The organism is Streptomyces sp. AJS327, from assembly GCF_013450295.1.
In the GTDB taxonomy this organism is placed as follows: domain Bacteria; phylum Actinomycetota; class Actinomycetes; order Streptomycetales; family Streptomycetaceae; genus Streptomyces.
Window position 1 is genome coordinate 1 of record NZ_SKBR01000007.1, and the last position, 42630, is coordinate 42630.

At 68.3% G+C, this 42630-nt stretch carries 54 protein-coding genes, 1 tRNA gene and 2 pseudogenes; 54 read left to right on the plus strand and 3 right to left on the minus strand.

Translation table 11 applies throughout. The annotated features are described in order from the left end of the window. Positions 1–52: 52 nt before the first annotated feature. The 4 genes and pseudogenes from E0L36_RS26430 (at position 53) to E0L36_RS26445 (ending at position 2543) form a co-directional block, all read left to right on the plus strand. The gene (locus tag E0L36_RS26430; protein ID WP_180931860.1) at positions 53–1798 is read left to right on the plus strand and encodes a recombinase family protein; all 1746 of its coding nucleotides are present in this window, start codon (positions 53–55) and stop codon (positions 1796–1798) included. 434 nt (positions 1799–2232) lie between these two features. Beyond that, a pseudogene (locus E0L36_RS26435) lies at positions 2233–2312 on the plus strand. Positions 2313–2368: 56 nt separating this feature from the next. After that, a tRNA-Leu gene (locus E0L36_RS26440) sits at positions 2369–2439 on the plus strand. 30 nt (positions 2440–2469) lie between these two features. After that, a pseudogene (locus E0L36_RS26445) lies at positions 2470–2543 on the plus strand. A gap of 14 nt (positions 2544–2557) precedes the next feature. Here the strand turns inward: E0L36_RS26445 and E0L36_RS26450 are convergent. Continuing rightward, positions 2558–2830: a recombinase family protein gene (locus E0L36_RS26450; RefSeq protein WP_180931861.1), complete on the minus strand. Its 273-nt coding sequence runs from the start codon at positions 2828–2830 to the stop codon at positions 2558–2560. Between the two features lie 234 nt (positions 2831–3064). On the opposite strand from E0L36_RS26450, the gene E0L36_RS26455 reads away from it, so the two are divergent. The 45 genes from E0L36_RS26455 (at position 3065) to E0L36_RS26670 (ending at position 38072) form a co-directional block, all read left to right on the plus strand. Further along, on the plus strand, positions 3065–3310 hold the full coding sequence (locus E0L36_RS26455; protein WP_180931862.1) for a hypothetical protein: 246 nt from the start codon (positions 3065–3067) through the stop codon (positions 3308–3310). Between the two features lie 38 nt (positions 3311–3348). Continuing rightward, positions 3349–3666, plus strand: coding sequence for a hypothetical protein (locus tag E0L36_RS26460; RefSeq protein ID WP_180931863.1), 318 nt, complete (start codon positions 3349–3351; stop codon positions 3664–3666). Positions 3667–4284: 618 nt separating this feature from the next. Next, complete coding sequence (locus E0L36_RS26465) at positions 4285–4869, plus strand: HNH endonuclease (protein WP_180931864.1); 585 nt, start codon at positions 4285–4287, stop codon at positions 4867–4869. Further along, positions 4841–5272: a hypothetical protein gene (locus E0L36_RS26470; RefSeq protein WP_308416956.1), complete on the plus strand. Its 432-nt coding sequence runs from the start codon at positions 4841–4843 to the stop codon at positions 5270–5272. The genes E0L36_RS26465 and E0L36_RS26470 overlap by 29 nt, the downstream gene beginning before the upstream one ends. Further along, the gene (locus E0L36_RS26475; protein ID WP_180931865.1) at positions 5259–6881 is read left to right on the plus strand and encodes a terminase; all 1623 of its coding nucleotides are present in this window, start codon (positions 5259–5261) and stop codon (positions 6879–6881) included. Before E0L36_RS26470 ends, E0L36_RS26475 begins: the two co-directional genes overlap by 14 nt. A gap of 20 nt (positions 6882–6901) precedes the next feature. Beyond that, a complete protein-coding gene (locus E0L36_RS26480) occupies positions 6902–8320 on the plus strand; it encodes a phage portal protein (protein ID WP_180931866.1) in 1419 nt (472 codons plus the stop codon). Next, complete coding sequence (locus E0L36_RS26485; RefSeq protein ID WP_180931867.1) at positions 8313–9275, plus strand: hypothetical protein; 963 nt, start codon at positions 8313–8315, stop codon at positions 9273–9275. The genes E0L36_RS26480 and E0L36_RS26485 overlap by 8 nt, the downstream gene beginning before the upstream one ends. A 59-nt stretch (positions 9276–9334) precedes the next feature. After that, positions 9335–9871, plus strand: coding sequence for a hypothetical protein (locus E0L36_RS26490; protein ID WP_180931868.1), 537 nt, complete (start codon positions 9335–9337; stop codon positions 9869–9871). 73 nt (positions 9872–9944) lie between these two features. Further along, positions 9945–10874, plus strand: a complete 930-nt coding sequence (locus tag E0L36_RS26495) for a P22 phage major capsid protein family protein (protein WP_180931869.1) — start codon at positions 9945–9947, stop codon at positions 10872–10874. Positions 10875–10880: 6 nt separating this feature from the next. Further along, complete coding sequence (locus tag E0L36_RS26500) at positions 10881–11255, plus strand: hypothetical protein (protein ID WP_180931870.1); 375 nt, start codon at positions 10881–10883, stop codon at positions 11253–11255. Between the two features lie 32 nt (positions 11256–11287). Next, a complete protein-coding gene (locus E0L36_RS26505) occupies positions 11288–11575 on the plus strand; it encodes a hypothetical protein (protein WP_308416957.1) in 288 nt (95 codons plus the stop codon). Positions 11576–11578: 3 nt separating this feature from the next. Beyond that, positions 11579–11860 carry a DUF5403 family protein gene (locus E0L36_RS26510; RefSeq protein WP_180931872.1) on the plus strand — a complete coding sequence of 94 codons (282 nt, stop codon included), beginning with the start codon at positions 11579–11581 and terminating at the stop codon, positions 11858–11860. Then, on the plus strand, positions 11860–12276 hold the full coding sequence (locus tag E0L36_RS26515; protein ID WP_180931873.1) for a hypothetical protein: 417 nt from the start codon (positions 11860–11862) through the stop codon (positions 12274–12276). The genes E0L36_RS26510 and E0L36_RS26515 overlap by 1 nt, the downstream gene beginning before the upstream one ends. 9 nt (positions 12277–12285) lie before the next feature. Beyond that, positions 12286–12840: a hypothetical protein gene (locus E0L36_RS26520; protein ID WP_180931874.1), complete on the plus strand. Its 555-nt coding sequence runs from the start codon at positions 12286–12288 to the stop codon at positions 12838–12840. 95 nt (positions 12841–12935) lie between these two features. Beyond that, complete coding sequence (locus E0L36_RS26525; RefSeq protein ID WP_180931875.1) at positions 12936–13292, plus strand: phage tail assembly protein; 357 nt, start codon at positions 12936–12938, stop codon at positions 13290–13292. 428 nt (positions 13293–13720) lie between these two features. Then, positions 13721–16387, plus strand: a complete 2667-nt coding sequence (locus tag E0L36_RS26530; protein ID WP_180931876.1) for a hypothetical protein — start codon at positions 13721–13723, stop codon at positions 16385–16387. A 3-nt stretch (positions 16388–16390) separates the two neighbouring features. Then, on the plus strand, positions 16391–16591 hold the full coding sequence (locus tag E0L36_RS26535; protein ID WP_180931877.1) for a hypothetical protein: 201 nt from the start codon (positions 16391–16393) through the stop codon (positions 16589–16591). A 118-nt stretch (positions 16592–16709) separates the two neighbouring features. Then, entirely contained in the window at positions 16710–18896 is a 2187-nt protein-coding gene (locus E0L36_RS26540; RefSeq protein WP_180931878.1) for a hypothetical protein, read from the plus strand. 3 nt (positions 18897–18899) lie between these two features. After that, positions 18900–20021, plus strand: coding sequence for a DUF5047 domain-containing protein (locus E0L36_RS26545; RefSeq protein WP_180931879.1), 1122 nt, complete (start codon positions 18900–18902; stop codon positions 20019–20021). Continuing rightward, the gene (locus tag E0L36_RS28390) at positions 20018–20566 is read left to right on the plus strand and encodes an H-type lectin domain-containing protein (RefSeq protein WP_180931880.1); all 549 of its coding nucleotides are present in this window, start codon (positions 20018–20020) and stop codon (positions 20564–20566) included. The genes E0L36_RS26545 and E0L36_RS28390 overlap by 4 nt, the downstream gene beginning before the upstream one ends. Positions 20567–20576: 10 nt before the next feature. Further along, positions 20577–21224 (plus strand): hypothetical protein, encoded by a 648-nt coding sequence (locus tag E0L36_RS26555; protein ID WP_180931881.1) that lies wholly within the window; start codon positions 20577–20579, stop codon positions 21222–21224. Between the two features lie 71 nt (positions 21225–21295). Then, complete coding sequence (locus E0L36_RS26560) at positions 21296–22444, plus strand: peptidoglycan-binding protein (RefSeq protein ID WP_180931882.1); 1149 nt, start codon at positions 21296–21298, stop codon at positions 22442–22444. 7 nt (positions 22445–22451) lie between these two features. Next, on the plus strand, positions 22452–22700 hold the full coding sequence (locus tag E0L36_RS26565; RefSeq protein ID WP_180931883.1) for a hypothetical protein: 249 nt from the start codon (positions 22452–22454) through the stop codon (positions 22698–22700). Positions 22701–22717: 17 nt separating this feature from the next. Then, entirely contained in the window at positions 22718–23359 is a 642-nt protein-coding gene (locus E0L36_RS26570) for a hypothetical protein (RefSeq protein WP_180931884.1), read from the plus strand. Further along, positions 23356–23550, plus strand: a complete 195-nt coding sequence (locus tag E0L36_RS26575) for a hypothetical protein (RefSeq protein ID WP_180931885.1) — start codon at positions 23356–23358, stop codon at positions 23548–23550. Before E0L36_RS26570 ends, E0L36_RS26575 begins: the two co-directional genes overlap by 4 nt. A gap of 109 nt (positions 23551–23659) precedes the next feature. After that, a complete protein-coding gene (locus E0L36_RS26580; RefSeq protein WP_180931886.1) occupies positions 23660–24283 on the plus strand; it encodes a hypothetical protein in 624 nt (207 codons plus the stop codon). A 16-nt stretch (positions 24284–24299) separates the two neighbouring features. Further along, positions 24300–25097: a hypothetical protein gene (locus E0L36_RS26585; protein ID WP_180931887.1), complete on the plus strand. Its 798-nt coding sequence runs from the start codon at positions 24300–24302 to the stop codon at positions 25095–25097. Between the two features lie 233 nt (positions 25098–25330). After that, on the plus strand, positions 25331–26131 hold the full coding sequence (locus E0L36_RS26590; protein WP_180931888.1) for a hypothetical protein: 801 nt from the start codon (positions 25331–25333) through the stop codon (positions 26129–26131). Positions 26132–26381: 250 nt separating this feature from the next. Continuing rightward, a complete protein-coding gene (locus tag E0L36_RS26595) occupies positions 26382–27125 on the plus strand; it encodes a hypothetical protein (protein WP_180931889.1) in 744 nt (247 codons plus the stop codon). 83 nt (positions 27126–27208) lie between these two features. Continuing rightward, positions 27209–27733 (plus strand): MT-A70 family methyltransferase, encoded by a 525-nt coding sequence (locus tag E0L36_RS28625; RefSeq protein WP_180931890.1) that lies wholly within the window; start codon positions 27209–27211, stop codon positions 27731–27733. Between the two features lie 97 nt (positions 27734–27830). Beyond that, entirely contained in the window at positions 27831–28106 is a 276-nt protein-coding gene (locus tag E0L36_RS26605; RefSeq protein ID WP_308416958.1) for a hypothetical protein, read from the plus strand. Next, complete coding sequence (locus E0L36_RS26610) at positions 28106–28303, plus strand: hypothetical protein (protein ID WP_180931892.1); 198 nt, start codon at positions 28106–28108, stop codon at positions 28301–28303. The genes E0L36_RS26605 and E0L36_RS26610 overlap by 1 nt, the downstream gene beginning before the upstream one ends. A 175-nt stretch (positions 28304–28478) precedes the next feature. Further along, positions 28479–28673 carry a hypothetical protein gene (locus tag E0L36_RS26615; protein WP_219637143.1) on the plus strand — a complete coding sequence of 65 codons (195 nt, stop codon included), beginning with the start codon at positions 28479–28481 and terminating at the stop codon, positions 28671–28673. After that, on the plus strand, positions 28670–29071 hold the full coding sequence (locus E0L36_RS26620; RefSeq protein WP_180931893.1) for a hypothetical protein: 402 nt from the start codon (positions 28670–28672) through the stop codon (positions 29069–29071). Before E0L36_RS26615 ends, E0L36_RS26620 begins: the two co-directional genes overlap by 4 nt. A 109-nt stretch (positions 29072–29180) precedes the next feature. Further along, positions 29181–31616 carry a phage/plasmid primase, P4 family gene (locus E0L36_RS26625; RefSeq protein ID WP_180931894.1) on the plus strand — a complete coding sequence of 812 codons (2436 nt, stop codon included), beginning with the start codon at positions 29181–29183 and terminating at the stop codon, positions 31614–31616. An 86-nt stretch (positions 31617–31702) separates the two neighbouring features. After that, the gene (locus E0L36_RS26630) at positions 31703–33559 is read left to right on the plus strand and encodes a DNA polymerase (RefSeq protein WP_180931895.1); all 1857 of its coding nucleotides are present in this window, start codon (positions 31703–31705) and stop codon (positions 33557–33559) included. A gap of 736 nt (positions 33560–34295) precedes the next feature. Beyond that, positions 34296–35678 carry a sigma-70 family RNA polymerase sigma factor gene (locus E0L36_RS26635; protein WP_180931896.1) on the plus strand — a complete coding sequence of 461 codons (1383 nt, stop codon included), beginning with the start codon at positions 34296–34298 and terminating at the stop codon, positions 35676–35678. Between the two features lie 112 nt (positions 35679–35790). After that, the gene (locus E0L36_RS28110) at positions 35791–35916 is read left to right on the plus strand and encodes a hypothetical protein (protein WP_258016638.1); all 126 of its coding nucleotides are present in this window, start codon (positions 35791–35793) and stop codon (positions 35914–35916) included. Between the two features lie 68 nt (positions 35917–35984). Beyond that, positions 35985–36215, plus strand: a complete 231-nt coding sequence (locus E0L36_RS26640; protein ID WP_180931897.1) for an HNH endonuclease — start codon at positions 35985–35987, stop codon at positions 36213–36215. A 29-nt stretch (positions 36216–36244) separates the two neighbouring features. Then, positions 36245–36427, plus strand: coding sequence for a hypothetical protein (locus E0L36_RS26645; protein ID WP_180931898.1), 183 nt, complete (start codon positions 36245–36247; stop codon positions 36425–36427). 85 nt (positions 36428–36512) lie between these two features. Further along, on the plus strand, positions 36513–36788 hold the full coding sequence (locus E0L36_RS26650; protein WP_180931899.1) for a hypothetical protein: 276 nt from the start codon (positions 36513–36515) through the stop codon (positions 36786–36788). A 2-nt stretch (positions 36789–36790) separates the two neighbouring features. After that, positions 36791–37177, plus strand: coding sequence for a hypothetical protein (locus E0L36_RS26655; protein WP_180931900.1), 387 nt, complete (start codon positions 36791–36793; stop codon positions 37175–37177). A 17-nt stretch (positions 37178–37194) separates the two neighbouring features. Continuing rightward, the gene (locus E0L36_RS26660; protein ID WP_219637144.1) at positions 37195–37428 is read left to right on the plus strand and encodes a hypothetical protein; all 234 of its coding nucleotides are present in this window, start codon (positions 37195–37197) and stop codon (positions 37426–37428) included. Positions 37429–37614: 186 nt separating this feature from the next. Beyond that, positions 37615–37872 (plus strand): hypothetical protein, encoded by a 258-nt coding sequence (locus E0L36_RS26665; protein WP_180931902.1) that lies wholly within the window; start codon positions 37615–37617, stop codon positions 37870–37872. Between the two features lie 14 nt (positions 37873–37886). Beyond that, positions 37887–38072 carry a hypothetical protein gene (locus E0L36_RS26670; protein ID WP_180931903.1) on the plus strand — a complete coding sequence of 62 codons (186 nt, stop codon included), beginning with the start codon at positions 37887–37889 and terminating at the stop codon, positions 38070–38072. A 58-nt stretch (positions 38073–38130) separates the two neighbouring features. Here the strand turns inward: E0L36_RS26670 and E0L36_RS26675 are convergent, their stop codons facing one another. Then, positions 38131–39054 (minus strand): hypothetical protein, encoded by a 924-nt coding sequence (locus tag E0L36_RS26675; protein WP_180931904.1) that lies wholly within the window; start codon positions 39052–39054, stop codon positions 38131–38133. Positions 39055–39437: 383 nt separating this feature from the next. Between E0L36_RS26675 and E0L36_RS26680 the strand changes: the two genes are divergently transcribed. The 5 genes from E0L36_RS26680 (at position 39438) to E0L36_RS26700 (ending at position 41622) form a co-directional block, all read left to right on the plus strand. Continuing rightward, the gene (locus tag E0L36_RS26680) at positions 39438–39605 is read left to right on the plus strand and encodes a hypothetical protein (protein WP_180931905.1); all 168 of its coding nucleotides are present in this window, start codon (positions 39438–39440) and stop codon (positions 39603–39605) included. 2 nt (positions 39606–39607) lie between these two features. Further along, on the plus strand, positions 39608–39778 hold the full coding sequence (locus tag E0L36_RS26685) for a hypothetical protein (protein WP_180931906.1): 171 nt from the start codon (positions 39608–39610) through the stop codon (positions 39776–39778). 133 nt (positions 39779–39911) lie between these two features. Then, positions 39912–40415 carry a hypothetical protein gene (locus E0L36_RS26690; RefSeq protein ID WP_180931907.1) on the plus strand — a complete coding sequence of 168 codons (504 nt, stop codon included), beginning with the start codon at positions 39912–39914 and terminating at the stop codon, positions 40413–40415. Between the two features lie 95 nt (positions 40416–40510). Next, the gene (locus E0L36_RS26695) at positions 40511–41167 is read left to right on the plus strand and encodes a bifunctional 2-polyprenyl-6-hydroxyphenol methylase/3-demethylubiquinol 3-O-methyltransferase UbiG (protein WP_180931908.1); all 657 of its coding nucleotides are present in this window, start codon (positions 40511–40513) and stop codon (positions 41165–41167) included. Positions 41168–41328: 161 nt separating this feature from the next. Continuing rightward, complete coding sequence (locus E0L36_RS26700; protein ID WP_180931909.1) at positions 41329–41622, plus strand: hypothetical protein; 294 nt, start codon at positions 41329–41331, stop codon at positions 41620–41622. A 68-nt stretch (positions 41623–41690) separates the two neighbouring features. Here E0L36_RS26700 and E0L36_RS28115 read toward each other — a convergent pair whose 3' ends face one another. Beyond that, complete coding sequence (locus E0L36_RS28115) at positions 41691–42539, minus strand: DUF2637 domain-containing protein (protein WP_180931910.1); 849 nt, start codon at positions 42537–42539, stop codon at positions 41691–41693. Positions 42540–42630 lie beyond the last annotated feature (91 nt).

Below are 42630 nucleotides of genomic sequence, written 5' to 3' on the forward strand. Positions count from 1 at the left end.
ACCGGCTGCCCGGTAGAAGCAGAGTACAGTACGAGTCGCGAGGGAGGGAACGATGTCAACAACCACAGTGGTTCCGGCAACGTTCGCGGGCCACCAGCTACGGGCGTTGAGCGGGATTCGCCTGTCCGTGAAGACGGACGAGACCACGTCACCAGCGCGCCAGCGTGTGGCCAACGGCAACGAAGCGGCCCGGCGCGGGGCGGTCATCGTCGGGGAAGCGGAGGACCTTGACGTCTCCGCGTCCAAGACGACGCCGTTCGAGCGGCCGGAGCTGGCGGCCTGGCTGGCGCGGCCCGACGACTACGACATGATCATCTGGTGGCGCATGGACCGGGCTGTCCGGTCGATGGCTGACATGGCGGCCCTGGGCCGGTGGGCCAAGGAACACGGCAAGCTCCTGGTGTTCGCGGAAGGGCCTGGCGGGGCCCCGCTGGAACTGGACATGCGGTCGTCCAGCCCGGTGGCAGAGCTGATCATGATGCTTCTGGCCTTCGCGGCTCAGATGGAGGCCACCGCCATCCGAGAGCGCGTGACCGGGGCCATGGCGGCACTTCGCGCACAGGGGCGGTACGCGGGCGGCCTGGTTCCGTTCGGGTACAAGAAGGTCAAGAACCCCGACGGGCCCGGCTGGAAGCTGGAGCCGGACGCGGACTCCGTGGCCGTTCTGGAGCGCATCATTCGGGACGTGCTGGACGGGAAGAGCCTGACGGCCGTCTCCATGGAGCTGAACGAAGAGGAAGTCCTGGTCCCGCGTGACTACCAGGCCCAACTGGCGGGCCGGTCGACGGGCGGGAAGCGCCACGGGAGGCTCCTGGACCGGTTCCGATGGTCGGCGGGGACCCTGTCCAAGGTCCTCCGTTCCCCGGCGCTGATGGGCCACCGCATCCACAAGGGGAAGACGGTACGCGACCACGACGGGGCCCCGGTGCTGATCGGCCAGCCGGTCCTGGAGCGCCAGGAGTTCGAACTCCTTCAGGCCCGGCTGGCGTCGATGACTCCGCACCGGAACCGGACGCGCAAGGACACGAAGGCCCTTCTCCTGGGCGTGGCGAAGTGTGCCGGGTGTGGGTACAACATGTACCGCGTGCCCCGGAAGGGGTACACCTGGGGCGACTACGTGTGCCGGGCCAACTCCCGGGGTGTGAAGTGCCCTTCCCAGGCTGGCATTCGTTCCGACTGGCTGGAGATGTGGGTGGAGGTGGAGTTCCTGAAGCTGGTGGGACCCGCCATGATGACCCGGTCCACCACGTACAAGGGGTACGACCCGACCCCCGAACTCCGGGAAGTGGAACAGGAGTTGCGGGCCCTGTACGCCGACAAGGAGAGCCGGAAGTCCCGTACGGGCCGCATGATCTGGGAGGAGGAGGTGGCCACCCTGGAGCGTCGGGCGGAGCACCTGGAGAACACGCCGATCCAGGAGGCCCGGACCATCGTGGAGGAGACAGGAGAGACGTACGCCCAGTTCTGGCGTTCCCGGGTTCCTGTGCCTCCCCGGCGGGTGGACGACCCAGAGAAGGAGATGGAGGGGCCGCCGGAGCCCCCGAAGGACTCCACCGACCTGGCGGCCATGGCCCGGTACGAGACGGAGGCCCGGCTCTGGGAGAGGTATGAGGGGGCCCGTGCGGATGCCCGCGCCGAACAGCGCCAGCTCCTCCTGGACGCGGGGGCCGTCGTCACCGTGTCGAAGGGCAAGACCGGCGGCGGGGCCGAACGGCTCCAACTGGATGAGTCCCGGCTGACGTTCACCATCGAGCGGGAGGACCCGGTCTTGGACACCGTCATGTACGACCTGGACTGACCGACGCACCACCGCCAGAGGGTCGACTCCCGCCAAGGGGTCGGCCCTCTCCGCGTGGAGCCACGGTGTGTGAGGGATGACCGGGGAGGAGTGACGGAACGTGAGGGGGAGAAGCTAACTTCCTGCTTCTGCCTCCTTCTTCTCTATGCGCGCTCTAGAGAAGAAGGGATGAGAAGCAGGAAGTTTGCTTCCGCCCTCCGTGCCGGGTGTCGGCCCCCCTGGCGGGGCGTCCGGCGGAGGGATCGGGCTCCAGAATCGAACTGGTGACCGTACGGCCCCCACAGAACAGTAGTAGCAAGGGAAGAACGTCCCCCGCCACTCGATGCCGGAGCCCCTGGGGCGGCCGACGCGGACGACGAGCACCCTTCAACCAGGCTCCGCCTCGTGCTCCCCGGTCCTCTCCTCCCGGGTCGAAGCGCGGGGCGTTGAGCCATGCCTCCGTAGCTCAGTGGTAGAGCGGCCCTGAAAGACGGGTGACGGTAACGCGCTGGTTCGAGTCCAGTCGGAGGCACCATCCGGGTAGCTCCCGGAGTGCCAGGCGCCAAGGCTGATCCCCTGAAGCGCGTGGCGGTGTCCGTAGTGCAGCGGTCCAGCACTCCCCGGGAGACGGGGCGACGCGGGTTCGAATCCCGTCGGGCACACCGGGCACGGGTCGGAGCGATGCGCACGCTTGCGCGGTAGCTCAGTCAGGCAGAGCGCGGAGGGAGACCTCCGGGGGCGCGGGTTCAAATCCCGTCCGCGACGGCCCGTGCTGTTCACCTACTCCAGGACCTCCACGTGGGCGCCCAGGTCCTCCAGGGACGACCGGATGAACCGCGCCGCTTCGGCGGAGCGCGTGAGCCGGGACCAGTCCACAACACGGACCGTGTCCCCGGGGCCCACGGCGTCCACCAGCTCCCGCCAGCCGGGGCCTGGGTCGTCCGCGGAAATCCGGAAGTCCGAGAACACGACTTCGCACCCGGCGGCGTACAGCGTGGCGGCCTGATCATCGACCTGGGCGGAGTCCGTCCGTGCGTATCCGTACGTGGTCATGCGCAGAGCATACCGCGCACACAAGCTCTCAGAGGCGTGTTAGCACACCGGGCCCTAGTACCCGCCGGAGGCGTCCGGCCGGGGAAACACGGCCCCTACGCCGCGTCGCGAACGGCCCTATGAGCCCCCCTGTCCCGGGTCGCGCCGGGAACGGGGGATAGCCGTCTCCCCGGCTCCGGTGCCTCCTCCTGGGGCCGGGGAGTCAGCAACTCCGCGAACACCGAAGGGAGCCGCATGGACGGCTACACCGTCGCCTGGCTCTCGTGGCTGGGCCTCTTCGTAGTGGTGGAGGGGAAGGCCCTCCTGAACAAGCGCGACGGGGACACCTTGAGCGAACACGTCTGGCGATGGTTCGCCACGACCAAGACGAAGACGCGGGAGACGGAACAGCCCTCTGGCTGGGTCCGGCTCCGGCGCTTCGGCCTCCTGGCGTTCATGGGCTGGCTCACGGCCCACTTCCTGACCGGGGGACGGTTCTAAGTCCCCGCCCTGGGGACCACGACCGATAGGACCGCAGCATGGCGTACCAGCGCATCTCACCCACCCTTACAACGGCCCACGGCGTGGAGCCGGTTGACGGCGTCACGGACCCGGAGAACGGCAACGTGGTGACCAACCCGACCAGCCTCGTTCTGGAGCTGGAGAACGACGGGGAGGACGCCGTGAGCGTCACTTTCGTGACCTCCCTGACCGTCCAGGGCTTCGCCGTGGAGGACCTGACCGTGGAGCTGGGCCCCGGGGACCGGCGCGTGTACGGGCACTTCAGCCCGGACGTGTTCGGCCCGGACCTGGCCTTCACGGCAACAGGCCCCCTCACTGTGCGGGCCTACCGCTGAACCTGGGGGGCCTCTTCGAAGACACCCCCTCCTGATCGTTGAAGGGGGAGGGCATGGCCTGGGAGGGCAGTACCCGCCGGGCCAGCCTCCCGGCTGACTGGCCGAAGCGTAGGGCCCTGGTCCTGAAGAGGGACGGGTACCAGTGCACGGCCACCCTGGCGGATGGCCAGCGCTGCACGGCACCGGCCACGGACGTGGACCACGCGGTGGCGCGGGACGTGCACGACGTGGATGCACTGGCGTCCCTGTGTGGCTGGTGTCACCAGCAGAAGACCGCACGCGAGGCAGCTGACGGACGGCGTAGGGCGCAAGGTCGACGGCCTTCTCGTTGGCGCCCCGAGTCCCGGCATCCGGGAGAGCTGTGAACATCGCTTCTTCGTTGCAGATCGTGAAGAAGCTGATCAGTCCGGCTCTGACCTGGGTTTTTGGATCTGGTCAAGGTCAGTTTCATCAAGATCACCTGGGGGAGGTCCCCCATTTTGATCTTGGAAAGACCGAAACGTGATAGCGGCTCTGGATCGGCACGGGTTCCAGGGTCGCCAACCCTTGATCAATTAGCTAGGCGCTCACGCTAAGCAACCGCATATCGGGCCCCTGAGCCCCGCTCCGGGGGGGCCGATGCTGATCACTTGCGCCCACTGCGGTACCGAGTTCCAGCGGCGCCCACGTGGCCCGGCTGCCAAGTATTGCTCGGGGACCTGCAAGGCCAACGCGTGTACGGAGCGCGCCAAGGAGGACGGTCGGTACGACGAGTGGTACGCGAACACCCGCGCCAAGTTCGTACCGAAGCCCGCGACTCCCCGGCCGTGCAGAGTATGCGGGGATGAGTTCCTGGCCAGCCGAAACGCTGCCTACCTCTGCTCCGACGACTGCCGCAAGCGGGACGCGTACCTTCGTATCGCGCCGATCATGCACGAGCGTCGCGCCCGGATAAACGACGCGGATTCGGAGCGCTTCGACCCCCGGGAGGTCTTCGAGCGTGACGGCTACCGCTGCTACCTCTGCGACGCGGATACCGAGCCCGACGCGGACCGGTACGCCCCGCTGAAGACGACGCTTGACCACGTGGTGCCGCTGAAGGCTGGCGGAGCCCACACCCGAGAGAACACACGCTGCGCCTGCCGACGATGCAACATCACCAAAGGCGCCAGACCCCTAGAGGCGGTGAAGACCAGTGCCGGGACCAATCCCGAAGCGGAGTGACCAGCGTCGCCGCAACAACAAGCCCGACGGCCCGGACCTGGTGAAGGCCAGCGCGGGCGCCGCACCCGATGCGCCCCCGGCGGACCCTGACTGGCACCCCATCGCCACGCGCTGGTTCGAAGCGCTGGCGGAGTCGGGCCAGTCCCAGTTCTACGAAGCCAGCGACTGGGCCACGGCCGTGTACGTCGCTGACGCCATGAGCCGGAACCTGAAGCAAGGGCGGTTCTCCGCCCAGCTCTTCCAGAGCGTGATGTCCGCGATGACGGACCTCCTGACCACGGAAGGCGCCCGGCGACGGGCCCGCGTGGAGCTGGAGCGCGAGACCGGCCCCGACCCGGCGGAAGCCGCCCGGGTGACCCTCATGGACTCCTACAGGAAGGCGGCGGGAGGTGGAGACGCTTGACCCCATCCGCACATGGCCGGACACCGTCCCGCCTCCGGAGCGAACCCTGGGCTGGGACGTCCTGGAGTGGACGGCCCGATACCTTCTCCAGCCGGACGGCCCCGACGCGGGGTCGGCCTGGCGCTTCACGGACGAACAGGTCCGGATTGTTCTCCGCTGGTTCGAGATTGACGACCAGGGCGCGTTCACCCGTCGCCAGGGCACCGTCAGGCGCCTGAAGGGCTGGGGCAAGGACCCGTTCCTGGCCGCCCTGTGCGCGGTGGAGTTCATCGGCCCGTGCCGCTTCGGCGGCTGGCGGGAGGATGGGACTCCGTACGCCATCCCGCACGGGGCCCCCTGGGTTCAGGTGTGCGCCGTGAGCAAGGACCAGACGCGGAACACGATGCGGTTGTTCCCCGGGCTCTTCTCCCCGGCGGCCATCGCGGAATTCGGCATCGACCTGGGCAAGGAGATCATCCACTCCCGGGCCGGTGGCGTCATCGAGGCCGTAACGTCGTCCCCGCGCGCCCTGGAGGGCGGCCGGGCCACGTTCGTGGTCATGAACGAGACCCATCACTGGATCTCGTCCAACGGTGGCCATGAGATGGCAATGACCATCGCTGGCAACGTGGGCAAGAGCCGTGGCGGTGGCGCCCGAACCATGGAGATCACGAACGCACCGCTTCCCGGTGAGGACTCCGTGGCGGAACAGAGCTGGCACGCCTGGAGCAAGTACGCAGAGGGCAAGACCCGCGACTCCGGCATGTACTACGACTCCGTGGAGTCCCCGCCCGTCGACCTGGGAGACCCTGACGCGCTCCGCGCGGGCATCCTGGCGGCCCGGGGTGACGCCACCTGGCTGGACGTGGACTGGATCATCTCCACCATCTACTCCGGCACGATGCCCCGTTCCCGCTCCCAGCGCATGTTCCTGAATCAGTTGGTGACGGCGGAGGATCAGCTCATCTCCCCGGAGGACTGGGACGCGTGCGAGACGGACGAACCGCTCCGCGCCGGAGAGACCATCACGCTGGGCTTCGACGGTGGCCGTACGGACGACGCAACGGCCCTTGTGGCGTGTCGCGTGAGTGACCGGACCTTCTACCCGCTGGCCGTCTGGGAACGCCCTGACGGGCCCGCTGGCGAAGGCTGGGAGGTGGACCGGACGGCCGTGGACGGCGTGGTTCGGAACGCCCTGGAGGTCTACGACGTCGTGGCGTTCTTCGCGGACGTCGCGCTCTGGGAGTCCTACGTGGACGCCTGGTCGGAGGACTACCGGGACCGCCTGGTGGTCAAGGCTTCCGCCCAGTCGGCCGTGGGCCGGGACATGCGTGGCGGCCTCCAGGAGCTGACGCTGGCGAACGAACGCCTGGTGTCGGCCGTGGAGGAACGGAAGGTCCAGCACCCGGGCCGACTGACCCAGCTTGGCCAGACGCTCCGGCGGCACGTGCTGAACGCCCGGCGGAGGCCCAACCGCTTCGGCCTGAGCTTCGGCAAGACGAACCGGGAGTCCGCGCACAAGATCGACGCGTACGCGGCTGCCCTCCTTTCTGACCTGGCCCGACACAAGTACGTGGAGGGCGGGAAGACGCGGAAGCCCGAACGATCCGGCTCCGTGTACTTCTTCTGACGAGACCCCGGGAGGGGCGCATGGCTGTTGACGCAACCCCCGGGGACCTGGCGGACCTGGGGTTCCGAAGGCTCCAGGAGGACCTGACTCGCCTGGACCGGATTGACCGGTACGTCCGGGGAGAGCACGACGACCCCTACACACCCCAGTCAGCCTCTGATGAGTACAAGCTTCTGGCGAAGCGGTCCGTGTCCAACTGGCTGCCTCTCCTGGTCAAGACGCCGTCCCAGGCCATGTCCGTGAGCGGATACCGCCGGGAGGGAACGGGAGCCGGTCAGCCCTCTGCGGAGTGGTCGGCCTGGCAGGACAACCGCATGGACGCGCGCCAGAACCCCGTCCATCGGGCGGCCCTGATGTACGGCCAGTCCTTCGTCAGCGTCCTCCGGGACCCAGCGGACCCCTCCCGGCCCATCATCCGGGGCATCTCCCCGCGCAAGCTCTACGCGTCGTACGAGGACCCGGCGGCCGACATGTTCCCGCTCTGGGTCTTCCAGATTGAAGCCCTTCCGGAGAAGGAGGGGGCAGAGGCCCAGGGCTGGGTCTACGACGACACCTACGTGTATGACGTGATGGTGGGCGGGAAGGATGGCCCCCGGGTCGTCGGCTCCCGGGCCCACAACATGGGCCGTTGCCCGGTCGTCCGGTTCGCGCCGGACATCGACCTGGAGGGCCGTGTCCGTGGCGTCGTGGAGCCCATGATCCCGATTCAGGACCGGATCAATCAGACCGTGTTTGACCTCCTGGTGGCCCAGACCTTCGGCTCCTTCAAGGTCCGCACGATCAGCGGCATGGCGCCGGAGTTCAAGCGGGACCCGGAGACGGGAGAGATCCTGTACGACGCCAACGGGCGGCCCCAGCCGATACCGATCCGCTTCGAGGCCTCCCGGGCCCTGGTGGCGCCGGACGCGGACACGAAGTTCGGGCAACTGGATGAGACCCCGCTGGGAGGCTTCATCGAAGCCATCGAAGCCGGAGTGAAGACGCTGGCGGCCGTCTCCCAGACCCCGCCCCACTACCTCCTGGGCTCCGTCGTGAACCTGAGCGCGGAGGCACTGGCGGCGGCAGAGTCCGCCCTCTCCCGGGCCGTGGACGAGTACGAACACGCCCTGGGTGAGAGCTGGGAGGCCACGCTCTTCCTGTGCGCTCACGCGGCCGGTGTGGAACCGGACCCGACGGCGCAAGTCCTGTGGGCCGACAAGGAGTCCCGGTCCCTCTCCCAGACGGTCGACGCTCTGGGGAAGGCCGTCCAGATGCTCCAGGTCCCAGCCAGGGCCCTCTGGTCCCGCATCCCGGGCACCACCTCCACCGACCTGGAGGAGTGGCGTCAGATCGCGGAGGAGGACGACGCTGGGGCCCGTATGGCGGAGCGGATGGCTTCGGCCCTCCTGCCCCAGGCCCAGTCCGATCCCGAAGAGGAACCGGAGGTGACCAGTGCCTGACCGGAGGCTCCTGGACGCCTACTGGCGCCAGATGGCCCGGATGGGTACGGAGGTCTCCGTTCAGTCGCTCAGCAACTGGTCCCGCCTGAACCCGGTCTCCCTGGAGGCGACCGGCGCCGGGTGGCTGGCCATCATGCTCTCCGTGATCCGGGGGGAACGGCGTCGTACCCGCGCGGTGGCGGCGTCGTTCTACCGGCTTCACCGGGCGATTGAGACGGGCTACACCGTGCCTCCCCTGGAGGGCGACTACGCCGGGGACACCCCGACTCTCGGAGACCTCCGGGAGGACTGGGCCCGGCAGACAGGCACCATCCACGACCCCATGTCGGACGACGACCTGGAGGTGATCGTGGAGGGCTTCGACTGGCCGGAGGAGCCGGAGGAGGACCACGACCGGGCCTCCACGGTGTCCATGGTGAGCCAGGGCCTGGCCCCCGTGTACCAGGACCTATCCCAGGAGGACGGGGACCGGGGACGCGGAAGGCTGGATGACCCCGACTTCCTCTCCGACCTGAACGACACGATGGAGACCGCAGGGAACCGGGCCGCTATGGCGGCAGACCGGGAAGTCCAGCGCGGTGGCCGTGACCTGATCCGACGCGCGTCCCAGGCGGACCGGCGCGTCCTGGGCTGGGCCCGCGTCACCGACGGCGACCCGTGCGGCTTCTGCGCCATGCTGGCCAGCCGGGGCGCCGTGTACCGCACCCGGGCCCACGCCGGTATCCGCAACCTGGGCAGTGCAGGGCTTCCCGAAGTGCACCGGGACGACCTGGAGAAGTACCACAACGGGTGTCACTGCCAGACGGTTCCGATCTACAGCCGGAACGACTTCCTGACGGACCAGGCCCGCGACTACTCGCGCCAGTGGCGGGAGGTCACGCGCGGCATGGCCGGTGACGAAGCCCGGCGCGCATGGCGTCGGCACATCGACGCGCAACGGCGCAACTCGCGCTGATCAATCCCACGCACGTGGCGCCCCTGGAGGGCGTCCTTTGGCATGCCCTGGAGGCGACCATGGCGGAGCACGACGACACCACGACCACCGAAGAGCCCACGGAGTCCACGGAGGTCACTACCCCGGAACATGTTCCGGGCCCGGAGACCCCCCAGGAGTCCCGGGAGCCCGCGCCGGAGGCCCCCGAAGAGGGCGGCCAGGCGGAGGACCTGGACGTGGACGCGCTCCGCGCGGAGCTGAAGGCCGCACGGTCGGAGGCTGCCAAGTACCGGGTCAAGACCCGGGAGCTGAACGACTCGCTGGGGAAGGCCAAGACCCCGGAGGAGTTCGAAGCCGTGCAGGCCCGTGCGCTGGAGCTGGAGACCAGCCTCCACCGTGAGCGGCTGGCACGGAAGTACAACCTCCCGGAGGCCCTGGCGGCACGTATCACGGGAGACGACGACGACGCGCGAGACGCGGACGCCAAGGCCCTGGCCGAAGCGTTCCACGCGCGTTCCGGCGGAATCGGAAAGGGCGGCCTGGACCCGTCCACCAAGACCACTCCGACCGACCCCCGGGAGCTGGCCCGGAGCGTCCCGCGCGGACGCCGCCAGTAACCCGCCTCCCTCTCCACAGCCCCGTGCCCACGACGGCCGGGGGCTTCCTCATACCTAGGAAGGTGCCGCACTCATGGCGCACGCATTTCTGAAGCCGGAGGTCGTGACCTCCACCGCTCTGGGCATCCTGGAGCAGGAGCTGGTCATGGCGAACCTGGTCTGGGCGAACCCGGGCTTCGACTTCGCCGGGGCCAAGGACGACACCGTGACTGTCCGCCTCCCTGGCAAGACCACGGCGAACGAGTACGAGTGGCGCAACGACCGTTCGGCGGACATCGTCCTGTCGGACATCGTGGAGGACTCGGTCTCCGTCACGCTGAACAAGGACATCTACAGCGCCGTGGCCCTCACGGATGAGGAGCTGTCTCTGGACATCTCCGACTTCGGCGCTCAGGTCCTCCGTCCCCAGGTCAAGGCCGTGGCTACCGCCATCGACACCGGGGTGAAGAACCTCATCACCGGAGCCTCCTACGCCACCACCGTGACCGTCAACGAAGATCAGTTCTTCAGGGGCGTAGTTGCCATGCGCACCGCCCTGAACAAGGAGAACGTCCCCCAGGAGGGCCGTGTCCTCCTGGTCGGTGCGGAGGTGGAGGCTGCGTTCCTCAACTCTCAGATGATCCGCGACGTCTCGCAGTCCGGTTCGGACAGTGCGCTCCGTTCCGCAACCCTGGGCCGAGTGGCCGGGTTCGACGTCGTCGTGTCCAACCTCCTGGGTCCCACGGAGATGTACGCGTTCGTGCCCTCTGCCTTCATCCTGGCGACCCGTGCCCCGGCCGTCCCGTCGGGTGCCACCTTCGCCTCCAGCCAGTCGTTCGAGGGTCTGAGCATGCGCTGGATTCGCGACTACGACCCGATGAAGCTCCGGGACCGCTCCGTGGTCTCCATCTTCGCCGGGTTCAACGTCATGCGGGACACCCCGGCGGCCGGTGGCTCCAAGAAGCTGGTCCGTGCGGTGAAGGGCACGTTCGTGCCGACCCCGGACGAGACCCCGGAGGGCTGATCCGGCATGTCTGAGCCCCTGTCGACCGTCGAAGCTCTGTCGGCACGGCTGGGCGAAGCGCTCACGGGGGCAGACGAAGCCATGGCGGAGGCGGCACTGAACGACGCCTCTGCTCTGGTTCGTCACTACGGCCTCCCGTGGCCGGACCCGGCCTCCGCTCCGGCGGTGGCGGTCAGCGTGACCCTGGCGGCAGCCGAACGCCGGATGCGGAACCCGGAGGGCTTCCGGATGGAGATGCTGGGCGCCTACCAGTACCAGCGTCCGGCCTCCACTCCCACGGGCGTGGCGCTGACGCCGGATGAGATTCGGATGTTGCAGTCCCTGGCCGGGTTCTCCGGCATCCACTCCGTGCCGCTGGAATCCCTGGGCGGTGTCCTGTGAGCCTGATTCGACGCGGCCCCGACGAAGTCACTGTGTACCCCACGGTCCAGGTGGACGACGGGTACGGCGGCACCCAGCCGGGCCCCGGCGAACCGGTCACGATCCAGGCCCTGGTCCTCCCCTCCTCCGCGGACGAATCCGGGGCGGAGGGGTACCTGGTCGGGACGGAGTACCGGGTTTACGCCCGGACCCTCCCGGCGGGCCCCTGGTCCCGCGTCGACTGGGCCGGAAAGACCTGGGCCGTGGTCGGAGACCCCCAGCGCTTCGGCGCCTCTCGTGCCACCCGGCATGACGTCGCCGTGATCCGAAAGAGGGGGTAGCCCATGGCCACCGTCAGAAACGACCTGGACTCCGTCGTGGCGCACATGCCCGAAGTCAAGGACGCCGTACACGTCGAACTGGAGACCCGGGCCGCCCGGGTCCGCGCCGTGCTCCAGGCTCACCGGCACACCGGAGCCCTGGCGGCCAACACGACGGTACGGACGAACCTGGTGGACTCCACGGTCACGATGGAGGACCCCGCCGTCCTGTCCATCAACTACGGGCACAAGGCCGTGAACGGCCGCTGGGTGCCCGGCATCCACGCGATAGAGGCGGGTCTCTGATGATGCCGACCCTCCCCGACGTCGACGCGCTGGTGACCGATGCCCTCCGGTCCGGTCTCCCCGGAGCGAACGTCCGCGTGCTCTGGCCCCCGGACGGCTGGGAGGACCTTCTCCCCCTGGTAGTCGCCAGCCGGGTCTCCGGTGCGGCAGTTGACCCGCGCGGCATTGACGTTGCGCTGGTCGATGTCCAGTGCGCGGCCCGCACCCGTCGGGAGGCCAACGCACTCGCCCGTACCGCCCGGGTCGTCCTGGCGTCCACGTGCCGTGCCCAGTTCCGGGGCGCTGATGGCTACCTGACCCGCTTCCAGGAGGTGGCCGGACCCGCAGAACTCCGGGTCGGTGAGCCGGAAGCGGGGCCGGACCTCTTCCGCTTCCAAGCCACTTACCGGGTCACGGCCCGGCCGAACAGACCATAGGAGCCATCCATGGCACAGATCGATGACGCGGCCCTTGTCGCGTCGGGCGGCCACATCTTCGTGGCCCCCGTCGGCACCGCCAAGCCGGAGGACATCACCGACCCGACGAACCCGGGTGAGGACTGGGAGACCATCGGTCACACCAGCCTGGACGAGATGCCGGAGGTTGGGCGCGACGGTGACGACCCGACCACCCTGGGGTCCTGGCAGAACTCCAAGCTGAAGGTCATCACGCCGGACGTGACGTACAGCCTGACCTTCAACTCCATCCAGGCGTCCAGCCTCACGTATCAGATGTACTTCGGCGCCGGTCCCGAAAAGCTCCAGGCCGACGGTGGGTTCCGTATCCCGGCCCGTCCCGTGCCCCAGGAGAAGGCCCTTCTCATGGTCATCGTGGACGGCGCCAACTACCTCCCGATGTGGCACCCGCGCGTGAGTCTCCTGGGCTCCGACGCCGTGTCGACCAGCGCGGAGGAGTTTGTGACGTTCCCGATCACCGGGACTCTCCTGGCTCACCCCTCCATCGGCGGAGACCTGGGTGAGTGGCTGGCCCTCGGCGCCTGACCAACTCCCCGCCTGCTCCCTCCCGTCCGGACGGTCCCTCGGGCGGGAGGGCTCTTTCTTCCTGGGGCCGCACTCACAGACTTGGGGACCACACCATGGCACTTTCATGCGCGGACATGATGAAGGAAGCAGAGAGCCAGTACACGGCGCTGGAGCTGGAGACGCGAGCCGGTAAGCCGGTCAAGCTCCGGAATCTCCTCATGCTCCCGGAGGCTGGCCTGGCGTCGGCCCGCGTGATCCTGGCGGAGTTCGCGGACGGCGACCAGGAGTCCGACCTGGACAGTCTGGAGACCATCGTCCCCCGGCTCCGTGACCTCCTCCTCCTGGTGGCCGACGCCCCGGCCGCTCTGAAGAAGGAGATAGAGGACTGGCCCATGGGCATGTACGTGCGCGTGGTCGACGCCTGGCAGGAGGAGACCCAGGTGGGGGAAGCGCCGGGCTCGGACAACTGATCAGCGAAGGACACGGCGGGGCCCTCCGGGCTGACCTCCAACGCCACTACGGCCTGGACCTGGCCGACGTGTGGAGGGGAACCCTCGCGCCCCGCCGTGTCTGGTCGTTGACCGAGCACCTACCCGAAGACTCCGCCCTGACCGCTGAATTGGCCGGGGGCCCGGAGCATCGGGGCTGGACCGTCCAGACGCACCTGACGGCCCAGCTCCTGAACGCCGTCCGCTTCATGGACGCCAACAACGTCCGGGTGAACGGCGGGAAGCTCTCGGAGAAGCCGAAGCCAGTACAGGTCCCCCAGTCCGCTCCCCAGAAGAAGCGCAAGCGAATCGACCTGTCATCGCACCCGCTTGCGAAGCCCATACAACTCCACAGGGGGTGACCCATGGCGGGTCCCGGGGGACGTGAAGCGGGTCGGCTCTCCATCAGGGTGGCCCCAGACACGTCCGGTTTCGCACGTGAGCTACAGAGCTACCTGGACCGCATCGAGCGGCGGGCCAAGGTCCAAGTCAAGGCGGTGCCGGACACAAGCGCGTTCGCCCGGGAACTCCGGGCCAAGCTGGCACGCCTTCGACCAACGGTGAAGGTCAAGGTGGAGCCGGACACCCGCGCCTTCGGCCGGGATCTCCGGGGAAGGCTGAACACTGGCCGGGCGACGGTGCCCGTTGGCCTCCGGGTGGCGTCGGGCGAAATCGCGCGCATCCGCCGGGAGCTGGCCAACATCCGGCCCGTGCCCACCATCCGCGTCCGGGCGGACGTCGACGTGGACCGGGACGGCCTGACCCGCCTGACCGGCAACCTGGGCAACATCGCCGGGTCCGCTGGTGGGGCGGCCCGTGGCCTGGCCTCCGTCGCGGGGTCCGTTGCTCGGCTGGGCTCCATGGCAGGTGCCATCCCGGCCGTGGCCTCTTTGGTCTCGTCCCTGGCGTCGATGGCCCCGGCGGCAGCCGTGGCGGCCCCGGCCCTCCTGTCGGTGGCCACCGCCGGAGCGGCCCTGAAGATCGGCATGTCCGGGATCTCCGACGCCATGTCCGGTGACGCGGAGGCGATGGCGAAGCTGGCCCCGTCTGCCCGGTCCTTCGTCAAGGAGGTCCGCACCCTGGGGCCCGCCTGGAGCGGCATTCAGAAGTCGGTCCAGGGCGCTCTCTTTGAGAAGATGGGGTCCACGCTGGCGACCACGGCGAAGTCCGTTCTCCCGGTGCTGAAGACCCAACTGACCGGGGCCGCTAGCGCGTTGAACCTCATGGGCCGCCAGGTCCTGAACACGGCCACCGGCCTGAGCGAATCGGGGGCCCTGGGCCAGGCACTGGCCGGAGCGAACAAGGGTCTGAAGAACCTGTCCGGCCTCCCAGCCACGGTCCTCCAGGGCCTGATCCAACTGGGGGCGGCAGCCGCTCCCGTCTTCGACCGGATGACGGCCGCCATGGGCCGGGGGCTGGGCTCTTTGTCCAAGCGGATGACCACGGCGTTCAAGTCCGGGTCGATGCAACGGACCATTGAGGCGGCCGTCAGCCAGGTGAAAGTGCTGTGGGCGGTCCTCCGGGACTTTGGCGCCACCCTGGGGAACATCTTCGGACCGGCCGCTCAGGCTGGCGCCGGGTTCCTCCCCGTGCTGTCCCAACTGGCGGCCCAGGCAAGGAAGATCACAGCCTCTCCTGAAGCACAGAAGACGTTCCAGAGCCTGTTCCAGACGCTGGCCGCCATCGGCCGCGCCGTGGGTGGCGTCCTGGGCGCCGCTCTCCAGGCCGTCCTTCCGCTCCTGTCGTCGCTGGTCTCCAGCGTGGCGGGGCCGGTCCAGGGCGCCGTGGCGACCCTGGCCCCGACCATGATCAAACTGGCCGGAACCCTGGGTCGTGCACTGGCCCCCGTGATCAAGGTTGTGGCCCAGACGATGGCCACCCTGATTCCGATCACGGCCCAGCTCATAGCCCAACTCGGCGCCGCGCTGGGTCCCATCCTTCTGACCTGCGGAAAGCTGGTTGGTCAGTTGGCTCAGGCGCTGCTCACCGGGCTCCAGCCGATCCTGTTGCAACTGCCGGGCATTCTGGGTCCGATCCTCTCCGTGTTCTCCCAACTCGCCCCGATTATAGGCCAGTTGGTTGCCCAGTTGATCACGGCTTTGGCTCCCGCGCTGGCTCAACTCGGAGCGTCCCTGGCCGAACTCATGGTCGCGCTGGGCCCGTTGATCTCCGCGTGGGGCGGGCTCTTCGTGGGTGTGCTCCGGGCCGCCATGCCGGTCCTGTCGGGAGCGATCGGGATCGTGGGCCGCCTAGCGGGCGTCTTGACGGGCGTTCTGGCGGGGGCCGTGCGGAACGTGGTCGTTCCCGCGATCCGGTTCGTATCTGCGCTGCTCCGGGGCGACTTCGCCAGTGCCACGAACATGGCAAAGCGGCTGCTCTCCAGCCTGGCCGGGTTCTTCTCCAGCATGTGGCGGAAGATCACGTCCACCGTGTCCTCCGGAGTAGCGGCCGTGGGCCGCTGGTTCGCACGAATGTCGAGTCAGGCCGCACGCTGGGTGTCCTCTATGGCGTCCCGGGTCGTCTCCGGGGCCCGGAGCGGCATGAACCGGATGGCGTCGGCCGTGAGTGCCGGAGTCCGTAAGGCCGTCGGGTTCGTGCGGAGCTTGCCGGGCAAGGCGAAGTCCGCCCTGGGCAACCTGGGCGGCGTCCTGGTCGGCGCCGGTAAGGCCCTTCTCCGGGGCTTCATCAACGGCATCAAGTCGGCCATCGGCGGCGTGAAGAGTGCGCTGGGCGGGATCACGAAGCACCTTCCCGACTGGAAGGGCCCGGCCCCGCTGGACGCCCGAATCCTGACGCCGAACGGTGAGCTTCTGCTCTCCGGCTTCATCAAGGGCATCCAGAACGGGGTCCCCGCGCTCCGATCGATGCTGGGCGGTGTGACGTCGGACCTTCCGGCCCTGATGGGCACGGCGTCCGTGGTCGGCCAGTTCAACGCGGACCCGTCCGGCCTTCAGCCGGGGGACCGCATCGTTCTGAGCCCCGACGGTCGCAAGGCGTTTGACGCCTACGTGGACCGGCTGGCGGACCAGCGAATCCGTACCGGGCTGGCTGGCCCGGCGGCACTCGGAAGGAAGTGACGCATGGCGGACAACGCCGCCGGCGGGTCCTACTCGCCCGGCCGTGTCGAGTACGTGACCAACCCGGACGGCACCGTGACCGTGATCGGTCACCCGGCCACCGGAGCCCCGAAGGAGGAGACCCCGGCCTCCTCCACCCCTCCGTCCGGCGGCTTGGTCATCGGCTGGCCGGATGAGCCGGATGACCTGTCCATCTGGGCCTGAGAGCCCGCTCACCTGGGAGTAGAGAATGGCTTACGAGACACCCAACTTGCTCCCGGTGAGTGGGTCCACCTTCGAAGGCGGCTTGACCACCTGGGCCTCAGGCGACGCGAACACTTCCGTGACCGTGACCAACACGGCCCGGAAGAGCGGCACCTGGGGCCAGATCGTCCAGGCCACCGCCGACGCTGCCACCCACGTGGCCGTGGGACCCCAGATCCCGGTAACGCCGGGGACCACCTACGTGGCGACCGTCCCCCTGACCCTCATGACCGCCAAGGCGGGGGTAACAGCCACGGTCGGCATCGACTGGTTCGACGCCTCCGGCGGCTGGATTCACCGCAACGAAGCCCCGGCGACTCCGACCCGGAACGCCGTGTCCTTCAGCCAGAACTGGCCCGCCCAGTCGGACGTGGCCCCGCCGACGGCGAAGACGGGTTCCATCTGGATCTCCTTCTCCGGCCTGGCGGTCGGGGACCGCATCCTGATCGATGACGCGGAGATGCGGGTGGCCCCGCTCATTCCGGGGAACCTCTTCTCCTTCGCGGACCAGTCGTTTGAAACGGGCCTGGCCGGGTGGACCGTGACCGGGGCCGCCTTCGACGCGACGACCGGGAGTGTGGGCGACGTTGGGACCGGGTACCGGGTCGGCCTGGGTCAGTCGACGGCCGCCACGGTGGTCCTGGAGAACCAGAACCGCCCGGCCGTCACGCCCGGCGTGGAGTACGTGTCATACACCCGCACCCTGGCTCTGGCGCCGGTCAACCTCACGGCCGAACTGGAGTGGTACGACGGGGACGGACAGGTCATCGCCGGAGCCACGAACACGTGCACCCGCGACGTGGGAGCCTCTGAACGGTACTTGCTCCCGGTAGTCGGCACGGCCCCCGCGAACGCGGAGACGGTGAAGCTCCGGATCACCTTCGGCGGCATGCCGACCGGGACGACCTGCGGCTTGGACGAAGCGTCTCTGAAGGTGGCTCCGAACAAGCCGGACAACGTCCTCACGTACGACGAATACAGCTTTGAGTCTCTGGTCCCGCCCATCACGGTGGAGAACGCCACCTGGGTCCACAACTACCTGTCCGGCGGGTACGCCAACGGCACGTACGGCCTGAAGCTCACGCCGTCGGCAACGGGCCTGATCACCTGGACACTGGACCGGCTGGTCCCCGTCACCCCCGGCAAGACGTACGCGGTGGAGGGCGTGATGTGGAGGGACACCGACTCCACGGGCATCGTGGAGTGGTCCCGACGCGTCCGCGTCGACTGGTACGACGCCGCCGGGAACCTGGTGGCCGCCGACCAACCCGACGCCTTCTACCCGTCGCGGGTGTCCGGCACCGGGCTGATCGGCGGACCCATCTCCGCCACACGCGTGTGCCCGGCCGGGGCGACCCGGGCGAAGGTCGGCGTGGAGATCATGCACTCCGACGGTGCCGTGATCGCGTACTTCTTGGACGGCGTCGCTCTCTATGAGTCCACCGTGGAGTACACGCTCACGGCGGAGAACGCCACGGGGTGCGTGAACTTCACGATCTACTACGCGCCGACGGAGTACCCGGACGCCCAGTACCTGTCCGTGTACCGGTACGACACCGACGGAAGCGTGACGCCAGTTCGCTGGTACGGAACGGAGTTCGTGCGCGTCCCGTACACGGGCTCTCCCGTCGTGATCGAAGACTACGAATGCCCGATCGGAGCGCGGGTCTGGTACTGGGCCCAGTGGTCCCGGGCGAACGGGACAACCGTGGTGAACGTCCTGACGTCGCTGGTTCGGGGCCCGGTCATCACCGACCCGGACTACATCTGGTTGAAGTCCCCCGGTATCCCGGCCCTGAGTCGTCTGGTCATGCCGGAGGCACCCTTGGCGTGGAGCCGGGCGGCCCGGTCGGTCTCCTACGACATCGTGGGCCGTCGGAACCCCATCTCCATCTCCTCCCGGAGGGCTGGCCGGGTCGGCTCCTTGACGCTCCTCACGTGGGACACGTCGACGGCCGACGCCCTGGACGCCCTCCTGGACTCCGGCCTCCCATGCCTGATCCAGGCGGCCCCCGGCCTGGGGGTCTCCGGGAACCTCTACGTCCGCGTAGGGGACGCCAGCGTGGAGCCGGTGTCCACCTACGCCCGGGACGAAGCCCGGCGCTGGGTGCTGGAGATCGGGGAGATTGACCGTCCCCGTGGCGGCATCCAGGGATCGGCGGGACGCACCTGGGACGACGTGGAGGACCTGGAGACCTGGTCCGACGTCAACGACGGATACGCGGACTGGGCCGGTGTGCTCACCAACGTGCCCAGGGAGGGCTGACGGATGCACGAAGTCACGCCGGAATTCCTCCCGGCCCTGGCGACGGATCACGGGATGGTCTCCCAGGTCGACGTCATCTACGACGGCGCCACGGTGGCGGAGGACATCCCGTTCATCGACGGGAGCGTGACGGTTGATGGGTCCTCCGACACCCGGAGGGCCCTGACCCTCACCGTCCCGGACCCCAGCGTTTTCCCCGACTCCGAGACGGACCCGTACGCCGTGTACGGGCAACAGCTCTACGCCCAGCGGGGCGTCCAGTTCATCAACGGTGACACGGAGTGGGTGCCGCTGGGCTTCTTCGTCATCACGAGCGTGGAGGGGGACGTCCACACGGGCCCCCTCACCGTCCAAGCGGCCGGGCTGGAGTCCCTGGTGAAGGCGGCCCCGTTCGAGGCGGCCACCTCCACGGGGGCCGCACTCTCCCCGGCAGCCTTCATCCGGGCCCAGTTGGAGGAGGTCATCCCCACCGTCTCCTTCGTGGACCAGTCCACGAACGGGACCATCGGCCTGGCCTTCACGACCTGGGACGCCGACGCCAGCCGGTGGGACGCCCTGATGGACGTGGCCCGGAGCATCGGGTGTGACCTCTTCGTGAACGCCACCGGGACGTTCGTTCTCCGAGACCTCCCCGACATCAACGCCCCCGGGGCCGCCACGGTCTGGGACGTCGACGCGGGAGAAGGGGGCGTCCTGGTGGCGGCGGAGAAGTCGCTCACGTCGGAGGACGTGTTCAACCGGGTGGTTGTGCGCGGGGAGAACACGGCGGAGGACGTGCCGCCCGTGTTCGCCACGGCGACCATCACCGACGCGAAGGACCCCCTCCGCTACAGCGGGCCGTTCGGCCGCCGGGTGAAGAGCTACAGCTCCAACCTGGTGGTGACCACGGACCAGGCTCAGGGCACGGCGAACGCGCTCCTTCGGAGCTACCGGGCCCCGAACAAGACAGTGAAGCTCTCCACGGTCCCGAACCCGGCGCTGGACTCCGGGGACCGCATCCGCGTGACCTACGGGAACGGGATGGACCCAGAGTTGTACCTGGTCAAGTCGTTTGAGATCCCCCTGGACAACGACTCCGGGGAATTCCATATCGAGACCCTGAGCGGGAAGGAGGACGTGGAGTGAGCCGTCCCGTCATCGACGTACTGAACGACTCCGCCGTGGACGCCGTGAGGAAGTCCGGCCTGGCGGTGGAGACGGCTCGGATGGCGACCGTCACCGGCCTGAACGCGGACGGGACGCTGGACGTCCAGGCGGGCCCGGACTCCTTCCCCAGGGTGCGCGTGCTGAGCGCATACCTGAACCCGGACACGGGCGACGTCGTGGAGATCATGAACACGGCCGGGGGGTGGGTCTGCCTGGGCCAGCTCATGGTGTCGACACAGCCCCGTATCCAGCGGGGGACCGCCTCCGTACCGGCCGTCAGCGGCACCACCGCGAACCCGGCCCTGTGGGGTCAGGTGGACGTCACGTTCCCCCGGCCCTTCGCCAGCGTGCCCACGGTCGTCGTCTCGGCTGCCGAGAACATCGGCGCCAACGGCACGGACCTTGCGGTGTCCGCTCAGGCCCCGACCACAACCGGGGTCCGCATCCGCGGACGGCGGGGCGCCCCGGGCGGCTCCGTCTCCTTCTCCGGCTTGACCGTGAGCTGGATAGCCACCGATCTGTAGGAGTCCCCGAATGCCTCTCTTCGACACCCGGGGACAGCAGATCCCCTACCCCGTCCTGACGGACAAGCCCAACGCCCAGACGGCGTTCCAGAACCTGGTGGAGGCGTCCGTCCCGAAGATGGTCATGACCTTCGCCAGCGCCAGCGTGCGCGGGGCGACCATCCCCGACCCGACCGCCGGAATGGTGTGCTGGCTGGCGGACGTGAAGCGGTTGGAGGTCTACGACGGAGGGGCCTGGGTGGCGTTTTCCACCGGGACTTCCGCCTGGACGAACATCCCGCTTGTCTCCGGCTACTCGTCCCCGAACAACGCGGACGACAACCAGCAAGGGCCCGTTCAGTACCGGGTCGTGAACCTCTCCGGAGTCGATGCCCTGATGTTCCGGGGCGGTATGCACGTGCGATACGTGGGAGGCACGGAGGCCAACAACGTGGGTTCGCTCCCGAACGGCGGCGTGTTCACGAACATGACGCTCCCCTCCCACCTGTGGCCCGCGTACCGCCGGACCATCCCCGTGGCGTGCTCCGCCGTCCGGACGACGACGACCACGGCGAAGTTGGACGTGAACACGAACGGCATGCTGGCGCTGGTCGGCATCAACGATCTGAAGGACTCCCCGCCGTGGGTGAGCCTGAACGGCGCCGTCTGCCCCCTCTGATCCCGCACACCGAAGTACCCCAAGGGCCCCCCGCGTGGGGGCCCTTCTCTATGCCTGAACAGGAGCGTTCTATGTCAGTTGCCAAGAAGGCCATCAGCATTGCGTCCGCAGAGGTTGGCTACCGGGAGGGTCGGAACGCGAACGGGAGCTACAACAACCACCAGAAGTACAGCCCGGCCGTCCCCAGCCTGGAGTGGAGCCAGAATCAGGCGTGGTGCCAGACCTTCCAGTCCTGGGTGGCGCTGAAGGCGGGGAGCGCGTCCTATGAGCCCCGTACGGCGTCGTGCCGCGTGGCCACCGACTGGTTCAAGGCCCGGAAGCGGTTCAGCTACTACCCGGCCATCGGCGCTCAGGTGTTCTTCGGCTCCGGCGGTGGGTCGCACGTCGGCCGGGTCTACAAGTACGACGCCACCTACGTCTGGACCATCGAAGGAAACACCAACGACTCCGGGTCGGCGGAGGGCAACGGCGTCTACCTGAAGAAGCGGACCCGCAAGGACTCCTACCTCCACGGCTACGGCCTCCCGGCGTTCCCGGAGGGGATCACCACGGCGGACCCGGCGCTGAAGGGGAAGAGCGGGTACCACTACAAGGCCACCGCCAGTGCCCCGGTCTCCTCCGGCTCCGGCGGGTCGTCGTCCGGCGGCGCCTCCGGCGGTTCCGGCGTGGCCCGCTACACGGTCACCATCGACGGGAAGAAGTACGGCTACGGCGCCAACGGCGCCCACGTGACGACCGTCGGGAAGGCCCTGGTGGCGAGGGGCTTCGGCAAGCACTACAAGGAGGGCCCCGGCCCGAACTGGACTGACGCCGACACGAAGAACTACGCCGACTACCAGAAGTCGCTGGGCTACAAAGGCGCGGATGCTGACGGAGTTCCCGGCTCCTCCTCCCTGGCCAAGCTCCTGGGCAAGGCGTCCGGCGGCTCCGCCACGGTGACCGTCGACCTGTCCGACCTGGTGAAGGCAGCCCGGTCCAACCCGTCCGCCAAGGGCCAGCCGGTCACCTACTCCGGCGTGAAGGTCGTGGAGAAGGCACTCCAGGCGGAGGGCCTTCTGTCGGGCACGTACGTTGACGGCCACTTCGGCACCACCACCGTGGCGGCCTACGCGGCGTACCAGCGGAACCTGGGCTACCAGGGCAAGGACGCCGACGGCATCCCGGGGTCGGCCAGCCTGAAGAAGCTGGGCGCGAAGCACGGTTTTAAGGTTCGCGGGTGACGGTGACATGAGCGACGACCGCGACTCTGTTGGAGGGGTCACCATCGGTGCCCGGGAGATTTACGACGCCGTACAGTCCCTCCGCGAAGAAGTGCGCTCCCTGGCTCAGACCCGGGAGGCCGTGGACTCCACACTGGAGGACCACGAAGAGCGGATACGAGGGATTGAGCGCTGGAAGTACGCGCTCCCCGTGGCGGCCGTGACTTCTGCCGGGACGCTGATCCTGGCGGCCCTGAAGGGCGCCGGAGCCGTCTGACCGTACGGCCCCCACAGATGACCGGTGACATTCCAGCCATCTGTGGGGAGGCCCATGTGAAGCATGTGGCGTTGATGGGAAAGAGCCGGTCCGGGAAGGACACCGTGGCCCAGATCCTGGTCCGCCACGCCGCGTACACCCGCCTGGCGTTCGCGGACCGACTGAAGGAAGCGGCCCTCCGGACGAACCCCATCCTGGAAACCCTGGACTCCGCGTTCTTGGCGCCGGGCGCGTCGCACACGATCCGCTTGGCTGACTATGTCGAAGAAGTTGGCTGGGAGCGCGCCAAGGACACATGTCCGGAGGTCCGCCGGTTCCTCCAGGAGTACGGCCAGACCGTCCGGGAGATGGACCCGAAGTTCTGGGTACGGCCCGTGACCACGGCCGTCATGAACGGGACCGTGTGGAACACGCCCTGTGTCGTCACGGACGTGCGGTACCGGAACGAAGTGGATGCCCTCCGGGAGCTGGGCGCCGTCATCGTTCGAGTGGAGCGGCCGGGTGCCGGGTTGACCGGGGAGGCTGCGCGCCACTCGTCTGAGACAGAGCTGGACGACGTGGAGCCGGACGCCCGGGTCCTGAACACGTCGACGCTCGAACACCTGGAGCGGGCCGTGTGTGCGGGCCTCCTCCCTCAACTGAACGGAGAGTCCGAGTGAAGGACGCCGTGCGCGAGTGGATACGCGCTAACCCCGTCAAGGTCCGTGCGGCTGTCGCTGCGCTCCTCGTGGCGGTGGCCCAGTTCGTCCCTCAGGTCAAGGATCTGGCGGGGTCGGACATGGCTGTGGATCTGCTGTCATCCGTCATCGTGGCGGGGCTGGGAGCGGATGCCATACGTAAGGTGAAATAGGACCTGGAGGGCCCCGCTCCCGGAACATGTTCCGGGGGGTGGGGCCCTTTGTCAGTTGTCGGCTGATTGCCGGTCTAAGCTGGGTTGTTCAACTGCTACAGTGCAGCGCATGGCCGATCTGTCGATGATCATTGCTGCCGTGGCGACTGCATGGGACGCGCTCCGAGAGCGCCACAGAGACCTTCCGGAGGTGTCCGTGGTCATCGATACCACGGGCGCGCCCCATGACCTCCGGTGGCCGGACGCTGACGGAAAGATTCACGGCGTCCCGACTCCGCCGGAGCTGGCCGTCCACGTGGACACAGTACGGGAAGGCGCGAAGGCCGTAGTGGAGCACGTCATTCACGTGGCCACTCACGCCCTGTGCCGTGTCCGGGGCGTCTCCGAGACGTCGAACAGGGGCCGTCGGCATAACAAGCGATTCGCGACCATGGCCACAGAGCTGGGCGGACACTGGCCGGACGGACAGAAGCCGGACAGTGTCCGGGGGTTCTCCCCAGTGCCGGTCACGGACACGGCCATGGCGGACATGGGGCAGCACGTGGCCGCGCTGGAAGCGGCCATTGACCAGGCCAGCGCAGACTTGGTCGACTTGGCCGTGCCGCACGCTCCCGCCAAGAACCGTGTCTACCTCAAGTGCTCATGCGACCGCACGCTACAAATGGGCCCCAGGGTGGCGGCTATGGGACCGGTGATCTGCGGTGTGTGTCACCATGAGTTCACAGACCGTTGACAGGGAGGGCCACGGTATGGCCACGGCGAAGAAGGCCACGGGGGCGGCCACGAAGGCGGCCACGAAGCGGACGACCACGAAGAAGGCATCCAGCCGGACACCGGCCAAGAAAGCGGCCATGCCCGACGGGACTCCGCAGGTCCTGTCCGGCAAGGTGGTCACGGAGCACATCGACCCGGACGCGGAGCGGGCCCTGGCGGACCCCGACGTGGCCGCCGACTACCAGGAAGCGAAGGTCCAGCTTCAGGAGCTTGCCCGGATCGAAGGCCGTCGGACAGAGGTCCTGAAGGCCGTGGCCCAGAAGCTGGTGGACCTCCGCGCACACTTCAACCAGCCGGGCTCCCGGGGCCGCCGGACCGACTGGAACGGGGAGAGCGTGGAGTACGTGGCCCTGGCAGAACTGGTCTACCGGGACGCCGGGGTGGAGGGACCGGACGCAGACACCACGAAGCGCAGCATCCGTCATCACGTGGAGAACGTGAAGCGGGAGGTGGTCCCCGCGAAGGACTGGGAGCACTTCGGCATTCAGGCCCTGACCCGTGGCCAGCGCCAGGCCCTCACTGCGAAGTCCGCCAAGGCCCTGGAGGAGGTGGGGTCGTCGGCGGAAGAGATGGCGTCGGCCGCCACGGCAGGGAAGGCGACCGGCCAGCAACTGGTCCAGCTCATCAAGCGCATTGACGCCGGGCTGTCCGTGTACTCCCTGGCGTCCCTCCGGGCGATGACCCCGGCCCAGCGCAAGACCTTCCGCCGGGAGCTGGAGGACGCGAAGGGCAAGACGGATCAGCTCCTGACCGAACTGGACAGCTTGGACTGACGCCAGGCCGCACCCTCACCGAAGGCCCCTGTTCCATCACGGAGCGGGGGCCTTCGTCATATCTGGAAGCAAACTTCCTGCTTCTGTCTCCTTCTTCTCTAGGACGCATCAAGGAAAGAAGGGGTGAGAAGCAGGAAGTTCGCTTCCGCCTGGGAGAGCCGTACAGCCCCCACAGAACCCGGTGGACAGAGAGAACGCTCGGCCCCGGCGGGGTCGCTGGCGAAGGGTTCACAGTGGGATCACTCAACACCATCAAGCGCGGGGACTCCCGCTTCTACGTCGATTCGGAGACCGGGGCGAAGGCGCCGGGCGTGACCTCCGTCGTGGGCATGCTCCCGAAGGGGTTCCTCCAGTTCTGGGCCGCCAAGATGGTGGCGGAGTCGGCGGTGGAGAACATGGGCGCCGTCGTCGGCCTGGCGATGAACGACAAGGCCGGGGCCATCGACTACCTGAAGAACGCGCCCCGGCGGTTCACGGCCCAGGCCGGGGAGACCGGGTCGGCCGCTCACGACATCTTCGAACGCATGGCGCGGGGCCAGGGGATGGGCCGGGTCCATCCGGACCTTCAGCGGTACGCGAACCACTTCGGTGAGTTCCTGGACGAGATCCAGCCGGAGTTCCTGTTCCTGGAGGACGCCGTCTGGAGCGACACCCACAACTACGCGGGGTCGTTCGACGCCATCGCCAAGATCGGGGAGGAGACGGTCATCATCGACTGGAAGACCACCCGCTCCGGCGTTCACGAAGAGGTGGCCCTCCAGCTGGCGGCGTACGCGAACGCGGACCGCATCGTCCTGGGGGAGACCGGGGAGAGCGTGGCCCTTCCGCGGATCGATGCGGCTGCCGTCCTCCACGTCCGGCCGGAAGCCTGGAAGCTGGTCCCGGTGAAGCATTCCCCGGAGATGTTCCAGACCTTCCTCCACCTCCGGGCCCTCTTCGACTGGGAGCGGGAGCTGAAGAAGGGCGTGATTGGGCACCCTGTGGCCTCCGGCGGGGAGCTGGTCACCGGCACCCAGCGGAGGGCCTGTTGGTGAGCCCCTGGGTTGAGATGGCCGCTCTGGCGGTCGGGTTCATCATGACGGGCGTCGTCCTGGTCCTGTCGGGCCGGGGCGGAAGGGAGCGGTAAAGAGCGTGGCCAAAGGCCCGGCCCTCTTCGGAGGGTCGGGCCTTTCGCGTGTCAGGGGCCAGGTCAGAGCGACCGTACGGCCCCCACAGAACCAGGGTGAGCGAGGCACTGGGCCTCAGCTCCTCACGCTTCAAGCGCTCTCCCAAGGAGTTCACGCCATGGCCCGCACCCTTCGCATCCTGGACGCCGACCCGGAGTCCCGCCCCAAGGTTCACAGTTCGGACTTCGTCGGCCGCTTCCGGGCCGGTATGCAGCTCAACAACCGCCCCGTGTCCCTGTCGGAGTGGAGGATCACCACTGGTGACCCGGAGGTGGCCAAGGCCGTGAGCGAACTATTCGGCGGCACGCCGGAGGAGTGGGAGACCACGAAGGAGGACGGCCTCCAGATCCTGACCGACCGCGACTCTGTGAAGGTCGTCGTGGACGGCCCGGACTCCGTGACCTTCCGCATGGCCCTGTACGGCATGCAGGGCAAACCCACCCACGCATGCGACGGGGTGGAGTTCATCGACTCGGATGACCCCCGCTTCGGCCAGCCCTGTGGCTGCCCGACAGCGCTGGCGGAGCGCAAGGCAGCCGCGAAGGCCGGATACGGCCCGAAGCCGGACCAGCGCATCACCTTCCGCCTGGCGGATGACCCGGAGCTGGGCAAGTTCCGGCTCATGACCGGCTCCTGGGAGTTCATGAAGTCCATCGAGCGCGTGTGGTCCGACCTGGAGGCCGTGGGCGGCCCGGCGCTCTGCACGCTGAAGCTGGAGCTGGTGGAGTTCACCACGAAGTCCGGCATTGCCGTGAGCTACCGGAAGCCGGTCCTTCAGGTCCACGGGCGCGTCCCGGAGGACGTGGACGCCGTTCTCCCGTCCCTGTCCAAGGTCGTCCAGGACGATGACCTCCCCTTCTGAGCGGAGCCCCTGGCCCGGTCCTCTTCGGAGGGTCGGGCCCCGGGTGGGTGTAGAGCCTGCTCCGGTATGGACCGAGGAGAACCGTGTACAAGACGATAGTCGCTGACCCGCCGTGGCCCAGCATGCATCAACGATCGACATACCACCGTGGTAAGCCTGAGCGTCATTACGGGACCATGTCTCTGGATGCCATTCTCTCTATGCGGGTGTCTGACGTGGCAGAGGAGAGCGCTCATCTTTGGGTATGGGGCGTGAATCGCCTCATGGCGGATGCCTATGCAGCGGTGGAAGCGTGGGGGTTCACGCCTATGTCCTTGCTGACGTGGTGTAAGCCGGGCCCTGGAATGGGCTATTACCTGCGTACCAACACTGAGCACTGCATTTTTGCCACGCGAGGGCGACCCATGGTGCCGGATGAAAAGATCATGTCGTCCTGGTTTCAGTGGCCGAGGCGCCGCCATTCTGAGAAACCTCCGGAATTCTTCGATCTGGTCGAGAAGATCAGCCCCGGGCCCCGACTGGAGATCTTCTCTCGGCAAGGGCGACCGGGGTGGGACGCCTGGGGAGATGAGGCTCCGAACTCCGTGCATCTTCCGCTTCTGGCGTGAGTCGAAGGCCCTGTCCTCTTCGGAGGGTGGGGCCTTCCGGCGTGCCGGGATGAGCCCGGAGGTCAAGAGTGAGGAGAAGGCCATGAAGCGAGGGTCCGTGAGCGACTTCACCGGGGCGGAGGTCCGGGTGGGAGACACCATCGTGTGGGCTGCCCGCCTGGCGAACTTGACGCGCATGACGGAAGGCGAAGTGGTAGACGTGTCCACGGAACTGGTCAAGGGCCGTGTCCTTCCGGTCATCAAGGCCCGCCCGACGGGCCGATACTCCGGCTTCATCGCACGCACGTCGGGGGCCATCGCCACCATCCGGTCAGAGCACTGGGTGGTCACGGTGCCGGTGGAGATGAAGGAGAAGGCGGGGGTGGCGGCCTGATGGAGAGGTTCCTGACCTTCGTCTTGGCGTCCCTCCTGGTCCTGGGTGTCCTGTCGACCCAGAGCGCGCTGGTCATGGTGCTCATCGGCTGGTGGCATGACATCCGCCCGGCGGTCCCGCCGATTGGCTTCGTGGAGAGCTTCATCCTGGTGGGCATATCCCAGTTCGTTGTCCCTACCCGCACGCGGACCGCGTGACCTGAACGACCGTGTGGCCCGGTCCCTCTGCGGAGGGGTCGGGCCCTTCGTCGTGCCCGCACCCGGCGAGTAGAGGAGACGACGTCATGCCGTGCAGCGACGGAAACCCCCACGGCCCCCACGACTGGGGGGACGAGACCATGACCCGCCACCAGTGCCCGGGGAGGAGCTGACCTTGGCCGCCATCATCGTGGGCATCCGCCTGGAGTCGGCCCCGGCCCTTGGGGACGTGCGCCAGCTCCCGGCGGGGTCCTGGATCTACGTCTTCCCCAACGCCAAGGAGCGCCCGGACTGGGCCCGCTACCTGGACGCCATCACGTCGGCCGTGGCTGGCGGGTCGTCCGTTTCTTGGCTGGAGGGCGCAACGTGAGTAACCCCAACAAGGCCAAGGGCACGGCCCATGAGACGGCCGTCCGGCACTACCTGAACGACGTCCTGGGCCAGTACCGGGACGACTGGAAAGAGGCGGGCTACCCCTGGCGGGACCCCCGCGATCCGAACAACGTCACGCGCCCGGCCCAGACCGGTGTGAAGGACGTCGGGGACCTCCACGCGTGGCCCGCCGTGCTGGAGTGCAAGGCGGAGAAGGAGTTCCGACTCCCGGCGTACGTCGCCCAGGCCAACAAGGAGGCCCGCAACGCCGGGTTCCCCTTGGGCGTGGCCGTGGTGAAGGCGCCCCGGAAGAACATCAAGGACGCCTACGTGGTCATGGACCTGGAGACGTTCGCCCAGGTCCTCCGCCAGCTCAGGGAGGGTGCCACCTGGTGACCTGAGCCCGCACGCGAACAACAGGCCCGAACCCGAGGGGGGCGGACCGTACGGCCCCCACAGACAGGGACCGGGCGGTTCGGCCCCCTTTTCGCGTGAGGAGACCCCAGTGAACAAGAACTTGTCTGAGTTCCTGACCCGCTTCCCGGAGGTTGTGGAGGAGCGTGGGGAGTACGGCGTCCCGTGCGTGGCTCACAACGACCACCGGCCCAGCCTGTTCTTCCGGCTGAAGGAGGACGGCCGTCTCCTGATCCGTTGCTGGGCAGGGTGCGACCAGGCCGACATCCTGGCGGGCCTGGGCATGGGCCGGGGAGACCTCTTCGACTGGGTTCCTGGCGACGGGGTCAAGGTGTCGGGGAAGCCGGTGGCCGGGGGCCTGGCGCCGGGTGACCTGGCGGGCCTGGCCATGTACGTGGATGACTGCAACATCCGGTTCCCGGGGAGCCGGGAGGCCGTGGCGTACGTGGCCGACCGGTTCGGCCTGGGCCTGGAGAAGGCCGTGGACATGGGCCTGGGCTTCGACTCCCCGGCCGAAGAGTCCGCGTTCCCCTACCGGGGACCGGCCTTCCGCCAGTTCCCCCGGCTGACCGTGCCGCTGAACAACTTCGACGGGTTCCCGCGCGGGCTCCAGGGCCGTGACCTCTCCGGGCACTGCCCGTCCCGCTGGTTGTCCCTGACCTCCCCGGAGGGGTCGGCCTGGGCGAAGTACGGCGTGTTCCGTGCCAACTCCGGGTTCGACACGCTTCTGATCACGGAGGGGCCGGGCGACGCGCTGACGGCCGTGGGTGTCGGGTACGACGCCGTGGCGGTCCGTGGCGCCGGACTGGCCCGGAACGCCGGGCTGATCGAAGAACTGGCCAGGGGCCTTGGGGATCGGGACGTGGTCCTGGCCGGTGACCGGGACAACGCCGGAGCGGCCTTCACGGGTGCCCTGGCGGACGCTCTGGTCCGCGCCGGGGTCATGGTGCGGAAGCTGGAGATTCCGGCCGCTGGGGACGACCTGACGGACTGGAGGGCCCGGGACACCGACGCCTTCCCCGGAGAGCTTCACGCGGCCGTGAGGCGGGCCCCTCTGCACCTCGTGGACCCGACCCCGGAACATGTTCCGGATCCCCAGGAGGTCCCGAAGGAGGAGAAGTCGAAGGCTCTACCCCTGACGGACCTGGGCAACGCAGAGCGGTTGTTCCTCCAGCTTGGCGGCCACGTCCGCATGGTGCCGGGCGCTGGCGTGTTCAAGTGGACCGGGAAGAACTGGACCCAGGTCCCCCAGGAAGCGCTGTACGCCGACGTGCGCGCGGTCATCAAGGGCATTCTGAGGGAGGAGGACCACGACCAAGACAAGCTGAACAAGCACTGGGCGGCCAGCCAGGACGCGCGCAAGGTGAAGGCCATGGTGGACATGCTGTCGTCCATCCCCGGTGTGTACGCGACCGCGGACCAGTTCGACGCGACCCCGTACCTGATGTCTTTCCGGAACGTGGTGGTGGACCTCCGGGACGGATCGTTCCGGGAGCACCGGCCGGAGGATATGAACACGTTCTTCATCGACGTGGACTACAAGCCGGAGGCGAAGGCGGAGCGCTGGGAGAGGTTCCTTCGGGAGTGCCACCCGGGTTGCGACTCCATGCCGGGGTTCCTCCAGGAGCTGACCGGCTACGGCATCACCGGGTACGGCGTGGAACGGATCTTCGTCATGCACGTGGGCCCGACGACAAACGGGAAGACCACGTTCACGGCGACGGTGGAGGACGTGTTCAAGGCCGCCACGAAGCGGGCGGACGCCGCACTGTTCCAGCGTCGCCGGGAGTCCGGCGGCCCCCGGGCCGACGTCGTGGGCCTTCGGGGTAGGCGGCTGGTCATCTCCTCCGAGTGGCCCGCGAACATGCCGCTGGACCAGGCCCTGATGAAGGCCGTCACGGGTGACCAGAACATCACGGCGCGCGGGGTCTACGCGAAGACGGAGATCACGTTCAAACCCGTGTGCCTGGTCCAGGTCGACACCAACTACGTGCCCGAAGTCGACCCGACGGACGCCGCCCTGTGGCAGAGGGTCAGGGTCGTGCCCTGGAACGAAGACTTCCGGAGCCGGGAGGACCGCCACCTCCAGGCGACCCTTCGCCAGGAGCGGGAGGGAATCGCGGCCTGGGCCGTGGCTGGCGCCGTGGCCTGGTACCGGAAGTACGAGAACGGCCAGGGGCTGGACTTCCCGGAGGCCGTGGAGAAGCGCACCGCCCACTACCGGGACAGCTCCCATCCGCTGAGCGGGTTCATTGGGGAGGAGTTCGAGGTGGAGGAGGGAGCGTTCGTCCCGAAGGCGGAGACGTGGACCCGGTATCAGACGTGGGCGGAGGAGTGCGGCATCCGGCACACCATGACCCGGAACAAGTTCTACGACGCCGTACGCACCTTCCCCGGCGTGATGGAGGGCCAGGGGACCGGGGCGGAGAAGGGCAAGCGCGGGTTCCGCAACCTGGCTGACGTGAAGGCCGTACGGCCCCCACAGAACGCGTCTGAGTCGGACGTGTTCGGTCAGCCGCGCGCATGAGCGCATGACCTGAAGGGGTCCGCCCGGGAGACCGGAGCGGGCCCCTTCGTCATGTCCGCCTCTCGGTCCGAGAGGAGACACACGACGTGCGTACGTATCGCGGGGAGTTGGGCGGGCGGCCCTGGGTCGGCTACGCCCTGGAGACCACGGACGACATCGCCTACGCCTGGCGGTGGCTGAAGGACAACCAGCCCCGGGCCATGGCGCTGGACACGGAGACCGACGGCCTTCACACCTTCAGCGGGGACGGGCTCCGGCTGGTCCAGTTCGGAACGGAGGACGTGGCGTTCGTGGTGCCGGTGGAGCGGGGCCGGGCCTTCCAGGAGTTCGCGGCCGACATCGTCCGGAAGGTGCCGGAGCTGGTCATCCACAATGCCGCCTTCGACCTTCTGGTGTTGGGCGAACATCTGAAGGTCAAGGTGGAGGAGTTGGAGGGAAAGACGGTTGACACGAAGATCCTGGCTCATCTGGTCGACAGCCGCCAGGACTTTGAAGGGGGCGTAGGCACGTCCCTGAAGCCGTTGTCCGCCTGGTACATCGACCCGGCGGCCCCCGACACCCAGTCCGGCCTGACGGCGGAGTTCCGGAAGATCGGGCACACGAAGGCCACCGGTTGGCGCCACATCCCATACGAGAACGACACGTACGCGGAGTACGCGGCCCTGGACGTGATCCTGACCTCCCGCATCCGGCCCATCCTGGAGGCGGAGCTGGTGAAGCACGGCATTCCGGAGCGGCTGGTGGCGTACGAACACCGACTGATGGCCATCTGTGCGCGCATCGAGCGCCGGGGGATGCTCCTGGACGTGGAATACACGGAGGGCCTGGTGGACCGGCTCCAGGAGGACGCCGAACGCCACGCACGGGTTGCCCAGCGCTACGGCGTGGAGAACCTGAACTCCACGCGCCAGGTAGCCGAAGCCCTTCAGGGAATGGGGGAGACCCTGACCGAGACCACACCGTCCGGGGCCCTGGCCGTCGGGAAGGAGGTCCTTCTCCCGCTGGCAGACCTTGACGGGAAGTGGCAGCCGATGGGGGTCCGGAAGGCCAACCCGCTGGCGGATGCCGTGCTCCGGTCGAAACGGGCCGCGAAGTGGCGGAAGTCCTACGCCGTGGCCATGTTGGAGAACCGGGACGCGGAGGACCGGGTCCACCCGAAGACGAACACCCTGGGCGCCAAGACGGGCCGGGCGTCGGTCTCGGACCCGCCGCTCCAGCAACTCCCGTCGAAGGGCTGGGAGATCCGGCGTTGCATCGTGGCCGACCCCGGGGAGCTGTATTTCTCCGTGGACCAGTCCTCCGTGGAGCTGGTGGTCCTGGCGGCCCTGTCGGGGGATCAGGCGATGTGCGATGCCGTCCGCTCCGGCCGGAACCTCCACGACTACACGGCCACGCTGATGTTCGGGAAGGACTTCACCGAGTACCAGCGGGGCCTGGCGAAGATCGGGGGCCTGGGGGCGTCGTACCAGGGCGGCCCGGCGGCCCTGTCGAAGATGACCGGCCTCCCGGAACCGGAGATGCGCGACGTCATGCGCCGGTACATGCGGGCGTACCCGACGCTGAAGCCGTGGTTCAAGGGCCTACAGCGCCAGGCCCTGGCGAACGGGTGCGAGATCCGAACTCCGTCCGGCCGTCGGCTGGTTCTGGACCGTGACCGGCTCTACAAGGCCGTGGCGTACGTCTGCCAGTCGACGGCCCGGGACACGATGGGCCAGGCCCTGGTGGACCTGGACGACAAGGGCCTGACGCCGTATCTGACCTCCTGGATTCACGACGAAGTCATTGGCACTGCCCCGGAGTCGGAGGTGGGGGAGGTGGCCCAGGAGGTGGCCCGCACGGTCCAGATGGAGCTGTACGGCGTGCCCATCAGCACTGACGCCGACGTGTATGGGAAGTCCTGGGCGAATGGTTACAAGCTCCCGCCGGAGTGGCATGTGAAGTGATTTCCCGTCATGTGCTGCTGAAATAGGTCACGTTCGGATCACGGTGTCACGGGCCCCGGTGTATCGAAGCGTGAGACGGCCGTCTCCCTTCGGGTTGGGGGCCGGGCCCTGACCTGGACGAAGTGTGTGTGGCTGCCCATCAGTGTGATGTCTCTGTGAAGGGCATGGGATATTTCCGTGTCCTTGCGACCGTCGCGGGTTCATGCTGTACTCCGTTCAACGGTGAACAACTCGCCGTGACAACGCCTTTGAAAGAGAGGTGATGAGCCCATGCCTTCCTGGATTGTCAAGCGTGGCCGGGCCCGTGACCTCCATACATTCGCTTCCCCCTCCTAGGCGTTCGACCCGCCAGAGGAACCGGGAAGCCCTTGCGCTCCAGTTCACCGGAGAGCGCGTTACTGCCCAACCCCCGTGTGTGCACCGGGGTCTTCACATCTCATCCCCAGTCAGGGCCCGGTAACCGGCGGCCCCTGTCCTACTCACTCCACGGTTCGCGCGGCCCCGGCGGGGTGGTCGCTTGGTGCCCCATTCCCCGCTCCGAGCGGGCCGAGTGAATCCCCCCCCTGTCCAGCGCGTGACGCGCGGCTCCAAGTGGGCCGCGTGGCGATGACGCACGCCTGATTACCCCTCAGTGACCCCGGAACATGTTCCGGCCCCTCTGCCCCTGCCATAACTCCGCCCTTCGATTCGAACGGGTGTTCGAGAGGCGGGGCTCCACCTCAAGGGAGCACCCCCAATGAGCAAGCTGTCTGCCGCCACGATCCAGGCCGCTCAGTCCGGTGACGACGCAGCCCAGACCACCGTTTACGAAAGCGTCCGCCCGATGCTCCGCGCCATCGCTGCGGAGTTCGCGGAGAACAGCCAGGACCTGGTGGAGCTGGAAGGGGAGGGCGCCCTCTCCCTGATGGTCCACCTGGGCGGGTACAAGGTCGGGGCGAAAGCGGCCCTGACCACATACCTGAACCCCCGCATCCGTCAGGACGTGCGGAACCACCACTTCGCCAGCCGCTCCGGGGGAACGATGGACGGGGACATGTACGCGGAGTACAACCGCGTGGCCGGACGCATCCACGGAGAGATCCGCGAAGAGCGGAGCCAGGGCGGGGAGTTGGTCCGGGATGGTGAGGTCCACGACCGGATGAAGTCGGCCCTTATGAACCTCCCGGGCAAGCACGCATGGTCGGAGGACCGGTTCCTGGCGGCCCACGACCTGGTCCACCTGGGCACTCAGTCCCTGGAGGAAGAGGACGAGAACGGGGAGGAGTTCGGCGGCTCTGTCATCGACCCGAACGGCCACGGTGACCCGGAGACCATGATCCTGACGGACGACCAGGTCCGCGCCCGGGGTGTGCGCCAGTCGAAGCGGGCTCTGGTAGAGGAGATGCTGGAGACCCTGACTGACCGCCAGGTGGCCGTGGTTGCCCTCTCCTTCGGCATCGACCAGACCCCGGGTCAGTACGTCCACGGCATCACGGAGGGCCGCGCGGCGGGCTCCAGCTCCATGCCGGAAGAGCGGTTCGGGTTCTCCACCGACCGCACCACGGACGACGACCTGGCGGACCTCCTGGGGATCAGCCGGGCGTCCGTCCGGGCCCGCCGGAAGGAGGCCCTGGACAAGCTCCGGAAGCTCTTCGGGGACCGTGAGTACCCGACCCGCACGGCGGGCCGCCTGACCCCGGCGGAGGAGACCGTGAAGGAGGCCGTGGAGTCCGGCGACTACGTCCGGGCGAAGTTCTTCGACGGTCCCGAACACGTGGATGTGATGCTCCAGGCGTTCAACTCCGAAGGCGACATTGCGGAGATCTATCTTCCCGGGTACCGCGCGGCAGAGCTGGGCCTGGTGGAGGGGGAGACCGTGGAGTTCCCCGTCCCGGAGGCACCGGAGGCGTACACGTACCTCCGCCTTTTCGGGGACGCCCAGATCCCGGCGGACTCCGACGTGTTCGACGTGGGCCACGCCATCGTCTCCGGCATCGACCAGGGCCCCGGCTCCTTCGACGTGAAGACCACGAAGGGCTCCCCCGTCGGCCCTGCCGCCGGGGTCGACTACTCCGCCCCGCTCTGGGAGGTCCCGTCTCTGGACCGCTTCCACTTCCTGGGCCGACGCGCCCAGAGCTGAACCGGTCCTGGGTCGGGTCCTTCGGGGCCCGGCCCGCACCGTACGGCCCCCACAGAGACCAGGTGAGCCGGACCGACCGGCGTCCCTGGAGGGGAGACCGATGGAGTACACGGTGAAGACTCGGCGCCTGGCCGCCGACCTGACGGAGTTCACCACCCTGGACGCCCGGGGACAGACCGTTTCCACGGTCCGCATGCCCCGAACGAAGGCCATCACGCTGGGAATCATCGCCCGATGACGGCGCCCCGGAGGAGGCGGAGCGGGTGGGCCCGACGCCCACTCCCTCCGCGTCCCCGGGCCCAGCCCATGGCACGACCCGACCCCTACGACCGGGGCACAGTCCTGGCCCGCTGGTCCGGCTGTGCGTACTGCCTGGGCCCGGCGGAGGAGCTTGACCACGTCCACCCGGTGAGCGCCGGAGGCCGGGACGTGGAGTCGAACCTGGTCGGCGTCTGCCGTCAGTGCAACGCGGCCAAGTCGGACCAGTCCCTGGCGGATTGGGCTCTGGACCGTACGGCCCCCACAGAGACCAGGTGAGCCGGACCGACCGGCGAGAGGAGCCCCTGATGAGCAAGAGAGTTTTCCCCAGCCTGGACGGCCTGGACAACGGAGAGGCCCCGGTCCTGGGCATCGTGGAGACACACGCCCTGTCGGACCTGGACATCCGACTCCCGAACGGCTTCGTGTGCGAGACGGAGCCCGCCGAAGAGCCCGGCACTGTGGCGGACCTCTTCGACCCCTACGACTGACCCCCGCCGCTGGCCCTGTCCTCTTCGGAGGGTGGGGCCTTCCGGCGTGCCGGGATGAGCCCGGTATCCAAGAGGGGAGACCACCGTGACCTTCCGACAGACGCGCGAAGTCCGGGCCGACATCAGCGGCACGACCGGGCGTGTACGGGCCTGGACCTCCGAACAGGAGCCGGGCGTCATCAGCCTGGCGGTTCCGGCGGACCGGGCCCAGATCACCCCGGCCGATGCGCGGGCCCTGGCTCAGTGGCTGGAGGACCAGGCGGACGCCGCCGACCGTCGCGAATCCCCGCGCACCCTGAAATACACCGTGGACCGCGACTTCACGCGCTTCACCTCCGCCCGTACCAGCGTCTGGAGCTGACCATGAACGACGACTTCACCGCTTTCGTGGACGACCTGGACGACTCCGCAGAGCTGAGCGTCCACCGGGATGACGACATGGTGTCCATCGTCATCGCTGAGTCGGACGGGGAGCGGCCGGTGGACATCTGCCTGAATCCGGACACGGCCCGTCGGGTGGCCCGCGCTATCACCCTGACTTCCTTCCTGGCGGACGGGGAGGACGTGGCCGACCTGGAGGAGGAGCTGGGAGCCCAGGAGGAGCGGGAGCACCCGGACCACCCCATGTCCTGGCCGACCCCGGAGGAGCGACTGACGGCTTTCATCCGGGCCCGCGTGTTGGCAGGTCCCGACGCCTCCCTGGGGGACACGCTGGAGCTGGCCCGCTTCCTGGTGGGTGAGATCCTGTGAGGCCCCACTACAGGGTGGTGAAGACCAGCGCCACGGCGTACGCGTCGGTGCATCGCACGGGCGGGGCCGTCGTGATCCTGGAGACGGCCCGGGACGACGGGGCCGGTAGCTCCTCCACGGAGACCGCGTGTCTCCCGCCGGGCCTGGCGCGGGAGCTGGCCCATGCCCTCCTGGCGTCAGCAGACCAGACGGCGGAGTCGGAGGTAACCGACGACCCGGACCAGAACCCGGGTCAGTACCTGATGTTCTGAGTGCAAGTCCGGAACATGTTCCGGACTGGGGCCCTGTCTCTTCGGAGGTGGGGCCCTTTTCTCGTATCGAGAGTTGACCGACGCGGGTTCATGTCTACATACTGGACCTCTCGCCGCAAGGTGCGGCGGGGTGGAGGGGAGACCACGATGACCCGGAAGACCACGTTTGTTCACGAAGACGGCACTGTGTCCAGCCGGAATTCCAAGACGCGGGTCTACACCTGGGCAGTGGAGCAGAAGCGGAGGGCTCAGGAGCTGGTATCCGGCCCCCGGTACTCGTACTCCATCGCCCGCTGGTCGGAGAAGCGGGAGAGCGCGGAGAAGGCGCTGAACTCCCTTCGCTTCCTTCACTCCACTGTCCGTGTGGTGGAGGCCCAGGGGTACACGTGCGAGATCCGAAACCGGGCCGACGTGCTTACGAAGTACGCGAAGACGAACGGCTGAAGGGGTTCAGGGTCATGGCGGAGGGGCGGAAGATGAAGGTCCGCGTGGAGATCACGGTGGAGGTGGACCGGGAGGAGTGGTCCCTGGCGTATGGGGTGGAGGACAAGGCGGATGCCATCCGGGCGGACGTGAAGACGTACGTGGCCAACGGCATCGACGGAGCGTCGGACGCCCCGATCACGGTGGTTGACTGGAAGTAGTCTGCGGCCCTGGGCCCTGTTCTCCTTCGGGAGGCGGGGCCCTTCGTCGTTCCGGCCTTCAGCGGTTCGCCTCCGCCTCCGCCAGCGCGTCCCGGTGCTCCTTCGTCCACTCCGCCCCTTGTTGCTCAGGGGGCAGGCCCTGGAGCCCAGACCGGATGTGTTCGGCCGCCACGTCGTACTCCTTCAGGCCCAGGTGTGCCAGGCCCAGGTTCAACCGCTGGAACGTGGGCGTCAACCAGTACGCGGTCCCCGGTGGCTGGTCCTGGGCGGCGTCCTCCAAGTCCAGCGCTTGTTCCAGTAGGCGCCGGGCGTCGTCCGTCTGCCCCAACTCTCCCAGGCCCTGGGCTACCTGGGCAGCGTCCCCCATCCGCTGGGCCGGGTGCGCGCCGGGCGTGTGGTACGCGGCGCCGAACCACCGGACCATGGCCCTGGGGCTCCCTTGCTGCCTGGCGATGTACCCCCTGAAGTTGCATGCCTGGGCGGCCAGGGTGCCGCTCTCCGCTTCGTCGGCCAGCTCTGTGGCCTCCTGAAGGAACCGGACGGCCCGGTCATCGTTGCGGGCCGACGCGTGCAACCAACCGGAGAACTGCACGGACTCCGCCGCTACTTCGACCAGGGCCGCCCGGTGCGGTCCCCGTGTCTCCTTCAACAGGCCCAGCACTGTGTCCATTTGGGCCTCCGCGGGGGTGATGAGCGGGGCTGGCCCCATGACGTCGTCCAGTCTGCGCTGGGCGGCCAGAACGCCAGCCAGAGCCTTGACTGTCTGACCGTCGACCCGTGACGGGTTGGCGATGGCGCGCGTCACGCGCTCCGCCTCTTCCTCCGCCATGTCCAGGACCATCTTCGTCAGCTTGTCGCCCAGCGTCAGCAACTGATCCAGTGCTCCGGCCAGTTGGAGCGACGGGGGCTGTTTCCCGGACAGGACCCGGGACAGATAGGCGTGGTCGTAGTGGAGAGCCCGCGCGGCGGAACGGATCGACATGCGTCGATTCTTCAGAGCTGACCGCACGGTTTCCGTGAACTCCCCGGTGACTTCCATGTGGTCCAGGCTACCCGTCACCACCCAGTCACCATCCAGTCACCAGACGCGATTGCACATCGGGTGAAGACTCTCGTTGAGAACGGAAAGCACCCCCGCGCCGGGGCGAACCGGCCGGGGGCATGGACCACCTGAAGGAGCCAGGCAGCCATGCAGGAGCGTACGCGACAAACCCTCCAGGAAGTGGTGGATGCCGCCGACATCCCGCCAGGGTCGATGGCGTATCCACCGTGCCGGTGCGGGCGGCCGGAGTGCCGGGCCATCCTCCGAGAGGCCGTGAAGCGGGCCCAGGAGGTCAAGCTCAGGCGTCGGAGGGGGATGGCCCTGTGAGCATCCAACCGGAGTGCGAGACGTGCCGCTCCCTCCAGACCATGAAGGCCGACGCATCGGAGGTCTACGACATGTCGAAGTACACGGACGCCGTGGTCCTTCTGGAGCGTCATCTGGAGGAGAACCACCCGGGAGCCAACGCACCGGAGAAGGTGGGGCGTTGAGCATGCAGAAGTCACGGAAGCCGCGCGGCAACGCCCAGGGGACCAGCGTCTCCGCGAAGGACGACGCCGCCGCCCGGAGCCAGGCCCAGAAGCGGGCCGCCCTCCTGGACCGGATGTACCGGAGGAACCAGCCCCCAATCGACGGGGGACCACAGACTCCGCCCACGTCGTGAGGAACGGTGTCGGCGGAACGGCCCCCACTGGGTGATCCATCCCCCGTGAACGGCCCAGTGGGGGCACAACCCTCCTCACCCGATGGGGCGGGCCGACAGGAACACCGGAACGACAGCCAGCGAAGGGGACACGATGACGCTCACCCTTGAAAGTTCCGTGACCACCACCCGAACCCGAGACCCGAAGGCGTTGCTCAACGCCGTGGAGCCTCACCTCCAGCACCTGACCATCAACGTCCTGGACAGCGGGATGTCCATCTGGGATCGGGAGGTGGCGCTCCTCCTCCGGGACAACACCATGGTTCGCGACATGGCGGAACGGATCATGGGCCAGGCCGTGGCCTACACCGTGGCGACCATGGAGCACAAGGACGTTCACCTGGGCGTGGGCAAGCTGGTGGACATCGGCGTCCACCAGCTCATCCTGGACACGCCGGTCTACTTCGCCATGTGCGACCTGTACAACGGCGGGGCGTACCGGCATCACGCGCCGTTCATCGAGCGCCGGGGAGACGGCCTGTGCATCCGTACGGCGGACTTCCTCCGCTCGGACGGCTGGCCCGTCGATGAGGAACTGTGGGCCATCGACGGGGCGGACTGCTCTCCGTGCGACAACAAGTCACCCGACAGTCACTGAACCGCTACGGTTCGCCCCACTCAACCGCTACGGTGCCCCTGCCCTCTCCATGAGGGTAGGGGCGCCGCGCCGTACGACCATCGACAGAGGACGCCATGCCCGTACCCCATGACCTTGCCGCAGAGACCGAACTCTGGGACGCCTACGCGGAGTCCGCGTTCAAGGAGGACGCCGAACCCACGTTCAACTGGACCCAGTACGTAGGGCACGGACCGGGGCCGGAGCTACTGGGCGACCCGTCGACCGTGTTGGAGATCGGTTGCGGCACTGGCCGGGCGCTGGCGTATCTGGACAGCAGGGGTGTCAAGGCTCATGGCGTAGACCTGTCCCCGGTCATGGTCAAGAAGACCCGGGAGCGGTGGAGTGCGACCGGCGCCACGTTCGCTCACGGGGACGTCCTGGAGTACCTGGCGAAACACACGGACACGTACGACGCCGTGTTTTCGAAGTTCGGGGCGGCGTGGTTCGCGGACCCCGGGCGCCTCTTCCCGCTCGTACAGGCCCGGCTCAACCCCGGCGGCGTGTTCGTGTTCTCCCAGCCTCCCGCTATCCCGGGCGCCTACGGCCCACAGGGCATGTACAAAGGCGGGTTCGGGGGGAAGGCCATGTTCACCTACCGCTACAGCTTCCGGCCCCCGGTGTGGGAGCGGCTGCTGACCGGGGCCGGGTTCGCCAGCGCGTCGGCCAGGGTGATCGATGCTCCGTACGACGGCCACATTGGAACACTGATCGTGCGGGCCACGGTGGCGTGATGACTCCAGACCCGCGTCTGGTCACCTGTCCGGGGGCCCCGGCGACGTGACCACCTTGGCCGCCCCTGTGGCCGGACACCCCCAGCGTCCGGACACGGGGGCTTTCGTTGTGTCCGGAAAGTGGCCACTGGCCGGGCCACCGTGTCCGTACGCTGCTGTCCGTGACGGATCATCGACGCACAGACAACATCCGAACCGAAGTCGAGAACGACGGGGCGCCCAACCTGAGCGACGCGGAAGCGCGCGAACGCGTCCGGCCGTACCTGGAACCCAAGTTCGGGGAGCCCATCCGCCGGTTCTACGACACGGGGGAGATCACGGAGGGACTGATCCCGGCTCTGGGCGTGCGGTCCACGGACCTGGACGACCCGGAGGCGGAACGTCTCCTGGACGTCGTGTCGTACGTCAGGGACGCCGGAGAGCGTCCTCCGGTGACCGGCTGGGCCTCCCGGTAGGGAGACACGAAAAAGGGCCCCTACCGTCCCGCGAAGGGAGGGCAGGGGCCCAGGTGTGGGGTCGGCCGTCAGGCGGCTGTCGTGATGCCGACTCTCGACAGGTCCCGGCGACCGGTGCGGGTGCTGATCCCGCCGACGTGCGCCGCGTAGGTGGTGCCGTTGACGCTCTGACCGGAGTCCTCCAGGAAGCGGACGGCCGCCAGGATCTCCTCCAGTGTCCGGCCACGGCTGGCCGCCTTGCGCGGGGAGGGCTTGACCATGTCCACCACGTTGTCCGGAGCGTCGTCCGTCTCCTTCGTGGTGTCCGGCTCCGTGTCCGCCGAATCGGCGTCGGTGGCCACGCCCTCCAGCTCCGTGTCCGGCGTCGTGTCCGCCTCCGTGTCCGGCTGGTCGTCCAGGGTGGCCATGCGTTCCGCGGGCTCCTCGTTCCGCTGGGCCACGACGTACTGGGCGTTCTGGGCCGGGGCGTCCATGGCGACCACCCCGGGGGCCGGAGCCTTCGCCTTCGCCGGGGCGGTGACCATCACGTGAACCTGGCGCATGAGCGCACCGAAAGCCAGGAGGGCGGCCGTCGGCGGGACGGCAGCCACCACGTAGTCCAGGGTTGCGGCCTGGGTGCCGACCCCGGCGACGTTCAGGGCGATGGAGCCCAGGGAGCCCGCGACGGTCAAGCCGATGGCCCAGGGGTCGGTCTGCTGACGGAGGGCGGCCCGGAACATCAGGACCTCCCCGGCGACGATGAACAGATCCAGGGTGCCGGGCCAGGCCCAGCGGCGGACGGGCGAAGACCCCAGGCCGTACGTACCGGCGACGTCGGCCAGGTGCGCGTACGAGAGCCAGAAGGCTCCGGCGGTCAGGGCGATGATGACCCCCACGGCGACGTACAGCGCGGCGCGTTCGGCCTTGTGCGTGTCCATTCGGTGCTCCTCTTAGTGACGGGATGTCAGGAGCGTTCTGTGGGGGACGTACGCTCCTTGACCGTCGGGCACCGTTCTGTACTCTGAGTCG

Coding starts and splice junctions, on each gene's coding strand:
- E0L36_RS26430 (WP_180931860.1), top strand. CDS start 53: ATGTCAACAACCACAGTGGTTCCGGCAACGTTCGCGGGCCACCAGCTA.
- E0L36_RS26450 (WP_180931861.1), bottom strand. CDS start 2,830: ATGACCACGTACGGATACGCACGGACGGACTCCGCCCAGGTCGATGAT.
- E0L36_RS26455 (WP_180931862.1), top strand. CDS start 3,065: ATGGACGGCTACACCGTCGCCTGGCTCTCGTGGCTGGGCCTCTTCGTA.
- E0L36_RS26460 (WP_180931863.1), top strand. CDS start 3,349: ATGGCGTACCAGCGCATCTCACCCACCCTTACAACGGCCCACGGCGTG.
- E0L36_RS26465 (WP_180931864.1), top strand. CDS start 4,285: ATGCTGATCACTTGCGCCCACTGCGGTACCGAGTTCCAGCGGCGCCCA.
- E0L36_RS26480 (WP_180931866.1), top strand. CDS start 6,902: ATGGCTGTTGACGCAACCCCCGGGGACCTGGCGGACCTGGGGTTCCGA.
- E0L36_RS26490 (WP_180931868.1), top strand. CDS start 9,335: ATGGCGGAGCACGACGACACCACGACCACCGAAGAGCCCACGGAGTCC.
- E0L36_RS26495 (WP_180931869.1), top strand. CDS start 9,945: ATGGCGCACGCATTTCTGAAGCCGGAGGTCGTGACCTCCACCGCTCTG.
- E0L36_RS26500 (WP_180931870.1), top strand. CDS start 10,881: ATGTCTGAGCCCCTGTCGACCGTCGAAGCTCTGTCGGCACGGCTGGGC.
- E0L36_RS26510 (WP_180931872.1), top strand. CDS start 11,579: ATGGCCACCGTCAGAAACGACCTGGACTCCGTCGTGGCGCACATGCCC.
- E0L36_RS26515 (WP_180931873.1), top strand. CDS start 11,860: ATGATGCCGACCCTCCCCGACGTCGACGCGCTGGTGACCGATGCCCTC.
- E0L36_RS26520 (WP_180931874.1), top strand. CDS start 12,286: ATGGCACAGATCGATGACGCGGCCCTTGTCGCGTCGGGCGGCCACATC.
- E0L36_RS26525 (WP_180931875.1), top strand. CDS start 12,936: ATGGCACTTTCATGCGCGGACATGATGAAGGAAGCAGAGAGCCAGTAC.
- E0L36_RS26535 (WP_180931877.1), top strand. CDS start 16,391: ATGGCGGACAACGCCGCCGGCGGGTCCTACTCGCCCGGCCGTGTCGAG.
- E0L36_RS26545 (WP_180931879.1), top strand. CDS start 18,900: ATGCACGAAGTCACGCCGGAATTCCTCCCGGCCCTGGCGACGGATCAC.
- E0L36_RS26555 (WP_180931881.1), top strand. CDS start 20,577: ATGCCTCTCTTCGACACCCGGGGACAGCAGATCCCCTACCCCGTCCTG.
- E0L36_RS26560 (WP_180931882.1), top strand. CDS start 21,296: ATGTCAGTTGCCAAGAAGGCCATCAGCATTGCGTCCGCAGAGGTTGGC.
- E0L36_RS26565 (WP_180931883.1), top strand. CDS start 22,452: ATGAGCGACGACCGCGACTCTGTTGGAGGGGTCACCATCGGTGCCCGG.
- E0L36_RS26570 (WP_180931884.1), top strand. CDS start 22,718: ATGACCGGTGACATTCCAGCCATCTGTGGGGAGGCCCATGTGAAGCAT.
- E0L36_RS26580 (WP_180931886.1), top strand. CDS start 23,660: ATGGCCGATCTGTCGATGATCATTGCTGCCGTGGCGACTGCATGGGAC.
- E0L36_RS26585 (WP_180931887.1), top strand. CDS start 24,300: ATGGCCACGGCGAAGAAGGCCACGGGGGCGGCCACGAAGGCGGCCACG.
- E0L36_RS26595 (WP_180931889.1), top strand. CDS start 26,382: ATGGCCCGCACCCTTCGCATCCTGGACGCCGACCCGGAGTCCCGCCCC.
- E0L36_RS26610 (WP_180931892.1), top strand. CDS start 28,106: ATGGAGAGGTTCCTGACCTTCGTCTTGGCGTCCCTCCTGGTCCTGGGT.
- E0L36_RS26635 (WP_180931896.1), top strand. CDS start 34,296: ATGAGCAAGCTGTCTGCCGCCACGATCCAGGCCGCTCAGTCCGGTGAC.
- E0L36_RS26640 (WP_180931897.1), top strand. CDS start 35,985: ATGGCACGACCCGACCCCTACGACCGGGGCACAGTCCTGGCCCGCTGG.
- E0L36_RS26645 (WP_180931898.1), top strand. CDS start 36,245: ATGAGCAAGAGAGTTTTCCCCAGCCTGGACGGCCTGGACAACGGAGAG.
- E0L36_RS26655 (WP_180931900.1), top strand. CDS start 36,791: ATGAACGACGACTTCACCGCTTTCGTGGACGACCTGGACGACTCCGCA.
- E0L36_RS26670 (WP_180931903.1), top strand. CDS start 37,887: ATGGCGGAGGGGCGGAAGATGAAGGTCCGCGTGGAGATCACGGTGGAG.
- E0L36_RS26675 (WP_180931904.1), bottom strand. CDS start 39,054: ATGTCGATCCGTTCCGCCGCGCGGGCTCTCCACTACGACCACGCCTAT.
- E0L36_RS26685 (WP_180931906.1), top strand. CDS start 39,608: ATGCAGAAGTCACGGAAGCCGCGCGGCAACGCCCAGGGGACCAGCGTC.
- E0L36_RS26690 (WP_180931907.1), top strand. CDS start 39,912: ATGACGCTCACCCTTGAAAGTTCCGTGACCACCACCCGAACCCGAGAC.
- E0L36_RS26695 (WP_180931908.1), top strand. CDS start 40,511: ATGCCCGTACCCCATGACCTTGCCGCAGAGACCGAACTCTGGGACGCC.
- E0L36_RS28115 (WP_180931910.1), bottom strand. CDS start 42,539: ATGGACACGCACAAGGCCGAACGCGCCGCGCTGTACGTCGCCGTGGGG.